Source organism: Kocuria rosea, from assembly GCF_023715525.1.
GTDB classification, from domain to species: Bacteria; Actinomycetota; Actinomycetes; order Actinomycetales; family Micrococcaceae; genus Kocuria; species Kocuria rosea_A.
Genome location: NZ_JAMBOG010000017.1, coordinates 1 through 55,961, shown reverse-complemented (window position 1 = coordinate 55,961; position 55,961 = coordinate 1). Strand labels below are relative to the sequence as shown.

Genomic DNA, 55,961 nt, shown 5'->3' with positions numbered 1-55,961 from the left:
CAGCAGCAGGTAGCCGAGGATCCCGCCCGCCGGCTCGGCCAGCCCCGACAGGAACGACCAGGTGAAGGCCTTCCGGCGGTTGCCGGTGGCGTGGTAGATCGGCACCGACACCGAGATGCCCTCGGGGATGTTGTGCAGGGCGATCGCCACGGCCACCGGGATCGCGACGGAGGGCTCCTGCAGGGCCGAGACGAACGTCGCGAAGCCCTCGGGGAAGTTGTGCAGGGCGATCGCCACCGCCGTGAGCATCCCCATGCGCATGAGCCGGCGGCTGCGCCCGTCGTCGTCGTGCGGGAACTCGTGGGGGTTGGCGCGCGCGGGCACGAGCCGGTCGATCACGGCGATCAGGGCGATGCCCGCGAAGAACCCGCCCACCGTGGCCCACGCCCCGCCGCGGTCGCCCAGCTCCGCCACGAGGGCCCGCTGGGCCTTGACGAAGATCTCGATCATCGACACGTAGATCATCACGCCCGCGGAGAAGCCCAGGCTCACGGACAGGAACTTGGCGTCGGTGCGCTTCGTCATCAGCGCCAGGAAGCTGCCCACCCCCGTGGCCAGTCCCGCGAACAGCGTCAGGGCGGAGGCGAACAGGATGTCGTTCACGGGCGGGTCGTCCTCGTTCCTGCGCGGGGCTGGGCGCTCGCAGTCTAGCGAAGGCCCGCCGGGAGGACGGGGCGCCGTGCGCCAGAATGGTGGGGTGACGCGCCGCCACGGGACCCCACGATGACGGCCGGGGCCTGGCCGGAGCGGGCGCCCGGTCTCGCCCGGGCGTACCTCTCCGCGTGGGACCTCGCCCCGGACGGCGAGGCGGTCCTCGACGGCGACGCCCTGGCGCGCCCGGTGACCACCGCCGCGGGGGAGCCCGCCGTGCTGCGGATCTCCCGGCCGCGGCCCGGGACGGAGCACGAGCACCTGGCCCTGCGGCTGTGGGGCGGGCGCGGGGCCGTGCGGCTGCTCCGGGCCGAGCCGGCGGACCTGGCGCTGCTGCTCGAGCGGACCCGGTCCGAGGACCTGCACGCCCTGGCGCCCCTCGAGGCGTGCCGCGTGCTGGGCGAGCTCGTGCGCACCCTGTCCCGTCCGCCCCGCCCGCCCTTCCCGCCGCTGTCGGCGCTGGCCCGGGTCTGGCTGGCCGAGCTCGAGGGCGCCGCCGGGCTCGACGCCCACTTCCCCCGACGGTTCCGGCTGCAGGCGGTGAGCACCCTCAAGCGGCTGCTGCGCGAGGAGCTGGACGTCGCCCTCGTCCACCGGGACCTCCACCACGGCGTGGTGCACGCCGCGGACCGGGCGCCCTGGCTCGCCGTCGGCGCGGACCCGGTGCTCGGCACCGCCGAGTACGCCCTCGTGCCCGGGCTGTGGCACCGCGCCGAGGACACCGGGCACGGCGGGGCCCTCGCGGCCGCGCTGGAGGACCGTGCCGAGGCGCTGGCCCTCGCCGCGGACGCCGACCCCGACCGCGTGCGCGCCTGGGCCGTCGTGCGGCTCGCGCTCGCCGCCGCGCAGGAGGCCGGGCGGCCGGGCGGCGCCCCGCACCGCCGGCTGAGCCGGCTCGTGCAGCTGGCGAAGGCGGTGCAGAAGGGGGCCTGAGCGCCGGGGCCGGGCCCTGCTCCCCGGCCGGCTCAGCGCTCGGGCGGCGGCAGCCCGAGCGCCTCGATCGTCTCCGAGGCCAGGGCGATGCCCGCACCGCTGTAGAGGTTGAACACCGTGCGCACGCCGTGCCCGCGCAGCTCCTGGACCTCGTCGTCGTACTGCGCCACGGCCGCGACCGTCCCCGTGAACCCGGAGGCGGTGAGCTGCTGCAGCGCCACGAGGTTGGACCCGTGGAACGGCATGGCCAGCACGGCGACCTGGACGTGGCCGGTCGCGATCACCCGCTCCCAGAACTCCTTGTCCGTCGCGTCGGCGTTCTGGACGTCGAGCCCGGCCGCCCGCAGCCGCTCGCTGCGGGCGGTGGAGTTCTCGATGCCCACCACGGAGAAGCCGTACTCCTCGGCGAACTCGTGGTACGCCGCCTGGCCGACCCGGCCCATCCCCAGCACGAGCACCTCGGCGTGGCCGATGTCGATCGGCCGGTCCTCCGGGTGCAGCTTCTGCTCCGGGTGCTCGGGCAGCCACGCGGCCAGGGCGGCCGGCAGCGGGGACCCGCGCCGGTTGACCAGGGTGGAGGCCACGAAGCTCGCCGCGACCGCCACGGAGAGCATGACGAGCCAGTCCTCGGTGAGCATCCCCGCGGAGACGCCGATGGCGCCCACGATCAGGGCGAACTCCGAGTAGTTGCTCAGGGCCAGGCCCGCCCGCACGGACGTCCGGCGGCGCAGCCCGAACACCCACAGCAGCAGCACGAACACGACGGCCTGGGCGGGCAGCAGCACGAGCAGCAGCAGGCCCGTGGTGACCATCTCGGGGGTCGGCAGACCGTGGAAGCCGATGGAGACGAAGAACGCCACGAGCAGCAGGTCCTTGACGGTGAACAGGGCGCGGGAGAGCTCCCCGGCGTTGGCGTGGGAGGCCAGCAGCATGCCCATCAGCAGCGCCCCCAGGTCCCCCTTCAGGCCCGTGGCGGAGAAGGCGATGTAGCCGGGCACGAGCGCCATGGCGATCCCGAACAGCGCCTGCATCTCGCCGTGGCCGATCCGGTCCCAGATCCGGCGGAACAGCCAGGCCCCCGGCACCAGCAGCACCAGCGCGAACGCCCACGGGCTGGGCGGGTGGCCGCTCGTGGCGGTCATGAACGCGACCGCCGCGATGTCCTGGACCACCAGGATCCCGATCGCCACCCGGCCGTAGAGGGACGTCGTCTCGCTGCGGTCCTCGAGCACCTTGAACACCAGCACGGTGCTCGAGAAGCTCAGCGCGAACCCGGCCAGCCACAGGGAGCGGGGGCTCTCCTCGGGCAGGTGGAGTCCCAGCACCATGAGCACGCCCAGGAAGCCCGCGCCCAGGGCCGTGCTGAGCACCATGTGGGCGCCGGCGGTGCCCCACACCTCCTTGCGCAGCAGCGAACGGGCGTCCAGCTTGAGCCCGATGCCGAAGAGCATCAGCGTCACCCCGAGGTCGGCGAGCTGGCCAACGATCTCCAGCCGCTCCACGCCCATGCCGTTGAGCACGAAGCCGGCGGCGAGGAAGCCGACGAGCGGCGGCAGCCGCAGGAGCACGGCCAGCGCGCCCGCGCCGAAGACGACGACGAGGTAGACGGCGACTGTCGACACGGGCAGCTCCCTCGTCGGCGGGCGGGGACGTCACCAGTCTAGGGCGGGCTCCTCGGCACCCGTCCGCACCGCCCCGGGGGCTCCCGAGCGCCTAGAGTTGGGCCGAGACCTCAGCCACCGGAAGGACCGGAGCATGCACGAGACCCCGCGGCCCGCGGGCCGCACCGCCGCCCCGACGCGGGCCCAGCGACTGGACCGGCTGCCGTTCAACACCCGGCACCGCCGGCTGCTCGTCGGCTCGGGCGTCGGCTGGGCCCTGGACGCCATGGACGTGGGCCTGGTCTCCTTCGTGATGGCCGCCCTCGCCCAGCAGTGGGGCCTCGGCCCCGGGCAGCTGTCCCTGCTCGCCTCCATCGGCTTCGTGGGCATGGCCGTGGGCGCGAGCGTCGGCGGCCTGCTGGCCGACCGGATCGGACGCCGCCAGGTCTTCGCCCTGACCCTGCTCGTCTACGGCCTCGCCACGGGCGCCTCCGCGCTCGTGGGCTCCCTGGCCGCCCTCGTGGTGCTGCGCTTCGTGGTGGGCCTCGGCCTGGGCGCCGAGCTGCCCGTCGCCTCGACCCTCGTCGCCGAGTACGCCCCCCGCCGGATCCGCGGCCGGCTGGTGGTGCTGCTCGAGGCATTCTGGGCCGTGGGCTGGATCCTGGCCGCCCTCATCGGCTACTTCGTGGTCCCCTCCTCGCCGGACGGCTGGCGCTGGGCGCTGGTGATCGGCGTCGTGCCGGCCGTCTACGCCGTGGTGGTGCGCCGCGCGCTGCCCGAGTCGGTGCGCTTCCTCGAGACCGCGGGCCGCCCGGACGAGGCGGAGGCCGCGGTGCGGGACTTCGAGCTCGCCCGGCCGCTGGGCCGCGCCCCCGCCGGTCCTCCCGCGGACGTCCCGGCGGAGGGCAGCACCGCGGAGGCCGGCCCCGCGCCCGCGGCACCCGGGATCTGGTCGCCCGGACTCCGGGGGCGCACGACGGCCCTGTGGACCGTCTGGTTCTGCATCAACTTCGCCTACTACGGGGCGTTCACGTGGCTGCCCACCCTGCTGGTGCAGCAGGGCTTCACGCTGACCCGCTCCTTCGGCTACGTCCTGGTCATCACGCTCGCGCAGCTGCCGGGCTACGCCGTCGCGGCGTGGCTGATCGAGGTGTGGGGCCGCCGGGCGACCCTCGCGGCCTTCCTGGGCGGGTCCGCGGTGAGCGCGCTGCTGTTCGGCATCGCGTCGATGGGCACCGTCGTGCTCCCGTGGCAGGTGATGGCCTCCGGCATGGCCCTGTCCTTCTTCAACCTGGGGGCGTGGGGCGCCCTGTACGCGATCGGCCCCGAGCTGTACCCCACCGCGGTGCGGGGCACGGGCACCGGGGCGGCGGCCGCGTTCGGCCGGATCGCCTCCATCCTCGCCCCGCTGTCCGTGCCCCTGCTGCTGGGCGTCGGCGGGGAGGACCACGACCTGATCGTGGTGTTCGCCGCCTTCGGGGCCGCCTTCCTGGTGGCGGCCGCCGCGGCGTTCGCCCTGCCCGAGCAGCGGGGCCGGGCCCTGCGATGAGCGTCCCCGCGCCGGGCGGGGCCCCCGTCCTCACCGACCGCGAGATCGGCCTGGCCCGGCTGGGCGCCCAGGGGCTCCTCCGGCCCGGGGACCTCGCCCCGGAGGACGTGGTGCGCCGGCTCGGCGCCGTCCAGGCCCAGGACCTGCCCGGGGCGCTGGTCTCCGTCGCCCTGCGCCGCACGGCGGGGTCCGCCGGGCTCCGGGCGGCCTTCGACGAGGGGCGGATCGTGCGCAGCTGGCCCATGCGGGGCACCCTGCACCTGCTCCCGGCCGAGGAGCTGCGGGAGTGGCTCGCGGTGCTCGGGCCGCGCACGGCGACCGGTACGGGTGCCCGCCGCCGGGCCCTCGGCATCGACGAGCGGCTCGACGCCGCCCGGGAGACCGCGCTCGCGGCCCTGCGCCACGGCCCCCAGCCCCGAGGGCGCCTGCACGAGGTCTGGGAGCAGGCGGGGCTGCTGGGGGAGCCGGGGCGTGCGTACCACCTCATGCTCGCCCTGCACCTCGAGGCGACCCTGTGCCTGGGCCCCCTCGCCCCCGGCGCGCGCGACCAGCTCGTGGTGGCCGTGGAGCAGTGGATCCCCGCCCCGGCCGCCCAGGACACCGCGCCGGCGGGGACCGGCGCGGCCGGGGCGGGCGAGCCGCCGCCCGTCGTCGTGCGCTGGGTCCGCCGCTACCTGCGCGGCCACGGGCCCGCCTCCCTGGACGACGCCGCCCGCTGGGCGGCCCTGCCCAGGACGGCGGTCCGGGCCGCGGCGGCCCGGGTCGACGACGTCGTGGCCGTGCGCGACCGCCGCGGCCGCGAGCTGTGGTGCGCCCGGGAGGTCCTCGAGGAGCTGCCCGGCACGGCGCGCCGGTCCGCGGGCGTGCTGCTGCTCCCGCCCTTCGACGAGTTCGTCCTCGGCTACGGGGACCGCTCCCACGTGCTGGCCCGGCCGCACGCCGCGCGCATCGTCCCCGGCGGCAACGGGGTCTTCCGCCCCACCGTGGTCGCGGGCGGGCGGGTCGTGGGGGTCTGGAGCCGCCGGCGCGCCGCCGCCGGGGACAGCCTCGTCCTGGAGCCGTTCGAGGAGCTCTCGCCCGCCCGCCGACGGGCCGCCGAGCGCGCGTTCGCGCGCCTGCCCGTGGTGGGCTGAGCGCGCCCGGCCAGGGCCCTCAGGACCCCTCCGTGGCACTGGAAGTATCAGATACTTATCGTTTCGGTAAATGATCTGTTTCCCGGCATGTTCCCCGATGTGCCGCGTTCTACCTAGGGGTAATGTGTGACATCTGTGACCTGCGCCACGTTGACGGGCTCCCGGTGACCGGGACGCGCGGCGCGGGCCACGACCCGTCATCACGACCGAGGAGAACGACATGCGATTCGATCGCGCAACCAAGGCCCTGGGACTCGCCGCCGTGTCGGCCGTGGCGCTGAGCGCCTGCGCCAGCGTCGGGGGGGACTCCGGTGCCGCCGGAGGGGAGACCGGCGGCGCGGAGGGCGAGGGCTCCGGCGGGGTCATCACCGTCGCGGAGACCAACAACGTCACGTCCCTCAACACGGGCACCGCGGCGCACAACAAGGACATCAACTCCAAGATCGCCTACATGACCCGCGACACGTTCAACTACATCGACCCCGAGCTGAACGTGGTCAGGAACGAGGGCTTCGGCACCTACGAGGTCGTCTCCGAGAACCCGCTCACCGTCGAGTACACGGTCAACGAGGACCAGCAGTGGTCGGACGGCAACCCGATCGACAAGGGCGACCTGCTGCTGTGGTGGGCGACGCAGTCGGGGCACTACAACGACGCCAGGACGGACGACGCGGGCGAGACCGTCTCCGGCACCGACTACTTCTCCATCGCCGGCTCCACCGACATCCTCGGGCGCACCGACCTGCCCGAGTTCGGCGAGGACGGCCGGACCATGACGATCACCTACGACGAGCCCGTCGCCGACTGGGAGATCGCCTTCGACAGCGGCTACTTCCACCCCGCCCACGTGGTCGCCCAGCAGGCCGGGCTGGCCGACGAGGCCGCGCTGGTGTCCGCGCTCGAGGAGGCCCCCGAGGGCGACCCGGAGAAGCCGCAGGAGCGCCCCGAGCTGGACAGGATCGCCGAGGCCTGGAACACGGGCTTCGACGTCACCGAGACCCCCGAGGACAAGTCCCTGCTCGTGTCCAACGGCCCGTACATCATCGAGGAGATGGTCAAGGACCAGTCCGTCACCCTGGTGCGGAACGAGAACTACAAGGGCGACCACGTCGGGAAGGCCGACGAGATCACCGTGCGCACCATCGGCGACTCCACCGCCCAGATCCAGGCCCTGCGCAACGGCGAGGTGGACATCATGGCGCCCGTCACCGTCACGAAGGACACCGTGGACCAGGTCGGCGGGATCGAGGGTGTGCAGGTGCTCGAGGGCGTGGACCTGTCCTACGACCACGTGGACCTCAACTTCGGCTCCGACGTGTTCGCGGACCCCGCCGTGCGCGAGGCGTTCCTCAAGACCATCCCGCGCCAGCAGATCCTCGACCAGATCGTCAGGCCGGTCGTCGAGGACGCCGAGGTTGTGAACTCCCAGCTCTTCCTGCCCTCGGAGCAGGCCTACGAGGACGCGGTCGCCCGGAACGGCGCCGTGGAGAAGTTCCCCGCGGAGCCGGACGTCGAGGGCGCCAGGGAGCTGCTCGCCGGCCGCACCCCGACCGTGCGGATCCTCTACAACAACGAGAACCCCGTGCGCGTGGACACCTTCGCGCTGATCAAGGAGTCCGCGGAGCAGGCCGGCTTCACGGTCGAGGACCTGGGCGACCCGAACTGGGGGGAGAAGCTGCCCGAGGGCAACTACGAGGCGTCCCTGTTCGGCTGGGTCAGCCCCGGCGTCGGCACCGAGGCCCTGACCCAGATCTTCAAGACCGGCGGCGGCGGCAACTACAACGACTACTCCAACCCGGAGGTCGACACCCTCGCCACGGACGCCCGCGTGACCGTGGACGAGGAGGAGCGCCTGCAGAAGATGTACGAGATGGACAAGCTCGTCATGGAGGACGCCTACGGGCTGCCGCTGTTCCAGAACCCCGGCTTCTTCGCCGTGGCGCAGGACGTGGAGAGCGTGGAGTACATGCCGAACCAGACCGGCGTCTTCTGGAACTTCTGGGAGTGGAACCGCACCGCCTGAGCCGAGAGCACCGGACCGGCGTAGCTGGGACGACGGGTGCCGCGCCGACCGACCCGGCACCCGTCGCCGCACCCCGACCGCTTCCCCCGAGGACCCCACATGATCTCCTACATCCTGCGCCGGCTCGTCACGGCCGTGCTCATCCTCTTCGGGGCGTCGTTCATCGTCTACATGATGACGGCGTTCTCCGGCGACCCCTTGGGCGACCTCTACGGGGTGCCCAACTCGGAGCGGCTCATCGCGGCCCGGGTCGAGGCGCTCAACCTCGACACCCCGCCCGTGCTGCGGTACTTCGACTGGCTCGGCGGCGCCCTGGGCTGCCTGACCCCCTTCGCGGGGACGTGCGACCTCGGCGTCACCGTCGAGGGCCAGCAGGTGACCACGCTGCTCGCGGGGGCGATGGCCCAGACCATCCTGCTCGTCACCGCCGGCACCGTCCTGGCCATCGTCATCGGCATCACCCTGGGCATCGTCTCGGCCCTGCGCCAGTACTCCGGCCTGGACTACGGCGTCACGTTCTTCACGTTCCTGTGCTTCTCGCTGCCCAGCTTCTGGCTCGCGGTGCTGCTCAAGGAGTTCGTGGCCATCAGCTTCAACAACTTCCTCCTGGACCCGGTCGCGTCCTGGGCCACGATCCTCGCCCTCGCGGCCCTCGTGGGCCTCGGCTGGTACGTCGCGTCCTTCGGCGCCCGGCGCACCCGGCTCCTGCTGGGCCTCGCCGGGTTCGTGCTCACCGCGGCGGTGCTGTGGTTCCTGCTGGCCACCAACTGGTTCCAGCAGCCGGCCCTCGGCATCCCGCTCATCGGCCTCACCGGGGTGCTCGTGGCCGTGGTGGCCACGTTCCTGCTGGCGGGGCTGCGCAACCGGCGGGCCCTCCGGGCCGGGCTCGCGACCGTGGCGGCCGGACTGGTGCTCTACTTCCCGCTGCAGGCCGTGCTCGCCGGCGGCGGCCTGCCGCGGGTGCTCCTGCTGCTCGTGGCCATGGGGGCGCTGGGCGCCGGCATCGGCTGGGCCTTCGGCGGCCACGACCGGGGCCAGGGCGTCCGGGTGGCCGCGATCACCGGGGTCCTGGTCATGGGCCTGGTCGTGCTGGACCGGTTCATGCAGGCGTGGCCCGAGTACCTGGACCACGGCCGGATCCGCGGCCGGCCCATCGCGACCGCCGGATCGACCACGCCGGGGATGTCCGGGGACTTCTGGATGACCGGCCTGGACCTGTTCACCCATCTCCTGCTGCCGACCATCGCCCTGACGCTGCTGGCCCTCGCGAGCTACAGCCGCTATTCGCGCGCCTCCATGCTCGAGATCATGAACCAGGACTACGTCCGCACCGCCCGCGCCAAGGGCGTCTCCGAGCGCTCCGTGGTGACGCGCCACGCGTTCCGCAACGCCCTCATCCCGCTGGCCACCCTGGTGGCCTACGACATCGGTGCCCTCATCGGGGGGGCCATCATCACGGAGCAGGTCTTCGCGTTCACCGGCATGGGGCAGCTGTTCGTCTCCTCCGTGCACAACGTCGACCCCAACCCCGTGATGGGCGTCTTCCTGGTCACCGGCATCGTGGCGATGGTCTTCAACCTCGTCGCCGACCTCGTCTACTCCGTCCTCGACCCCCGAGTGAGGGTGAAAGCATGAGCCAGCACTTCCCCGGCCAGGTCCCCGGCGGGCCCGGGTCCACGATCGACGGGGCCGCCGACGGCCGGGCCTCCCTCGCTCCGGGCGAGACGCCCGAGCAGGTGCGGGGCCGGAGCCAGGGGCAGCTGGTGCGCCGGCGCTTCCTGCACAACACCGCCGCCGTGATCTCCCTCGTCGTGCTCACGGGCATCGTCCTGCTCGCCGTGACCTCCATCGGAGTGGGCCCGGTCCCCGGCTGGTGGCGGTGGGGCCCCACGACCACCGGGCCCGTCGTCGAGGCCGGCGGGGCCCCCACGATGGGCCTGAGCCCGCTGCGGATCGGCGAGCACCCGTTCGGCCAGGACAACCTCGGCCGCGACCTGTTCGCCATGACCATGCAGGGCGCGCAGTACTCGCTGCTCGTGATGTTCATCGTGGGCATCGTGGCCGGCCTGGTCGGCACGGTCGTGGGCGGCGTCGCCGGCTACTTCCGCGGCACGACCGAGGCCGTGCTCATGCGCCTGACCGACGTCATCATCATCATCCCGCTCGTGATCATCGCCGCCCTGCTGGGCAAGATGGCCGGCGAGTACGTCCGTCAGCAGGGCTGGCCGACCTCGGCGACCGTGGTGGTCCTGGGGTTGCTGATCGGCGCCGCGTCCTGGCCCGCGCTCGCCCGCCTGGTGCGCGGCGAGTTCCTGTCCCTGCGGGAGCGGGAGTTCGTGGACGCGGCCCGCCTGGCCGGCGCCTCGAGCGGGCGGATCATCTTCCGGCACATCCTGCCCAACACGGTGGGCGTGATCACGGTGAACGTCACCCTGCTGATGTCCTCGGCGATCCTGCTCGAGACCGCCCTGTCCTACCTGGGCTTCGGCGTGCAGGCCCCGGACTGGTCCCTGGGCCGGCTGATCAGCGCCAACCAGACGGCGTTCGTGACCCGCCCGTGGCTGTTCTGGTGGCCCGGCGTGTTCATCGTGGCCATCGCCCTGAGCATCAACTTCATCGGCGACGGGCTGCGGGACGCGTTCGACCCCCGGCAGAAGAAGTTCAGCGCCAAGCGGGCCCAGGACGCGCCGGTCCGGGCCGCGCGCCCCGAGCGGCCGGCCGGGCCGAGCGGGCCGGGCGGGAGCACGGGCAGTGTGAGCACCCCGTGACGGGCACCCGGTCAGCCGGCCAGCACGGCCGCCGCCGCCAGGGCTCCCAACACCAGCAGCACCAGGGTGGGGGCGGGGCGCAGCTCGGTGCGCACGGCGTCGTCCTCGGGGTCCCGGTCCGCGAAGACGTCCAGCGTCCCGTCCTCGACCATGGCCTGCCAGCGGCGGCGGATGGCGTCCGCCGCCGCCCCGCCGCGGGTGCTGAGCAGGTCCCCGGAGCGCACCGTCCCGTCGGGGCGCGCCGAGGGGTGCGTCCCGGTGAGGTCCCCGGGAGCACCCCGCAGGGCGGCCCGGACGCCGCCCGCCGGCAGGGCGAAGCAGGTGACGGAGCGCTCCCGCGTCACGAGGGTCAGCGCGAAGCGGTTGCGCACGTCCACGAGCGCGCCCCACGGCACCACCACGGTGCGCAGCGGGTTCACGACCCGCACCCCCTCGGGCCCGACCCGCACGTGCGGGCGCCAGTACAGGTACCAGCCGAGGTGCGCCACGGCGGCCCCGACCAGCACGGACGCGACGGCGGAGGCCGCGCTGCCGCCGAGGCCCAGCCCCGCGATCACCGCCCCGAGCACCACCAGGAACCCCGTGAGCCAGGGGGCGGCGCCGGAGCGGAAGACGAGCGAGGACGCGGACGAGGGCACGGGAGCCATGCTAGGCGGGTCCGCCCCGACCCCGGTCCCGCGCGCGTCCCGGCGCGAGCACCACGACCCGACGAGGGAGAGCGACCATGAGCACCAGCAGCACGTCCGCCCCGGCCCCGCGGCCCGGCACCCCCGAGGAGGTGCCGGTGCTGCAGGTCGAGCACCTCAGCGTGGACTTCGGGGTGGAGAAGCAGTGGGTGCCCGCCGCGATCGACCTGAGCTACTCCGTGCACGCGGGGGAGGTGCTCGCGATCGTGGGCGAGTCCGGCTCCGGCAAGTCCGCGAGCTCGATGTCGATCCTCGGCCTGCTGCCCGCCAACGCGCGCGTGCGCGGCTCGGCGAAGCTCTCCGGCCAGGAGCTGATCGGCCTCGGCGGCGCCGCCCTGCGCAGGGTCCGCGGCGAGGAGGTCGCCATGATCTTCCAGGAGCCCATGACCGCCCTGAACCCGGTGTTCACCGTGGGCCAGCAGATCGTGGAGACCATCCGGATCCACCGGGACGTCTCCCCGGCCCAGGCCGAGGAGCGCGCCCTGGAGATGCTGCGCCTCGTGGAGCTGCCCGACCCGGGCAAGGCGTTCCGCTCCTACCCGCACCAGCTCTCGGGCGGGCAGCGCCAGCGCGCCATGATCGCGCAGTCGCTGTCCTGCGACCCCAGGCTGCTCATCGCGGACGAGCCCACCACGGCCCTGGACGTCACCGTCCAGGCCGAGATCCTCGACCTGATGCGCAACCTCAAGGACAGGCTGCGCTCCGCCGTCGTGATCATCACCCACGACATGGGCGTGGTCGCCGACCTCGCGGACCGGATCGTGGTGATGCGCCGCGGGCGGATCGTGGAGACCGGCACGGCCGCGCAGATCTTCGCCGCCCCCGCCCACCCCTACACGCAGGCCCTGCTCGGCGCGGTGCCGCACCTGGGCCGCGGCGGGGAGGGCGAGCAGACCGTGGACATGGTCGCCTCCCTCGAGCGGGTCGTCGAGGGCCGGACCCGGGCCCTGGACCGGGAGCCCGCCGCGGACACCGCGGCCGTGCGCGTGCGCGAGCCCGTGCTCGCGCTGCGCGACGTCGCCGTCGAGTACCCGAAGCAGGGCCGCAACCCCGCTTTCCGGGCGGTCGAGGGCGTGAGCCTGACGATCGCCGCGGGGGAGGTGCTCGGCCTCGTGGGGGAGTCCGGCTCCGGCAAGACCACGATCGGGCGCGCCGCCGTGGGCCTGCTGCCCGTGGTCGAGGGCTCCCTCGTGGTCGACGCGCAGGAGCTGCACGGGGTCTCCGCCAAGCAGCTGGGGCGGATCCGCAAGCACGTGGGCATGGTCTTCCAGGACCCGGCCTCGTCCCTGAACCCCAGGCTGCCCATCGGGGAGTCCATCGGGGAGCCGATGCACCTCGCCGGCCGGGCCCGGGGCGTGGAGCTGCAGCAGCGCATCGAGCACCTCCTGGACCGGGTCGAGCTGCCGCGCTCCTACCGCAACCGCTACCCGCACGAGCTCTCGGGCGGGCAGAAGCAGCGGGTCGGCATCGCCCGGGCCCTCTCGCTCGCGCCGAAGCTGCTCGTGGCCGACGAGCCCACCTCCGCCCTCGACGTGTCCGTGCAGGCCAAGGTGCTCGAGCTCTTCGAGCAGCTGCAGGAGGAGATGGGCTTCGCGTGCCTATTCGTCACCCACGACCTCGCGGTGATCGACCAGCTGGCCGACCGCATCGCCGTGATGCGCTCCGGGCGGATCGTGGAGCAGGGCTCCCGGGAGCAGGTGCTGCGCTCCCCGCAGGAGGACTACACCCGCCGGCTGCTGGCCGCCGTGCCCCTGCCGGACCCGCAGGCCCAGCGCGAGCGGCGGGAGCTGCGGGCCCGGCTGAGGGCGGCGGCCTCCTGACCGCCGCGGCGGGGGACCCGGCCGCGGCGGGCGCGCCGTGGCCGGCCGCCCGGACCGCCGGATAGGGTGGGCGCATGATCGATCCCGCCCGCCTGCACTCGGACCTGTCCCGCCTCGGCCGCGAGACCGACCGGCTCCTGGCCACCGTGGAGGCCCTGTCCGACGAGGAGCTGACCGCGCCCTCGCGCTGCGAGGGGTGGACCCGCGCCGACGTCCTCGGGCACCTCGCCTCCAACGGCCGGGCCATCCCCCGGCTGATCGACTGGGCGACCACCGGGCAGGAGCAGACGCTCTACGCGTCGCCGGAGGCCCGGGCGCAGGAGATCGCCGGGCTCGCCGCCCTGCCGCGCGAGGAGCTCGTGCGGCAGCTGCGCAGCTCCGCCGCCTTCTTCGCCGAGCAGGGCGAGCGGCTGGGCGGGGAGCTCGCGGTCGAGGAGGTGCACCTGCACGGCAAGCGGATCCCCGCGGCGTCCGTCGTCGCGCTGCGGATCGCCGAGGTCGTCGTCCACCACCACGACCTCGGCACGGCCTGGACCCTCGAGCAGGCCGAGCCGGAGTCGCTGCTCGACGCCCTGGAGGCGGCCGTGCGGACCCTGCGGGCCAAGGGCGCCCCGGGCCTGACCCTGGCCACCGAGGAGCGCGACGAGTGGGTGCTCGGCGACGGCGCCGTGCGCGTGGCGGCCGGCCGCGCGCACCTGCTGGCGTGGCTGGCCCGCGGCGACGCCGAGCACGTCGAGGCCGACGGCCCCCTCCCGGCGCTGCCGTCCTGGTGACCCGCCGGACCGGCGTCCCCGTCCTCGCCCGGCCCCCACGCCCGGCGCACGTCCCCACGGGACGGCCCGGGGAACGGCGGTCGCCGTGGGGGCTCGGCGCTGAAGAGCGGGGGCCCGGCGTGTCCCGGGCCCCGGGCCCCGGCGTCGCTAGGTTGGGGGCATGGACGACACCTTTGCGCAGCCCGCCGCGTTCGTGGCGGCCCCGCGGATCACGGGCCTGAGCGCCCACCGGAACGGCCCCGTCGTGGCCACCGTGCAGAGCCTGACCGCGGACGGGAGCGAGTACCGCACGCACGCCGTGGCCCTCGAGGCCGGGCCGGTGCCCCTGACCCGCGGCGAGCACTCCGTGGGCAGTCCCGTCCCGGGCCCGGCCGGCGAGCTGTACTTCACCGCCGACCGGCCCACCGGGGACCCCGACGACGACGCCCGCGCCCGCCTGTGGGTGCTCCCGCCGCGCGGCGAGGCCCGCCTGCTGCTCGCCCGCTCCGGGGGGATCGGGGAGCTCGCCGTGGCCGGGGACCGGCTGTTCTTCACCGGGGGAGTCCTGCCCTCGGCCGCCGACGAGGCCGAGCACGAGCGGCTCGCCGCGGCGCGCCGGAAGGGCCGGGCCTCGGGGATCCTGCACGAGTCCTTCCCCGTCCGCCACTGGGACGAAGACCTCGGGCCCGAGGAGCCCGCGGTGTTCGTCGCCGAGCTCGCCGGCGCCACCGCCGACGGCTCCCGGCTCGCGCCCCGGCGGCTCCCCCTCCCGCCGGGCCGGCTCACCGAGTACACGGCGGCCCCCGACGGCTCGCTGGTGCTCGTGGCGCTGGAGACCCTCCGCCACGGCACCGAGCAGAGCTCGGACGTGTGGGCCGTGCCCGTCGACGGCGGCGAGGCGCGCCGCGTGGGCGCCTCCACCGCGCGGTACGAGTACCTCACCGGCCCGGTCAGCCCCTCCGGGACGAGGGCCCTGCTCGCCCGCTGGCAGCACTGGCTCGAGGGGCAGAGCTTCGATGCGGCGCTCGACGTCGTGGACCTCACCACCGGGCAGGTCACCCCGCTGGTCCCCGGGTGGGACGGCTGGCCGCTGGACCCGGTGTGGCTCGACGACGACACCGTCGCCTTCTGCGCCGACCACCGCGGCCGCGGCGCCGTGCACCTCGGCGCGGTCGGCGCCGCCGGGCCCCGCCTGCTCGCGGGCGGGGACGAGGACCCCGAGCCCTGGAGCTACGCCGGGCTGGCGGTCGCGGACGGCGGGCTCGTGGCCCTGCGCTCGCGGGTGGACCGCGCCCCCGAGCCGGTGCGGATCGACCCCGCGGGCGGCGGCGTGCGGCCGCTGGCCCGCCCGGTCCCCGCCCCGGAGCCCGCCGGCCGCCTCGAGGAGGTGCACGCGGTGGCCCAGGACGGGACCCCGGTGCGCGCCTGGCTCGCCCTGCCCCCCGAGCCGGCGCCGGGGGGCCACCCCCTGCTCGTGTTCGTGCACGGCGGGCCGTGGGCCTCCACCAACGCCTGGAGCTGGCGCTGGAACCCGTGGCTGTTCACGGCCCGCGGCTACGCCGTGCTCCTGCCGGACCCGGCGATCTCCACCGGCTACGGCCAGGCCATGATCGACCGCGGCCAGCAGGAGCTGGGCGGCACCCCCTTCACCGACGTCCTCGCGCTGACCGGCGCCGCCGAGGCCCGGGAGGACGTCGACGCCGGGCGCACCGCTCTGCTCGGGGGCAGCTACGGCGGCTACCTGGCCAACTGGACGGCCGGGCACACGGGCACCCGCTTCCGGTGCATCGTCACCCACGCCTCGCTGTGGAACCTCGGGACCATGGGCACCACCACGGACAACGGCGAGTGGCACCGGGCGGTGGCCCCGCGTCAGGCCGCCGAGTACTCCCCGCACCGGTTCGCGGGGCGGATCGAGGTGCCGGTGCTCGTGATCCACGGGGACAAGGACTACCGGGTGCCGATCGGGCAGGCGCAGGAGCTGTGGCACGCGCTGCGCCGCTACGCGCCCTCGGGGGGCCACCGCTTCCTGTACTTCCCCGATGAGGGGCACTGGATCCTCAAGCCCCAGAACGTGCGCACGTGGTACGAGACGGTGCTCGCGTTCTGCGACGAGCACGTGCTCGGGCGCCCCTGGACCCGCCCGGAGGCGCTGGGGTAGGCGGGATCACAGCGGAGGAGGGGCCGGCCGGGGTAGACTGGACGGCGGCCCGCTCTACGGGCGCCCCCGCCCGGACGCCTCCGGGCGCGCGGCGGCGCCGAGGGCCGCACCCACCGGGAGGGCCGAACCTCCCCCGCATCTCCACCCGAAGAGAGACCCAACGCGTATGTCTGTAACCTCCACCACCGCCCAGCGCGCCGACCTGCGCAACGTGGCCATCGTGGCCCACGTCGACCACGGCAAGACCACCATCGTGGACGCGATGCTGCAGCAGACGCACGCGTTCTCCGCCCACGGGGAGGTCGAGGAGCGCGTGATGGACTCCGGTGACCTGGAGCGCGAGAAGGGCATCACCATCCTCGCCAAGAACACCACGGTGTTCTACGACGGTCCCTCCGCGAACGGGGAGACCATCACCATCAACGTCATCGACACCCCGGGCCACGCGGACTTCGGCGGCGAGGTCGAGCGCGGCCTGTCCATGGTCGACGGCGTCGTCCTGCTCGTCGACGCGTCCGAGGGCCCGCTGCCCCAGACCCGCTTCGTGCTGCGCAAGGCCCTCGAGGCCAAGCTGCCCGTGATCCTCGTGGTCAACAAGGTCGACCGCCCCGACGCCCGCATCGAGGAGGTCGTGGGCGAGTCCATGGACCTGCTCCTGGGCCTCGCCTCGGACGTCTCCGAGGACGTCCCCGACCTCGACCTCGACGCCGTCCTCGACGTGCCCGTGGTCTACGCCGCCGGCAAGGCCGGGCGCGCCTCCGTCGAGCAGCCCGAGAACGGCACCCTGCCGGACAACGAGGACCTCGAGCCGCTGTTCAAGACCATCATCGAGCGCATCCCCGCCCCGTCCTACGACCCCGAGGGCGTGCTCCAGGCCCACGTCACCAACCTGGACGCCTCCCCGTTCCTGGGCCGCCTCGCGCTGCTGCGCATCTTCAACGGGACCCTGAAGAAGGGCCAGACCGTGGCCTGGGCCCGCGCGAACGGCGAGCTGAAGAACGTGCGGATCTCCGAGCTGCTGGCCACCAAGGGCCTCGAGCGCGTGCCGGCCGAGTCCGCCGGTCCCGGCGAGATCGTGGCCGTCGCCGGCATCGAGGACATCACCATCGGGGAGACCCTCACCGACCCCGAGAACCCGCAGCCGCTGCCGCTGATCACCGTGGACGACCCCGCGATCTCCATGACCATCGGCATCAACACCTCCCCGCTGGCCGGGCGCGTCAAGGGCGCCAAGGTCACCGCCCGCCAGGTCAAGGACCGCCTGGACAAGGAGCTGGTCGGCAACGTCTCGCTCAAGATCCTGCCGACCCAGCGCCCCGACGCCTGGGAGGTCCAGGGCCGCGGCGAGCTCGCCCTCGCCATCCTCGTGGAGCAGATGCGCCGCGAGGGCTTCGAGCTCACCGCCGGCAAGCCGCAGGTCGTGACCCGGACCGTCGACGGCAAGGTGCACGAGCCCTACGAGCACATGACCATCGACGTCCCCGAGGAGTACCTCGGCGCCGTGACCCAGCTGATGGCGGCCCGCAAGGGCCGCATGGAGGGCATGTCCAACCACGGCACCGGCTGGGTGCGCATGGAGTTCAAGGTCCCCTCCCGCGGGCTCATCGGCTTCCGCACCAAGTTCCTCACCGACACCCGCGGCGCGGGCATCGCCTCCTCCTACGCGGACGGCTACGAGCCGTGGGCCGGGGAGATCGAGTACCGCACCAACGGCTCGCTGGTGGCCGACCGCGCCGGCGTGGTCACCCCGTTCGCGATGATCAACCTGCAGGAGCGCGGGTCCTTCTTCGTGGAGCCGACCTCCGAGGTCTACGAGGGCATGATCGTGGGCGAGAACTCGCGCGCCGACGACATGGACGTGAACATCACCAAGGAGAAGAAGCTCACCAACATGCGTGCGGCCTCCTCGGACACCTTCGAGAACCTCACGCCCCCGCGCAAGCTCACCCTCGAGGAGTCCCTCGAGTTCGCCCGCGAGGACGAGTGCGTGGAGGTCACCCCGGACGCCATCCGCATCCGCAAGGTCATCCTCGACGCCAACGAGCGGCTGAAGGCCAACCGCGCCCGCGCCCGCGCCTGATCCCGGACCGCGACAGACGAGCGCACCAAGACCGGCCGTGACGCAGTCCGTCCCGTACTACCCCGAGCAGGGCGCCCTCGTGCACGAGGGCGCCCTGGCGGGCGTTCTGCCCCCGGGTCTGCGGCCCGAGGACGCCCGGCTGCTGTTCGTGCACGCCCACCCCGACGACGAGTCCATCGCGACGGGGGCCACGATGGGCCGCTACGCCGAGCTGGGGGCGCACGTGGTGCTGCTGACCATGACCCGGGGGGAGCGGGGCGAGGTCATCCCCGCGCCGCTGCGCCACCTGGAGGTCGGCCGGCCCGGCTGCCGGGACGACGGCACGGCGCTGGGGCTCTACCGCGTCGGTGAGCTGGAGGACGCCGCGGCGCGCCTGGGCGTGGCCGAGCGGTTCTTCGCGGGGGAGCCCCCGGCGCTCGACCCCGCCGTGGGCTTCGCCGGCGGGACGGGCCACTACCACGACTCCGGCATGTCCTGGGGCGCCGACGGGCGGGCCGCCCCGGCCGCCGACGCCTCAGCGCACAGCCTCACCGCCGCGACGGTCGACGAGGCCGCCGCCCACGTCGCCGCCGCGGTCCGGGCCGTGCGCCCGCACGTGCTCGTCACCTACGACGCCGACGGCGGCTACGGCCACCCCGACCACGTCCGCACCCACGAGGCGGCCGTGCGGGCCGTCGAGCTCGCCGCGCGCCCGGGCACGGGCCCGGACGGGACCCTCGCCGAGGCCTGGGAGGTCCCGCTCGTGTGGGCCGTCGAGGGCGAGGCCCGCCCGGACGACCCGCGCCCGCAAGCGGCGGTGCGCGGCTCCGCCGAGCGCAAGCGCGCGGCCATGGCCGCCCACGCCACGCAGCTGGTGCTGGCCGGGGACGGCTCCCGGTTCGCCCTGTCCAACGGCGTGTGGCAGACCTTAAGCGCCCTGGAGACCTTCCGGCTGCTCGCCGGGGACCTGCACGCCGCGGCCCCCGACGACGCTCCCGGAGCCGCCGCGGGGACCACGGCCGGACCGCTGTCGGTGCCCGCGAGCCTGCTGACGTCCGTGGCGGCCGGGGTCGTCGGCGGCAGCGTGGCGACCGTCCTGCACGGGGCCATCTGGTACTCCCCGGCCGGGTGGTGGCTGCCCTGGGGGCTGGTCTTCGGCGCGGCCCTGCTGCTGAGCGTGTCCGTGTGGGCGGGCACGGCGACCCGCCGCGTGTGGGCCGCGGCCGTGCCCGGGCTGGTCACCTACCTCGTGGCGTGGCTCTTCGCCTACGGCCGGGACGGCTCCGTCCTCGTGGTCACCGACCCGCAGGCGCCCATCGGCGTCGTGGGCCTGGCGTGGTTCGTGGTGGTCTTCGCCGCCACCGTGGTCTCCGCGCTCGTCACGGCCCGCTGGGTGCGCGCCCGGCGCCGGGGGGCCTGCCCCGCCTGAGCGGCTCAGCCCCGCCGCGGCCGCCGCGGGGGGGCGGGCGGGACCGCCCGGGCGGCGCGGACGTCGGCCGCCGCGATCACGACGTCGCCCCGGCGGGTGCGCACCGTGACCGTCCGCGCGTCCACGCCGGCCAGCTCGCCCAGGGCGTCGGTCAGCGGCAGCCCGGAGGCGTCGTCGGCGGGCAGGGCGTAGCGTACGCTCACGCGCGCGCCCTCGGGGAGCCCGGCGAGCAGCCGGAGCGCGGATGACGCCGATGTTGCGGATGTTGCGGGATCCATGCGCGTCATCGTAGCGAGGCGGAGGTCGTTAGACTGGCACGAGCACCCCAGCAGAAAGGTACGAACCACCGTGACGTACGTCATCGCCCAGCCCTGTGTCGACGTGAAGGACAAGGCCTGCGTCGAGGAGTGCCCCGTGGACTGCATCTACGAGGGCGAGCGCTCCCTCTACATCCACCCCGACGAGTGCGTGGACTGCGGGGCCTGCGAGCCGGTCTGCCCCGTCGAGGCCATCTACTACGAGGACGACACCCCGGAGGAGTGGGCCGACTACTACAAGGCCAACGTCGAGTTCTTCGACGACCTCGGCTCCCCGGGCGGCGCCGCGAAGCTCGGCAACACCCACAAGGACCACCCCATGATCGGGGCGCTGCCCCCGCAGAACCAGGGCGCGCAGTGACGGTGACGGCCCGGCCCTTCGGCCTGGACCTCCCGGACTACCCCTGGGACACGATGGCCCCCTACCGGGCCGTCGCCGCGCAGCACCCGGACGGCGTCGTGGACCTGTCGATCGGCACGCCCGTCGACCCCACCCCGGCCGTGGTCCGGGAGGCCCTGGCGGGTGCCGCCGACGCCCCCGGCTACCCGACCACCCACGGCACCCCCGCCCTGCGGGAGGCCGTCGTGGCGTGGTACGGGCGCCGCCGCGGCGTGCCGGGGCTGGACCCGGACGCCGTGATGCCCACCGTCGGCTCCAAGGAGCTCGTGGCGTGGCTGCCCCTGCTGCTCGGGCTGCGCCCGGGTGACGTGCTCGTGCGGCCCACGGTGGCCTACCCGACCTACGACATCGGGGCGCGGCTCGCCGGCGCCGAGGCCGTGGCGGCGGACGACCTCGACGAGCTCACCCCGGAGGTGCGCTCCCGCGTGCGCCTGGTGTGGATCAACTCGCCCGCCAACCCGACCGGGCGCGTGCGGGACGTGGCCTCGGTGCGGCGGATCGTGGACCAGGCCCGCGGCCTCGGGGCCGTCGTGGCCTCCGACGAGTGCTACGCGGAGCTCGGCTGGGGCGCGTGGGACGTCCAGCAGGGCGGCACGCCCGTCCCGTCCGTGCTGGACCCCCGGGTCACCGGCGGGGACCACGCCCTGCTGCTGTCCGCGTACTCCATGTCCAAGCAGTCCAACGTGGCCGGTTACCGTGCCGCGTTCCTGGCCGGGGACGGGGCGCTCATGCGCAGCCTCGTGAACTCCCGCAAGCACGCCGGCATGATCGTCCCGGCGCCGGTCCAGGAGGCCATGCGGGCGGGACTGGGCGACGACGAGCACGTCCAGGCGCAGAAGGCGCGCTACCGGTCCCGCCGGGAGCGGCTCGTGCCGGCGGTCGAGGCGTTCGGGCTGCGGATCGAGGACTCCGAGGCGGGGCTCTACCTGTGGGCCACCGCGGGCGAGGACACGTGGGAGACCGTGCGCCGCTTCGCCGAGCAGGGCGTCGTCGTCGGCCCCGGCGTCTTCTACGGGACGGCGGGTGAGGGCCACGTGCGCCTGGCCCTCACCGCCGCCGACGAGCGGATCGACGCGGCCGTGGAGCGCCTCCGCGGCGCCTGAGGAACCCGGGCGGCGCGCCCGCCGGCCCCGGCGCGGGAATTGGTCGCGGCGCAGACCGAGGAGTAGGTTGGACCTGATTGATGCCGTGTCCCGCGACACGCTCCTGCCGCGCCCGAGGTGGTGCCCGGCGGGTCCGGTCCGGAAGCGGCCACTGAACCCATCCGCGGAGGACGAACATGACTGAGTCTGCACAGGGGCCTGCGACGGCCCAGCTCGCGTACGGCGAGGGCCGGAGCCTGGAGCTCCCGATCCTGGATGCGACCGAGGGCAACAAGGGGTACGCGATCTCCAGCCTGCTCAAGGAGACCGGCAACGTCTCCTTCGACCCGGGCTTCGTGAACACCGCCAACGCGCGCTCGGCGATCACCTACATCGACGGCGCCAACGGCATCCTGCGCTACCGCGGCTACCCGATCGAGGAGCTCGCGGAGCACTCCAGCTTCATCGAGACCGCGTACCTGCTGATCTACGGCGAGCTGCCCACCCCGGAGCAGCTGGCCGACTTCGACACGCGCATCCGCCGCCACACGATGGTCCACGAGGACCTCAAGAGCTTCTTCAACGGCTTCCCGCGCAACGCGCACCCGATGCCGGTGCTGTCCTCGGCCGTGTCGGCGCTGTCGACGTTCTACGCCGACTCCCTGAACCCGTTCGACGAGGAGCAGGTGGAGATCTCCACGATCCGCCTGCTCGCCAAGGTCCCCACGCTGGCGGCGTACGCGTTCAAGAAGTCCAAGGGCGAGCCGATGCTCTACCCGCACAACGAGCTCAACTACTCGGAGAACTTCCTGCGGATGTGCTTCGGCGTCCCCGCCGAGGACTACGAGATCGACCCCACCATGGCCAAGGCCCTCGACGTGCTGCTGATGCTGCACGCCGACCACGAGCAGAACTGCTCGACCTCCACCGTGCGGCTCGTGGGCTCCTCCCACGCGAACATGTTCGCGTCGGTCTCCGCCGGCATCAACGCCCTCTACGGCCCCCTGCACGGCGGCGCCAACGAGGCCGTGCTGGCCATGCTCAACCGGATCCAGCAGGACGGCATCAAGCCCGAGGACTTCATGGAGAAGGTGAAGAACAAGGAGGCCGGGGTCCGGCTCATGGGCTTCGGCCACCGGGTCTACAAGAACTACGACCCGCGCGCCCGCATCGTCAAGGACTACGCCCACGACCTGCTGGAGAAGCTCGGCGGCAACGACGAGCAGCTCGAGATCGCGATGCGCCTGGAGGACAAGGCCCTCGCCGACGACTACTTCGTGGAGCGCAAGCTGTACCCGAACGTCGACTTCTACACCGGCCTGATCTACAAGGCCATGGGCTTCCCGGAGAAGATGTTCACCGTGCTCTTCGCGATCGGGCGCCTGCCCGGCTGGATCGCCCAGTGGCGCGAGATGATCGAGGACCCCGAGAGCAAGATCGGCCGTCCGCGCCAGCTCTACGTGGGCGAGGGGGAGCGGCACTACCCGCAGGCCTGAGCCGAGCCCGCACGACGGCCGGGGCCGCGCGTCCTCCCGGGGGACGCGCGGCCCCGGCCGTTGGCCGTGCCCCGGTAGGGTGGGGCGCATGAGCGAGCAGCGGCACACCCCCGACCGGATCACGGAGCTCGGCCCGGACGAGGTCTTCGTCTTCGGCTCCAACGCGCGCGGCGCCCACCTGGCCGGCGCGGCGCGCACCGCCGTCGAGCGCTTCGGGGCCGAGCCCGGTGTGGGCCACGGACTGCGGGGGCGCTCCTACGCCATCGACACCATGAGCGGCTTCGCGGTCCTGGAGCGGGAGGCCGCCGCGTTCGTGGACTTCGCCCGGGCCCACCCCGAGCTCACGTTCTGGCTCACCCGGGTGGGCACCGGCATCGCGGGCCACGACGAGCGCAAGGTCGCGGACCTCTTCGCCGGCGCCCCCGCCAACGTGGTCCGGCCCCGGGGCTGGTGAGCCCCGGGGCCGCCGCTCAGGCGCCGGTGGCGTAGCCCTGCGGGTTGCTGCGCTGCCAGTTCCAGTGGTCGCGGCACATCGTGTCGATGTCGCGCCGCGCCGACCAGCCGAGCTCGGCCAGCGCCGCCGAGGGGTCGGCGTAGGAGACCGCGGCGTCGCCCGGGCGCCGGGCGACGACCTCGTAGGGGACGGTGCGCCCGGAGGCCCTCTCGAAGGCCGCGTGGACCTCGAGCACCGAGTAGCCCTTGCCCGTGCCGAGGTTCCAGGTGTGCACCCCGCCGTGGGCGGCGACGTGGTCGAGCGCCTTGAGATGGCCCTCGGCGAGGTCGACCACGTGGATGTAGTCGCGCACCCCCGTGCCGTCGGCGGTGGGGTAGTCGGCGCCGAAGACCCGCAGCTTCTCCCGCCGGCCCACGGCCACCTGGGCGATGAACGGCAGCAGGTTGTTGGGCACGCCCGTGGGGTCCTCGCCGATCCGGCCGGACTCGTGGGCGCCGACGGGGTTGAAGTAGCGCAGCAGGGCGACGCTCCAGGACGGGTCGGAGGCGGCGAGGTCGACGAGCATGTCCTCGATGTGCTCCTTGGTGCGCCCGTACGGGTTCTGGGCGTCCATGGGCTGCTTCTCGGTCAGCGGCATCTGCTCCGGGGCGCCGTAGACGGTCGCGGAGGAGGAGAAGACGATGGAGCGGCAGCCGTTGGCCTCCATCGCCTGCAGCAGGTTCAGGGTGCCGGTGACGTTGGTGCGGTAGTACCACAGGGGCTTCTCGGCGGACTCGCCCACGGCCTTGAGCCCGGCGAAGTGGATCACGGCCTGGGGGCGGTGCTCGGCGAAGAGGGCGTCCAGGCCGGCGGGGTCCAGCAGGTCGGTCCGGGAGAACGCGGTGACCGGCCGGCCCGCCAGCTCCTCGACCCGCTCCAGGGAGGCGCGGGAGGAGTTGGCGAGGTTGTCCATCACGACGACGTCGTGGCCAGCGTCCAGCAGGGCGAGGACGGTGTGCGAGCCGATGTAGCCGGTTCCCCCGGTGACGAGAATCTTCATGCCCTCAGCGTATCGGCCCCGGCGGCAGGCCCGCTCAGCGGCTCGCGAGGACGACGACGAGGTCGGCGGCCGCCGGGGCGCCGTCGGGGTGGGCCTCGGCGCCGGCCCGCCAGCCGGGGGCGGGCGCGAAGCGGGTGGTGCGCTGGTCGTCGCGGACCCAGGTGCGCCCGTCGAAGGAGACCTCGGTGATCCCCAGCTCGGCCGCGTGGGCGAGCGCCCAGTGCGCCGCGGCCCAGCCCGCCGCCTCCTCCGGGCCGGGCACGACCACCCGGTCGCCGTCGGCCCGGGGCGCGGGCAGGGCGGTCCCCAGCGCGTCGGCGAGGGCGCCGGCGGCCCGCGTCGCGTCCCCGGGCTCCGCGGGCGGGGGCAGCACGCAGTTGAGGGAGGCCTCGCTGCGCCCGGTGAGGCTGTCCGCCCAGGCGCGGGCCAGGCCCTCGTGCTTGGCGTACGCGTCCGGGTGGGCGGAGCGCTGGACGGCCTGCGCCGCCTCGGTCACGGGCAGCGAGCGGTAGTCGGTCGTGGCGAGGCGGTCGTAGAAGGCGCGGGTGGCGTACTCGGGGTCGAGGATCTGCTCCACCGTGCCCCAGCCCTGGGACGGGCGCTGCTGGAACAGGCCCACGGAGTCCCGGTCGCCGTAGTCGACGTTCACCAGCGCAGACTCCTGCATCGCCGTGGCCAGCGCCACGACGGCCGCGTACGGGTCGGCGCCGCGCTCCACGGACTCCGCCGTCACGAGCGCGGCGTTGGCCGCCTGCACCGCGGAGAGCACGTGCCGCTGGGGCTCCCCGTCGGCGCCCGTGGTCGTCACCACGCACCGCGGCTCGCCGGCGGAGGGCCGGCCCGCGCGCAGCTCCACGGCGACGAGGGCGGCGGCGGCCACCAGCCCGCAGCACAGGAGGAGGACGAACAGGCTCAGCCAGGCCGTCCTGGTGCGGCGGCCGGAGGCGGGGGAGGACACGGGAACTCCTGGACGGGCGGAACGGGGAGGGGACGGGGCCGAGGAGCGGGCGGCCGGTGCGGCGGCCGGGAGCACCGGCCGGGAGCACCGGCCCCCCGCCGGGAAGGGGAGGAGCCGGGGCTCAGTTGGCGTGCAGCGCCGCGTTGAGCTCCACGGTCCCGCCGGCGCGCGGCAGGACCTCGACCGCGCCGGTGAGGGAGTTGCGGCGGAACAGCAGGTTGGGCAGCCCGGACAGCTCCGAGGCCTTGGCCGTGGACTCCTGCCCGTCGGCGTGCACGCTCACCCGGGTGCCCGCGGTGACGTAGAGCCCGGCCTCGACCACGCAGTCGTCGCCCAGGGAGATGCCCACGCCCGAGTTCGCGCCGAGCAGCACCCGCTCGCCCACGGTGATCCGCTCCTTGCCGCCCCCGGAGAGGGTGCCCATGATGGAGGCGCCGCCGCCGACGTCCGTCGCGTCGCCCACGACGACGCCGGCGCTGATCCGGCCCTCGACCATCGACTGGCCGAGCGTGCCGGCGTTGAAGTTCACGAAGCCCTCGTGCATCACGGTGGTCCCCTCGGCCAGGTGGGCGCCCAGCCGGATCCGGCTGGCGTCGCCGATCCGCACGCCGGAGGGCACCACGTAGTCGACCATGCGCGGGAACTTGTCGACGCTGTGCACGGTGACGTGCCCGCCGGAGGCCCTGAGCCGCGCCCGCAGGGCGTCGAGCTCCTCGGCCAGCACGGGCCCGCGGTCCGTCCAGGCCACGTTGGCCAGCAGCCCGAAGACGCCGTCCAGGTTCAGGGTGTTCGGGCGCACGAGGCGGTGGGAGAGCAGGTGCAGGCGCAGGTACGCGTCGGCGGCGTCGGCGGGGGCGTCGTCGAGGTCGACCACCGTCTCGACGACCTCGGCGCGCACGTTGCGCTCCGGGTCGGCGGTGGCCGCGAGCCGCAGCTCGGCGCCGAGCGCGGTGTCGACCGCGCCGGACAGGGACGGTGCGGGGTACCAGACGTCGAGGACGGTGCCCTCCTTGGGGCCGGAGGCCACGACGGTGGCCAGGCCGAGTCCGGAGGCGGGACGGGAGGTGGAAGCAGTCATGGCCTCCATCCTAGGGGGACCGTCGCGGCCGGTCCGCCCGGGGGCCGCCGCTATGCTGGCGCCATGACTGCCCCCGAGACCGCCCCCGGGACCGTCCCCGGCGCCGCCCGTACCCTCGACCTCGCCGCGGACCCCGCCGACCTCACGGCGGCCCTGGTCGACCTGCACTCCGTCTCCGACCACGAGGGCCCTCTCGCCGACGCCGTGGAGGCCGCGCTGCGCCGGCTGCCGCACCTGAGCGTGCACCGCGACGGGGACGCGGTGGTCGCCCGCACCGAGCTGGGCCGGGCGGAACGGGTCGTGCTGGCGGGCCACCTGGACACCGTGCCGCTGCCGACCGCGCCCGGCGCCCGCGGGACCGTCCCCTCCTCGTGGGCCGACGGCGGCCGGGTGCTCTACGGCCGCGGCACCGTGGACATGAAGGGCGGCGTGGCCGTCCAGCTGGCGCTCGCCGCCGCCCTCACGGCCCCGAACCGGGACGTCAGCTACGTCTTCTACGACCACGAGGAGGTCGACGCGGCCTCGAGCGGGCTCGCCCGGCTGCAGCGCAACACCCCCGCCCTGCTCGCGGCGGACTTCGCGGTGCTCCTCGAGCCCACCGACGGGACCGTGGAGGGCGGGTGCAACGGCACGATGCGGTTCCGGATCACGACCACGGGCCGCGCCGCCCACTCGGGCCGGTCCTGGATCGGCGACAACGCCATCCACAAGCAGGCCGACGTCCTGGCCCGCCTCGCCGCCTACGAGGCGCGCACCGTCGCGGTGGAGGGCCTCGAGTACCGCGAGGGGCTCAACGCCATCCGGATCACCGGAGGCGTGGCCGGGAACGTGATCCCCGACGCGGCGAGCGTGGAGGTCAACTACCGCTTCGCCCCGGACCGGACCCCCGAGGAGGCCCTCGCCCACGTGCGGGAGGTCTTCGCCGGCTACGAGCTCCAGGTCACGGACCTGTCCCCGGCGGCCCGCCCCGGCCTGGACCGCCCGGCCGCGGCGGCGTTCGTGGCCGCGGTGGGCCACGAGCCGAAGCCGAAGTACGGCTGGACCGACGTGGCGCGCTTCTCGCAGATGGGCGTGCCGGCCGTGAACTTCGGCCCCGGCGACGCCCTGCTCGCCCACACCGACGACGAGCACGTGCCCGCCGAGGCCGTGCGGCAGTGCTACCGCGCCCTCGCGGCCTGGCTCACGGACTGAGCGGCTGGCGCGGCCGGCGGGCCGTCAGGCGGTCTCCTCGGCGGCCAGCGGGCCCTCCGCCGGCCTGGTCGGGCCTGCCGTCCGGTAGCTGAGGAACCGGGACAGCCAGGCCGCCAGGACCGTGAGCAGGTAGTTGATGACCACGAAGACCAGCGCGGCCACGAACAGGGCCTGGAGGATGTTGCCGTCCCCGGAGCCGAGCCGGCGGGCGCTGGCCAGCAGCTCGGGATAGGTGATGATGTAGCCCAGCGCGGTGTCCTTGAGGATGACCACGAACTGGCTGACCATCGACGGGAGCATCGCCGTCAGCGCCTGCGGCAGCTCCACGAGGCGCAGCGTCCGGGACGGCGTGAGGCCGATGGCGAGGCCCGCCTCCCGCTGGCCCTTGGGCAGCTGGTGGACGCCGGAGCGGATCAGCTCCGCGATCACGGAGCCGTTGTAGAACATCAGCCCCAGCACCACGGCCCAGAACGGCACGGCGGCGGGCTCCACCAGGTCGGCGCGGCCGATGCCCAGGTAGAAGAAGATCATCATCACCAGCACGGGCACCGCACGGAAGAACTCCACGACGGCGGTCGAGACCCAGCGCACCGGGGCGAGCTGGGAGAGCCGGCCCAGCCCGAAGGCCAGGCCGAACGCCACGGAGAGCACCACGGCCAGCAGCGCCGCCTTCAGGGTCTGCACCAGGCCCGGCAGGAGGAAGTTCTCCCACGTGCGCCCGGTGAACAGGGACGCCCACTTCGTGGCGTCCAGCTGCCCCTGGTCGGCGAGCTTGCCGAGGACGGCCCAGGCGAGGGCGGCGACGAGCAGCACCCCCACCACGTTGAGGACCGCGGTGGTCCGGCGGGCCCGGGGCCCCTGGACGTCGAAGAGGACGTTCTGGGCCGTCGAGGAGGCCATCAGCGCTTCACCGCCAGTTTCCGGGAGGCCCAGGTGGTGAGCAGGCCCACCGGGACGACGAGCAGGACGAAGCCGAGCGCCACGGTGAGGAAGACCGCGATGATGACGTCCGGGCGGAACTCGATCATGGTCTTCATCAGGGCCGAGATCTCGGTGACGGACGCGGCCGCGGCGACGGTGGTGTTCTTGGTCAGGGCGATGAGGGTGTTGCCCAGCGGGGTGATCGCCCCGCGCAGCGCCTGCGGGAAGATGACCAGCCGGGCCGCGGGCAGGAAGCTCAGCCCGATCGCCCGGGCGGCCTCGGCCTGGCCCACGGGCACGGTGTTCACGCCGGAGCGGATGGCCTCGCACACGAACGCGGCGTGGTAGACCGTCAGGCCGAGCACGGCGTAGACGAAGAAGTTCCGGTTGAAGTCCGAGGACAGGGCGATGCCCAGCTGGCTCCACACGCCCAGGATCAGGAACACCAGGATGATGGTCAGGGGCGTGTTGCGGAACAGGTTGACGTAGCCGGTCCCGAGCAGCCGCAGCGACGCGACGGGGGAGATGCGCATGAGCGCGACCAGGGAGCCCAGCAGCATCGACCCGATCGCGGCGAAGAAGGTCAGCTTGATGTTGACCCAGAAGGCGCCGAGCACGTCGTACTGGACGAACAGGCTCGCGAAGTCGTTCAGGTAGTCGGTCACGGGAGCTCCCGGAGCTCGCGCAGGTCCTGGGTCACGGCAGTGCCCTTCGTCGGTCGGTCGGCGGGTCGGCGGTCCCGCGGGGTGGCGGCGCGGGGAGCGGGACGGGTCCCGGGCGCCGTGGCCGGGCACGGGGCCCGGCCACGGCGCCGCTCACGCGCGGGCGGCGCGCGGGTCCCCGCTCAGGCGCAGGGCTCCGGCGTCGGCGGGTTGAGCTGGGCGTTGAACTCGTAGTCCGCGCCCTCGGTGTTCGCGGTCACGGCCTCCTGCCAGGCGCCCTCGTCGATCATCTTGGTGATGGCCTCGTTGATCGCCTCGCACCGGTCGGAGCCCTTGGGCAGGCCCACGCCGTAGTTCTCCTCGGAGAACGTGTTGCCGACGACCTTGAACTTGCCCGCGTTGGCCTCCGTGGAGGCCAGGCCGGCCAGGATGATGTCGTCGGTGGTCACCGCGTCCACCTGGCCGGACTCCAGGAAGGTCACGCACTCGGCGTAGCCGCCCTGCTCGACGAGGTTCACCCCGGGCACCTCCTCCTTGACCTTGACCGCGGAGGTCGAGCCGGTGACCGAGCACAGGTTCTTGCCCTCGAGGTCCTCGGGGCCGGTGATGCCGGTCTCGTCGGCGCGCACCAGCAGGTCCTGGCCGGCGACGAAGTACGGGCCCGCGAAGTCCACGGTCTGCCGGCGCTCGTCGGTGATGGAGTAGGTCGCGAAGATCATGTCGACCTGGTCGTTGGCGAGCATGTTCTCGCGGTTCGCCGAGGGGGACTCGACCCACTCGATCTGGTCCTCCGCGTAGCCGAGCTCCCCGGCCACGTACTTGGCGACGTCGACGTCGAAGCCCGTGTACTGGTCGCCGTCCTGGAAGCCGAGGCCCGGCTGGTCGAACTTGATGCCGATCCGGACGGTCTCGCCGCCCCCGTCGCCGCCGGCGGTCTCCGAACCGCCGCCGTCGCCCCCTCCGCACGCGGTGAGGGTCAGGGCGGCCACGGCGGCCATCGCGGCCAGTCCGAGGGGCTTGGTGTGGCGCATGGTGTGCTCCTTGCTTCAGGTGGGAACGATGGGTCGGAGGGGACGGCGGGTCAGTGCCCGAGGATCTTGCCCAGGAAGTCCTTGGCGCGCTCGGAGCGCGGAGCGGTGAAGAACTCCTCCGGGGTGCTCTCCTCGACGATCTGCCCGTCCGCCATGAACACGACGCGGTCGGCGGCCTTGCGGGCGAAGCCCATCTCGTGGGTGACCACGATCATCGTCATGCCCTGCTTCGCGAGGGCCACCATGGTGTCGAGGACCTCGTTGATCATCTCGGGGTCCAGGGCGGAGGTCGGCTCGTCGAAGAGCATGACCTTCGGGTCCATGGCCAGGGCGCGGGCGATCGCCACGCGCTGCTGCTGGCCGCCGGAGAGCTGGGCGGGCAGCTTCTCCGCCTGGTTGGCCACCCCGACCCGTGTGAGCAGCTCCATGGCGCGCTGCTTGGCCTCGGCGGCCGACTTCCCCCGGACCTTCATGGGCCCGAGGGTCACGTTCTGCAGCACGGACTTGTGCGCGAAGAGGTTGAAGGACTGGAAGACCATCCCGACGTCGGCCCGCAGCCGCGCGAGCGCCGCGCCCTCCTCGGGCAGGCGCTTGCCGTCGATGAGGATCTCGCCGTCGTCGATGCCCTCGAGCCGGTTGATGGCGCGGCACAGCGTGGACTTGCCGGAGCCGGAGGGGCCGATCACGACCACCACCTCCCCGCGGCGCACCGCGAGGTTGATGTCCTTGAGCACGTGCAGGTCCCCGAAGTGCTTGTTGACGTGCGAGACGCGGACCAGGGCGTCGCCCCCGCCTGGAGCGGGGGGCGACGCGGCGGGCGGTGTGGCGTGTGACATACCGTCGAACATAGTCGAAATCGAGGGGGTGCGAGGCTCCGGGCGTTGCGATTGCGTAAAATATTTACTCGTCCGTAGCCCCGTGTTCCGGGGCCCGCGCCGCGACGCGGGGCGGCGCCGGCGGCCCCGGCGCATAGCCTGGGAGCATGAGCGAACTCCTCCTCGCGCTGACCGGCGTCGTGCTGCTGCTGACCGTCGTGGCGGTGGTGGTCCTGGGCCGGGACCGCCCGCCGGCGTGGGCCTCCCGCGGCGGCGTGGGCCCCGAGCCCGCCCCGGACGCGCCGCTGGTGCTGCCCGAGCACCCCGGCCCCGACGACGTCGGCCGGATCGCGTTCCACGTCCGCCGCCGCGGCTACGACCCCGAGGAGGTCCACGCGGTGCTCGACCACCTCGCCCGGCGGCTGCCGGAGGAGGGCCCGGCCACCGGCCCGGCACCGCGCGCGTGAGCTCGCCGGCGGTCGTCCGGACCGGCCTCGCGCGGGCGCTCTGCCGCCTGACCGCTCTGCCCCCGTGGGCGCAGGCCCTGCTCGTCTGGGCGGCGTCCCGGGCGTGGGGGTGGGCGGTGTTCACCACGGTCGCCCGCCGGCAGGGCCCGGGGCCGTGGGGCGACGGCGCCCTCGGCTACCTGGCCTTCGCCGGGACCTGGGACTCCGACTGGTACGAGCGCATCGCCCGCGAGGGCTACCCCGGGACCGTGCCCCGCGACGCGGCGGGCCGGGCGCAGGAGAACGCGTGGGCGTTCTATCCCGTCTTCCCGCTGCTCGTGCGGGGGCTCATGGCCCCCACGGGCTGGAGCTGGGACGCCACGGCCTCGACGGTCTCCCTGCTGGCGGGCTTCGGGGCGGCCGTGCTGGTGCTGCGGCTCTTCCGGCGCCTCGCGTCCCCGGCCACCGCCCTGTGGGGACTGGCGTTCGTGGCGTTCGCCCCGGTCGCGCCCGTGCTCCAGGTGCCCTACGCCGAGTCGCTGCACCTGCTGCTGCTCGCCGCGGCCCTGCTGCTGGTCTGCTCGGGGCGCCACCTCCAGGCGGCTCCGGTGGTGCTGCTCATGTGCCTGACCCGCCCCGCGGGCGTGCCGTTCGCGGCGGCCCTCGGCATCGCGTGGTTCGTGCGCACCCTCCGGCGCCGGCGCTCCGGGCGGCTGCGGCGCGCCCGCGACGCCGTCGACGGGCTGCTCGGGCTCGCGCTGTTCTCGTGCGCCGCCGCGCTCGCGTGGCCGGCGCTCGCGTGGTGGGCCACGGGGGAGCCGGCGGCGTACACGGACACCGAGACGGCCTGGCGGGGCGAGGACCTGCGGCTCGTGGCGCCGTGGTTCGCCACGGGCGCGGACCTGTTCGGCCCGGTGGCCGGCGCCGTGGCGCCCGTGCTGCTCGTCGCCGGCGCGGCGGCGCTGCTGCGGGCGCGGGGAGTGCGGGAGCAGCTGGACCCGTTCGTGCGCGGGTGGCTGGCCTGCTACGGGGTCTACCTCCTGCTGTTCCTGCACCCGCAGACCAGCACCTTCCGGCTGCTGCTGCCGTTGTTCCCCCTGGCGCTGCCGCTGGCCGCGGTCTCGGACTCCCGCGCCTACCGGGTGGCCTGCGTGCTCGCCGGCGCCGTCCTGCAGCTCGTGTGGGTGGGCTGGCTGTGGCACTGGAAGCAGCTGCCGGGGGGCGGGGACTACCCGCCCTGACCGCGCTCCGGCCGCGCCCCGGCGTGCGCTGTGCCCGCCGGGGTGGTCCCGGGCAGGTGCGGCGGCTCGGATAGGATGGGAGTCACAGCTACTGAGGAAGAGGAGTTCCCACATGGCGGCCATGAAGCCGAGAACCGGTGACGGACCGATGGAGGTCACCAAGGAGGGGCGCAGCCTGATCATGCGCGTTCCGCTCGAGGGCGGCGGACGGCTCGTGGTCGAGCTGAAGCCGGACGAGGCCGCGGAGCTCAGGGAGTGCCTGGCCGGCGTGACCGAGTAGCGTCACCCGGACGGCGGCGAGGGGCCCGGCACCGCACGGTGCCGGGCCCCTCGCCGTTGCCGTGCCCGCTCAGCGGCGCACCGCCAGCAGCAGCCCCGACCCGGTCGGCAGCAGGGCGGTGCTGAAGCGCTCGTCCTCGCGGAACAGCCGGTGCACGGCCCGCATCGTGCGCGTGTTGTCCTCGCGGTTCGCGGGCTGGGCCACCTTGTCCTGGTGGAGGGCGTCGTTGACGGCCAGCAGCCCGCCCGGGCGCAGCAGGCGCACCGCCTCCTCGGCGTAGTGGAGCGTCCCCTCCGTGTCGGCGTCGAGGAACACGAGGTCGTAGGCGCCGGCGGTCAGCCGGGGCATCACGAGCGAGGCCCGGCCCGGGATCGTGCGGGTGCGGCTGGTCGGCGCGCCCGCCTCCCGGAAGGTGTCGCGCGCCGCGCGCAGCGCCCGGATGTCGGTGTCGATGGTCGTCAGCACGGAGCCCGCGGGCAGCCCGCGCAGCAGGGCGAGCCCGGAGACCCCCGCCCCCGTGCCCACCTCCACGACCGTGGACGGGCGCGCGGCGGCGGCGAGGACGGTCAGCGCGGCCGCGGTGCCGGGGGTGACCGGCGGGATGCGCAGGGCGAGGGAACGCTCCCGGGCGCGGTAGGCGAGCTCGTCCTCCACGGCGAACGCCTCGGCGTACGACCAGCTCGTCGTCTTGTCCGCGCCCATGTTCCGCCCTTCGTCGCTCCAGTGGATGCGCGTCATCTTACCGGCTGGCCCCCGCGCGGCCCGGCCGCCCGCCCCGGCCGGTCGATGTCCAGTCCGCGCCCAGCTTCCCCGCCGATCATGGAACGACGGAGCCGCCGCCCGCCCCACGACCCGCCCCGGAGGAGGTCCCATGGCCCGCCCGCACCGCACCGGCCCCGCGCCGGCCCGGCGCAGCAACGCGGTGCCCGTGGCCGCCGCCCTCGCGAGCGCGGCGCTCACCCTGCTCCTCGGGTCCGGCTACGCCGTCGGGCGCACGGTCGTGGCCGCGGAGCCCGAGGGCCACGAGGAGCAGGTCCCGGTCGCGGCGTGGACGGGCACCGGCGGGGTCCTGCACGCGGACGACGCCACCGCCGCCCAGCTGCGCGCCGAGGGCTGGACGCTGCCCACGCTCGCCGCCGACGGGTACCGGGTGGCGTCGATGACCCGGGGGACCCTCGCGGGCCGGCCGGTCGTCACCATCGCGCTCCACCACGGCGAGGACAGCGTCGTCGTCGTGGAGCAGCGCGGGCGGGTGGACCCGGACAACCCCATGGACGGGCTCACCGGGCTGCCCGTGAGCGCGGAGGGCCTCGAGCCCTCCGCCGTCGCCGGGGTGCCCCTGTGGGTCGACGCCGGCCCGCCGTGGCGGGCCGTGCTGGCGGGGGAGGGCGTCGTCTACACCGTCGCCGCGGACACGAGCCCCGCCACGATGGCCCACACCGTCAACCTCGTCGTGGCGGACGAGCGGGGACGGGTCGTCGCGCCCGCGGCCGGCGATCCGGGCGTCGTCCCGACCGTGCTCGCGGGCCTGCGCGAGATCTTCGACTGAGCGGCCGCTCCGCCTGCGGCTGGTAACCTTCCACTGTGCTCGGCATCAACGGCGGCGAAGCGATCATCCTCGTGCTCCTGGTCCTGTTCATCATCGGGCCGGAGCGGCTGCCGGAGTACGCGGAGAAGCTCAAGGAGTTCGTCAAGGCCGCGAAGCGCTACGCCACCGGCGCCACCGAGGACCTCAAGCAGACCCTCGGCCCCGAGCTGGCCGACGTCGACTGGCGCAAGCTGGACCCGCGCCAGTACGACCCCCGCACCATCGTGCGCCAGGCCCTGCTCGAGGACGACGAGCCGGAGAAGCCGGTCGCCGCGCGCCCCGCGCCCGTCCTCAGCCGGCTGGCCCCGGGGGAGCCCGCCCCCTTCGACAGCGAGGCGACCTGAGCCGGACCCGTCAGCGGGGTCCCAGGCCCAGCGGCCGCCCCGCCAGCCCGCGCGGGCGCGTGCCCAGCGCGTCCGCGACACCGCGCAGCGCGCGTGCCGCGGGCGAGTCCGGCGCCGACCACACCACCGGGCGTCCTTCGTCCCCGCCCTCGCGCAGGGCGACGTCGAGGGGCACGGCGCCGAGCAGCGGCACGTCGTAGCCCAGCCGCCGGGTGAGCGACTGCGCGATCCGGGCCCCGCCCCCGGAGCCGAAGAGCTCCAGCACGGTCCCGTCCGGCATCGGCATCCCCGCCATGTTCTCGATCACCCCGGCCACCGTCTGCCCCGTCTGCAGGGCGAGGGCGCCCGAGCGCTCGGCGACCTCGACGGCGGCCTGCTGGGGCGTGGAGACCACGAGGACCTCCGCCGACGGCAGCAGCTGCGCCACGGAGATCGCGACGTCGCCCGTGCCCGGCGGCAGGTCGAGGAACAGGTGGTCGAGGTCCCCGAAGTGCACGTCGGTGAGGAACTGCTCGACGGCGCGGTGCAGCATCGGCCCGCGCCACGCGACCGGCTGCTCCGGGTCCACGAACATCCCGATGGAGATGACCTTGAGCACCCCCTCCCGGGGGCCCGTGCGGGCCGCGACCGGGACCTCCACCACCGGGGGGAGGATCATGTCCTCGACCTGGGTGGGCCCCCGGTCCACGCCCAGCAGGCCCGGGACCGAGAAGCCGTGCACGTCCGCGTCCACGATGCCCACCGACCGGCCCTGCGCGGCGAGGGCCGCGGCGAGGTTCACGGTGACCGTCGACTTGCCGACCCCGCCCTTGCCGCTGGTCACGGCGTGCACCCGGGTCAGGGACGAGGGGTCGTTGAACGGCACGGTGCGGGTGTGCCCGACGCGCTGCTTGAGCGCCGCGCGCTGCTCGGGGCTCATGTACCCGATCTCCACGGCCACGGAGCGCACGCCGGCCACGTCGGAGACGGCCTCCCGGACGTCGGCCTCGATGGTCGAGCGCAGGGGGCAGCCGCGGATGGTCAGCAGCACGTGCACGCGCGCGTGCCCGGCGTCGTCGAGCACGGCCGAGCGGATCATCCCCAGCTCGGTGACGGGCCGGCGCAGCTCGGGGTCGAGCACCCGGTCGAGGGCGCGGCGCAGCTGCGGGTGCAGGTCCTCGGCGGCCAGGGGGTCGGCGGCCAGGGGGGCGGCGGGGCCGGGGACGGGGGTGCGGAGCTCAGACACGGGGGATCTCCCTGGTCTCGGGGGCGGAGGGGCGCCGGCGGGCGGGCCGGCGCGGCGGGCGGGGCTGGGACCGGCCCGGGCCGCCGGCCTCGGCCCGCTCCTCGGGGGCGGGGCCGTCGTCCTGGGACTCGAGGATCTCCTCGAGCACCGAGCGCAGCTCGGAGCGCACGAAGTCGCGGGTGGCGACCTCGCGCAGGGCGATCCGCAGGGAGGCGATCTCCCGGGTCAGGTACTCGGTGTCGGCGAGGTTCTGCTGCGCGCGCCGGCGGTCCTCCTCCTGCGTCACGCGGTCCCGGTCGTCCTGGCGGTTCTGCGCGAGCAGCAGCAGCGGCGCGGCGTAGGACGCCTGCAGGGACAGCATCAGGGTGAGCAGGGTGAAGTTCAGGGCGCGCGGGTCGAACTGGGCCGACTCGGGGGCGAGCGTGTTCCAGCCCAGCCACACGGCCACGAACACCGTCATCCACAGCAGGAACTGGGGGGTGCCCATGAAGCGGGCGAAGCCCTCGGTCATCCGGCCGAACGCGTCCGGGTTGGGCCGGAACCGGTCCAGCAGCCCGGGCCGGTGCTCGCGCGGCTGGTCCAGCGCGTTGCCGTGGGCCGCGCCGGGGGAGCGCCGGGACTCACTCATAGCGCTTGCCCACCTTCCGGATCGGGGTGCCGTCGTCGGCGGTGCGCCAGTCCTCGGGCAGCAGGGCGTCGAGGACGTCGTCGATGGTGATCGCCCCCACCACCCGGTCGTGGTCGTTGACCACGGGGATGATGGTCAGGTCGTAGGTCGCCAGCTCCCGGGCCACGTCCCGCAGGGAGGCGAGGTCGGAGACGGGCTCGAGGGACCGGTCGATGAGGTTGCCGATCGCCTCGGGCGGCGGGTAGCGCAGCAGCTTCTGGGTGTGCACCATCCCCAGGTACTTGCCCGTGGGGGTCTCCAGCGGTGCGCGGGAGACGATCACGGCCGCCGCCACGGCGGGGCTGAGCTCCTCCTGGCGGATGTGGGCGAGGGCCTCCGCCACCGTGGCTTCCGGCGGCAGGATGATCGGCACCGGGGTCATCAGCGAGCCCGCGGTGCCCTCCTCGTACTCGAGCAGCCGCCGGACGTCCTCGGCGTCCTCGGGCTGCATGCGCTCGAGCAGCTCCTCCGCCTCGGCGTCGGGCAGCTCGTTGAGCAGGTCGGCGGCGTCGTCGGGCTCCATCTCCTCGAGCACCGTCGCCGCGCGCTCGGGCTCCATGCTGGTGAGGATGAAGACCTGGTCCTCCTCGGGCAGCTCCTGGAGCACGTCGGCGAGCCGGTCGTCCTGCAGCTCGTGCGCGATCTCGAGTTTGCGCTTGTCGGACATGTCGTGGATCTCGTCGGCGAGGTCGGCGGCCTGCTCCTCCTCGTGGGACGCGACCCACTGGGTGGCCGGCTGGTGGCCCGCGGCGGACGGGTCCCCGGTGTCCTCCCAGTCCACGATCAGGGTCTCGTTGCGGCGGCGCATCAGCCCCCCGGTCGTCGCGGTGCGGCGCACGAACAGCTGGGTGACGACCCAGTCCCCGGTGTTGCGCTTGCGCTCCATGGCCATGTCCTCGACCGTCGCGGTCCCGGAGCCGTCCCGGAGCACGACGGTGCGGTCGAACAGCTCGGCCACGGCGAGGGTCTCCGCCCCGCGCTGCTCGAAGCGGCGCAGGTTCACGAGGCCCGTGCAGATGATCTGGTCGGCGTCGATGCTGGTCACCCGCGTCATGGGGACGAACACGCGCTTCTTGCCGAGGACCTCGACCACGAGGCCCACCACGAGGGGGCGGCGCGACGGGCGCCCGTGGCGGGAGCCGCCCCGCATGAGCACGACGACGTCGCGCAGCCGGCCGAGACGGTCCCCCAGGGGGTCGAACACGTCGAGGCCGATCAGGCGCGCGAGGAAGATCCTGTTGACGTTGCTGCTCACCGTACAAGACTACCCACCGGGCCGGTGCGGGGCCTCCGCGGGCCGGCGCCGGCATGCGGCGCGGTCCCAGCCGGATGGGGAACAATGGGGCCATGAGCTCTCCACGGTCCGCGTCCGCCGCCAGCCCCGCCCTCCGAGGCCTGCCCCGCGGGGAGGTGATCGGCCGCTACGGCTCCTACGCCGACGCCCAGAAGGCCGTGGACCACCTCGCGGACGAGCAGTTCGAGGTCGCCAAGGTCGCGATCGTCGGCAACGACCTGAAGTCCGTGGAGCAGGTCACGGGCCGGCTCAGCTACCCCCGGGTCGCCGGGCAGGGGGCCCTCAACGGGATGGTGTTCGGGGCCTTCCTCGGGATGATCATGTCGCTGCTCGGCGGCGAGCAGTGGGTCTCCTCGCTGCTCGTGTCCGTGCTCATGGGCGGGGCCTTCTGGATGCTGCTGGCGACCGTGACGTACGCGATGCAGCGGGGGAAGCGGGACTTCACCTCGACCAACCAGATCGTGGCGACCTCCTACGACGTCGTGGCCGCCCCCGAGGTGGCCCAGCGCGCCCGGCAGGTGCTGCAGGGCCTGCGCGGGCTGCCGGGCCTGCCGGCGGCGCCCCAGCAGCAGTGGCCCCAGCCGCAGGGCCCCCAGCAGCCGGGCCACCAGCCGCCGGGGCCGCCGCAGGGCGCCCCGCAGCCCGGGCCGGGCGCCCCCTGGCAGCGGCCGTCCTACGGCGGCCCGGCCCCCACCGGCGCGCCGGCGGCGGGCGCCGCCCCGGCGGGTGCAGCGCCGGGGTCCGCGGCGCCCGAGCGCTCGGCCCGGTTCGAGGACCTGCCCGACGGCCGGCCCCAGTTCGGCATCCGGCTGCCGGAGGGACAGGGCCGCGGCGCGGGTCCGGCCGAGGAGCGCACGGAGCCCCCCGCCGGCGGCAGCACGTCGGCCGACGCGCCCCGCTGACGGGCGGCGCCCGGCTCAGCTGGGCTCGGAGCCCTCCCGGGCGTGCCACAGCCCGGTCATCCACGCCTCGACCTCGTCGGGGGTGCGGGGCAGGCCCGAGGACAGGTTCACGTTGCCGTCCTCGGTGATCAGCACGTCGTCCTCGATGCGCACCCCGATCCCGCGGTACTCCTCGGGCACCGCGAGGTCCTCCGCCTTGAAGTACAGCCCCGGCTCGATGGTGAAGACCATCCCGGGCTCGATCACCCCGTCCACGTACAGCTCCCGCCTGGCCTGCGCGCAGTCGTGCACGTCCAGGCCCAGGTGGTGGCTCGTCCCGTGCGGCATCCACCGCCGGTGGTGCTGGCCCTCGGCGGAGAGCGAGACCTCCGCCGGCACCGGCAGCAGCCCCCAGCTCTCGAGCCGCCGGGCCAGGACCTCCATCGCGGCGGCGTGCACGTCGCGGAACCGGTTGCCCGGCACGGCCGCGTCGAACGCGGCGTCGGCGGCGTCGAGGACCGCCTGGTAGATCCGGCGCTGCACGTCCGTGAACCGCCCGTTGACGGGCAGCGTGCGGGTGATGTCCGCGGTGTAGAGGGAGTCCGCCTCCACGCCCGCGTCCACGAGGATGAGCTCCCCGGGGATCACGCGCCCGGTGTTGCGGATCCAGTGCAGCACCGTGGCGTTGTTGCCGCACGCCGCGATCGTGTCGTAGCCGAGGTCGTTGCCGTCCATCCGGGCGCGGGCGAAGAAGGCGCCCTCGACCATGCGCTCGCCGCGGTGCCGGTGGCCGGCCGCGGCGGGCAGCACGTGCACGATGTCGGTGAACCCGGCGACCGTCGCGTCCACGGCCTGCTGCAGCTGCGCCACCTCGTGGGCGTCCTTGACGAGGCGCAGCTCGGAGAGGGCCTCGGCCAGCTCGCCGTCGAGCGCGTCAGAGGCCTCGAGGTCCACCCCGGTGTTGATCCGGGAGGTGTCCACCAGGGCGTCCGCGTTGAGGTCGACGTCGCGCACCAGCCGGATCCGCACGCCGCCCAGGGCGGCCGGGCCGGCGTTCTTGGTGATCGCGACCTCCAGCCCGGACAGGTCCCGGGTGCGCAGCCCGTAGGCGGCCGAGAGCTCCTCGAGCGTGGGGCGGGCGCCGACCCAGAACTCGCCGTTCTTCGCGTCGGCGTAGAACTCCTTCGAGTCCCGCCCCGCCATGGGGTGGAAGTACAGGGTGGCCTCGTGGTGGCCGCCGTCGTCGCCGGCGCCCTCCTCGACCGGCTCGAGCACCAGGACGGCGTCGGGCTCGTGGTCCACGCCGAGGCCCGTCAGGTGCGCGAAGGCCGAGTGGGGCCGGAAGCGGTAGTCGGTGTCGTTGGAGCGGACCTTGAGCGGGCCCGCCGGGAGCACGAGGCGCTCCCCGGGGAAGCGCGCGGAGATCCGCCGCCGGCGCTCGGCGGCGTGGTCGGCCACCGGCAGCCGCTCGACCGCGGCCGGTTCCTCGGCGGCCCACTGGGAGGCCATGAACTGCTGGAAGGCGGGGGAGTCGGGGCGCTGGGACCGGTTCTCGACCCGGTCGGCCAGCGGCTGGGGGCGGTCGGCGGGGGACGTGCTGTGCTCTGTCATGGTTCCTTCCCTCGGGTCGTCCTCCTCATCGTGCCACGTGCGCGGGGCGGGCGTCCGGGGCGCCGGGACGGCCGGCCGCTATCGTGGAGGGGTGAAGATCGACCTGCACACCCACTCGGCGGACTCCGACGGCACGGAGCGCCCCGGGGACGTCGCCCGCGCCGCCCGCGCCGCGGGCCTGGACGTGTTCGCGCTCACCGACCACGACACGACGTCCGGCTGGCAGGAGGCCGGGGACGCCGCCGCGGCGGCCGGGATCAGCTTCGTGCCGGGCATGGAGATCTCCTGCACCACCGGCGACGGCATCTCGGTGCACCTGCTGAGCTACCTGCACGACCCGGAGGAGCCGGCCCTGTTGGCCGAGATCGAGTCCTCCCGCTCGTCGCGGCTCACGCGCGCCGCGCGGATGGTCGAGCTGCTGTCCGAGGACTACCCCATCGACTGGGACATCGTGCGGGAGCACGTGCACGACGGCGCCACGGTGGGCCGCCCGCACATCGCGGACGCCCTCGTGACGGTCGGGGTCGTGGAGTCCCGCTCCGCCGCGTTCGCCTCGGTGCTCAGCAGCCGCTCCCGCTACTACGTCGCCCACCACGCCCCGGACCCGGTGCACGCCGTGCGGCTCGTGCGCGCCGCCGGGGGCGTGCCGGTCTTCGCGCACCCGCTGGCCACGGCCCGCGGGCGCGTGGTCGGCCCCGAGGTCTTCGAGGCGATGATCGACGCGGGCCTGGCCGGGCTCGAGGTGGCGCACCGGGACAACCCCGAGGACGCGCGCGCCCGGCTCGTGCGGATGGCCTCCGAGCACGACCTGCTGGTCACCGGCTCCAGCGACTACCACGGCAGCGGCAAGCCCAACCGGCTGGGCGAGAACCTCACCTCGGTGCAGTCGCTCGTGCGGATCGAGGAGCAGGCGAGCTCCGGCGTGGGCGTCCGCCACCCCTGAGCGCCCCTCCCCGGCTCAGTCCCGGACCGCGGCGTGGGGCAGCCGGGCGCGCATCACCTCGACGGCCTCGGGGTTGCGGTCCACGCACACGAAGCGGCGGCCCAGCTGGTGGGCGGCCGCGCCCAGGGTGCCGGAGCCGGCGAAGAAGTCCAGCACCCAGTCCCCGCGCGCGGAGCTGGCCGCGACCATCCGCCGGACGAGGCCCACGGGCTTCTGGGTCGGGTAGCCGGTCTTCTCCCGCCCGGTGGGGGAGACGATCGTGTGCCACCACACGTCCGTGGGCAGCTTGCCCCGCTGCGCCTTCTCGGGGGTGACCAGGCCGGGGGCCATGTACGGCTCCCGGTCCACCTCGGCGCTGTCGAACAGGTAGCGCTCCGGGTCCTTGACGTAGACCAGGACGTTGTCGTGCTTGGCGGGCCACCGCCGGCGGGAGCGCCCGCCGTAGTCGTAGGCCCAGATGATCTCGTTGAGGAAGCACTCCCGGCCGAAGATGGTGTCCAGCATGACCTTGGCGTAGTGCACCTCGCGGTAGTCCAGGTGCACGTACAGCGTCCCGTCGTCGGCGAGCACCCGCCACGCCTCCCGCAGCCGGGGCTCCAGGAACCCCCAGTAGTCCGCGAACGCGTCGTCGTAGCTGCGCAGGGCCCCCAGGACGGTTGCGTAGGAGCGGCCCGCGAAGCCCGTGCGGTCCCCCTGGCCCGGGGGCGCCGGGGTCATGGTCGACTGCCGGCGCCGCTGCGTGCGCCCCGTGTTGAACGGCGGGTCCACGTAGATCATGCGGAAGGCCCCGTCGGGCAGCCGCCGCAGGAGATCCAGGTTCTCCGCGGCGACCACCGCGTCGGGGCCCTCGGCGTCGAAGGCGAAGCGCGTCACTCGGCGGCGGGGCCGCTCTGCGCCGGACGGGGGGCCTCGCCGGTGCCCCGGCCGCCGCGGCGGCGGCGCCGGCGCCGGGTGGTGCCGTCCTCGGACTTCTCCACGGACGTCTCGCGCGGGGCGCGCTCCCGCTGCGCGCGCGGCTGCTCCCGGGTCTCCTCGCGCGGGGTGTCCTCGCGGGCGGCCTCCTCGCGCGGGGTGTCCTTGCGCGGGGCGTCCTCGCGCCGGGCGTCCTCGCGCCGGGCGCCGTCCCGGGGGGCGCGCTCGCCGCGGCCGCCGCGGCGGCCGTCGCCGGAGCGGGGCTCCGAGCGGTCCCGGGACCGGCCGCGGGACTCGCCGCGCGGACCGCCCTTGCGCCCGCCGGGCTCGCCGAGGTCCTCGAGGACCTCCGCGTCCAGCCCGGCGTGGGTGCGCTGGGCGCGCGGCAGCCGGCCCTTGGTGCCCTGGGGGATGTCCAGGTCCGCGTAGAGGTGCTCGGAGGAGGAATAGGTCTCCACGGGCTCGGGCACGCCAAGCTCGAGGGCCTTGTCGATCAGCCGCCAACGGGGCACGTCGTCCCAGTCCACGAAGGTCACGGCCGTGCCCTTGTTGCCCGCGCGGCCCGTGCGGCCGGTGCGGTGCAGGTAGGTCTTCTCGTCCTCGGGGCACTGGAAGTTGATGACGTGGGTGACGTCCTCGACGTCGATGCCGCGGGCGGCGACGTCGGTGGCCACGAGCACGTCGACCTTGTTGTTGCGGAACGCCCGCAGCGCCTGCTCGCGCGCGCCCTGGCCGAGGTCGCCGTGCAGGGGGGCGGCGGCGAAGCCGCGGGAGATCAGCTCGTCGGCGAGCTTCGCCGCCGCGCGCTTGGTCTTCGTGAAGATGATGGTCCGCCCGCGGCCCCGCGCCTGCAGGATGCGGGAGACGACCTCGTCCTTGTCGAGGTGGTGGGCGCGGTAGACGACCTGGCGGATGTCCTTCTTGGTGGCGCCCTCGTCGGGGGAGGAGGCCCGGATGTGCATCGGCTTGGTCATGTACCGGCGGGCCATCGCGACCACGGGGCCGGGCATCGTGGCCGAGAAGAGCATGGTCTGGCGGACCTCGGGCACCGCGGAGAGCAGCTTCTCGACGTCCGGGAGGAAGCCGAGGTCCAGCATCTCGTCGGCCTCGTCGAGGACGACCACGCGCACCGCGGAGAGGTCCAGGTGGCGCTGGCGGTTGAGGTCGATGAGCCGGCCGGGGGTGCCGACGACGACCTCGACGCCCTGCTGCAGCTCCTCGATCTGGGGCTCGTAGGCGCGGCCGCCGTAGATGGTGGCCACGCGCGCGTTGCGGATCCGCGCCGCGGCGGCGAGGTCCTGGCCGACCTGCACGGCCAGCTCGCGGGTGGGCACCACGATGAGCGCCTGGGGGGCGCCCGGCTTCTTGAGCCCGGCCCACCCGGCGTCGTCGCGGCCGGTGACGCGCTGGACGACGGGGATGCCGAAGCCCAGGGTCTTGCCGGTGCCGGTCTTGGCCTGGCCGATGATGTCCTGGCCGGAGAGCGCCACGGGCAGGGTCATGGCCTGGATGGGGAAGGGGTGGACGATGCCCTCGGCGGCCAGGGCGTCGACGATGTCCTGGCGGACGCCGAAGTCGGCGAAGCCCTCGGGCAGCGGCTCCGGCTCCGCGGCGGTCTCCACGACCGTCGTGGGCACGTCGAGCTCGGCGGCGGCGTCGAGCCCGGCGGCGTCGCCGGGTGCGGTGTCGGTGATGTAGTCGGTCACGGGTGCGGTTTCCTTCGGTAGGGCACGCCCGCTCCTGCGGAGGGGACCGTGCGGTCCGGGCTCCGGGCCACCGGAGTGGTGGCGGGGGCGTGCGGTGGTGGAAGCCGATCGTGAGCGGGCGCCGCCTCGGTCGGTGCGCCACCGGGGGTGGCGCCCGGGCCCGGTCCTGCGCGGCCGCCGTGCGGGGCCTGGTCGCTGAGGAGCGGGGGCGGGAAAAGGTCTGTCGTTCGTCGGTACGACCGGTCATCCAGTGCGCTTAACAGTGTAGCCCGACGACCGCGCGCACTCCGTGCGGTCGCCGGGCAGGTGCTCCGCCGGGGCGGGCGGGCCGGGGCTCAGTCCTCCTTGGCGAACGGCATGAAGCCGACGGTGCGCTTCTGCTCGGCGCCCACGGAGGCGTAGCCGATGACGCCGGCGGGGACCACCGTCACGGTGCCCTTGGCGTCGGTGAGGGTCAGCGGCGAGCCCGAGGAGATGGCCTGGTTGATGAGCTCCACGGCCTCCTGCGCGCCGAGGGCGGCGTCCACGACGATCTCGCGGGCGACGTTCTGAACACCGATCTTGATTTCCATGGTTCCTCCTGTGGGCAGGGCTGCGCGGTACGTCCCGGCCAGTCTAGGGAGGGCCCTACTCCCAGTCCTCGTCGATGATCGAGATTCCGCCCCAAGCTAAACGGAAGATCTGGCGCTGCGCCTCGGCGCGCCCGCCCATGCCGGGGTTGCGGATCCAGTGCACCGCGGCCGTCTGCGCCATGCCGGTCAGCGACCGGGAGACGAGCACGGCGTGGGGCGGGCTCAGCCCGGCGTTGGGCCCCAGCACCCCGGCGATCGCGTCGGCCATCGCGAGGTGGAAGCTCTCGAACCGCTCGGCGACCTCCGGGTCCGCCAGCAGGTCCGACTCGAAGATCAGCCGGTGGGCCTCCGGGTTGGCCTCCACGAAGCCGAAGTAGACGTCCAGCATGGACTCCACGCGCTCCCGGTTGACCTCGCTGCCCTCCAGGGCGGCCACGAGCGCGTCGGAGAGCTCCCCGAGGTAGTGGTCGACGAGCGCGAGGTAGAGCTCGCGCTTGCCCGGGAAGTGCTGGTAGAGCACCGGCTTGCTCACCTGCGCGGCGTCGGCGATGTCGTCCATCGACGAGCCGTGGTAGCCGTTCGAGGAGAACACGGTCAGCGCGGTCTCCAGCAGCTGCCGGCGCCGGGCCTCCCGCGGCAGGCGCGCCGGGCGGCCTCTCCTGGTCTCGTTCATGCGTTCCTCCTCAACCGGCCGGTGGCGCCGGCCTCGCGAATGGGGCCCTACCCGGCGGCCTGGGGCCGGCGGTCGATCTGCGGCGGGGAGGCGGGGGACGCCGCCGGCTCGGTCTCCTCCACGGGGGCGGCGGGGACCTCGATGCCGTACAGCGCCTCCAGACCGGAGACGTACTCGTCCTGGCGGCCCTGGGCGGCGAGCTCGCGGGCGCGGACGGTCGGGGTGTGCAGCAGGGAGCGGACCATGCGGCGCATCGCCAGCTCGATCTGCTCCTTGGCGGCGGTGCACCCGTGGTGGGCGGTGACCTTCTCCAGCTCGGCATCGAGGACCGCCATCGTGTGCCGGCGCAGGGCGACGATCGCGGCGTCCATGTCCCGGCCGTGCTGGCTCGCGGCGAACTCCTGGGCGGCGCGCTCGACGATGCCGGTGGCGGCCTCCACGGACTCCCGCGTCTCGTCGGGGGCGGCCACGCGCACCGACTCCAGGGAGATCAGCTCGACGCCGGGCAGGTCCGCGACCGCGGGGTCGAAGTCGCGGGTGAGGGCGAGGTCCACGACGGTGCGCGGGCCGGCCGGGAACGCGGAGGCGCTCATCGGCGAGGAGCCGCCGCTGCAGCCGACGACGACGTCGGCCCGCTCGAGGGCCGCGGGCAGCTCCTCGGCGGAGACGGGGGAGCCGCCGCGGTTCTCGGTGAACTGCCCGGCCCGCCCGGAGGCCGAGAACACCTCGATGTCGGCGCACCCGCGGTCGCGCAGGGCGGCCATGGTCGCCCCGGCGTAGGCGCCGGTGCCGAAGACCAGGGCCCGGCGCGTCGCCCAGGAGCCGGCCGTGACGTCGTCGGCGAGGTCGAGGGCCACGGAGACGATCGAGCGCCCGCGCTCGCCCAGGGCGGTCTGGGTGCCGACCTTGCGCGCGGTCCGCGCCGCCGCCTCGAACAGGCGCACGAGGCTGCCGGAGACGACGTCGGCGTCCCGGGCCTCGTTGAGGGCCCGCCGGACCTGGCCGGTGATCTCGCGCTCGCCCACCACGGCCGACTCCAGCCCGGAGACCACCGTGAACAGGTGGCGGGCGGCGCCCGCGTCGGCGAAGGGGACCAGCAGGTCGGCCACGTACTCGGGATCGAGCCCGGAGCGCGCGCCGATCTGCTCCGCGAGCTGCGCGCGCACCTCGTCCACGGCGGCCTCCGGGGACTGGCCCGGGACCGGGGCGAGCTCGCCGTAGAGCTCCAGCCGGTTGCACGTGGAGAGCGTCACGGCGCCCTGGAGCCGGCCGCCGCGGACCAGCTCCTCGGACAGCCCCAGCGCACCGGTGCTGAGACGCGCAACGGTGTTCAGATCGACGTTCTGGTGGGAGGCGACGAGTGCGAAGAGGACCACAGTCCATTCATACTAGACGGTCACCGGGAATCCGCGGGTCGGTGACGCGGTGAGCCTGCTCGCACGGCGCTGACGCAGCGTCAGCAAACGATGTCGGGGTTCCTTGGCACAATGGAGCCACTATGGCTACCACCCCTGGCACGGCGAGCACGCCGGACACGTCGACCGCAGCCGCTCCCCGGACCCCCGAGGACGTCCCCGACGCGCCGACGGCGCTCCGGCGGCTCACCGCCTCGCTGGGGGCACTGCCCGCGAGCCACCCCCTGCGGGCGGCGGGCACCGCCGACGCCCCCCTGCTCCAGGCCCTCACCGGGCGCACCCCGAGCCGCCGCCCGGTGTGGTTCATGCGCCAGGCCGGCCGCTCCCTGCCGGAGTACCGCTCCCTGCGCGAGGGCACCGCGATGCTCGACGCGTGCCTGGACCCCGCGATGGCCGCGGAGATCACCCTCCAGCCCGTGCGCCGCCACGACGTCGACGCCGCGATCTTCTTCTCCGACATCGTCGTGCCCATGCGGGTGGCCGGCGTGGACGTCGACATCGTCCCCGGCCGCGGCCCCGTGCTCGAGCGGCCCGTGCGCACCGGCGCCGACGTCGCCGCGCTGCCCGAGCTCGACGACGCCGCCCTCGACCCGATCCGCGAGGCCGTCGCGGCCACCGTCGCCCAGCTCGGCGCCACCCCGCTCATCGGCTTCGCCGGGGCTCCCTTCACCGTGGCCGCGTACATGGTCGAGGGCGGGCCGTCGCGGGACCACCTCCTGCCGCGCACCATGATGCACGCCGACCCCGCCGCGTGGGCCGGGCTCGCCGAGTGGGCCGCCCGCACCTCCGGCGCGTTCCTGCGCGCCCAGGTGGAGGCCGGCGCCTCGGCCGTCCAGCTGTTCGACTCCTGGGCGGGCTCCCTCTCGCTGGCCGACTACCGGGCGCACGTCCTCGAGCACTCGGCCACCGCGCTGGGCGCCGTCGCGGACCTGCCGGTGCCCCGCATCCACTTCGGCACGGGCACCGGCGAGCTGCTGGCCGCCATGCGCGACGCCGGCGCCGACGCCGTGGGCGTGGACTACCGGATCCCGCTGGCCGAGGCGAACCGCCGGCTCGGCGGGCGCACCGTGCTGCAGGGCAACATCGACCCCGCGCTGCTCACCGCCCCGTGGGAGGTCCTGGCGCAGCACGTCCGCGAGGTCCTGCGCGGCGGCGCCCAGGCGCCCGGGCACGTCGTCAACCTCGGCCACGGCGTCCCGCCGGGCACCGACCCGCAGGTGCTCACCGACCTCGTGGCCCTCGTCCACGAGCAGCCGCCGGCCCGGCCGCTCGCCGGGACCCGGGCGTGAGCACGGGCCCCGGCGCGGGCGGGGGGCGTCCCGCCCGCCGCCGCCCGCCCCGCTCCGCCCTCGTGGTGGGCGGCGGGATCTCCGGGCTCGTGGCCGCCCGGGACCTCGCGGCCCGCGGGCTGCGCGTGACCCTGGTCGAGGCCGAGGACCACCTGGGCGGGGCCGTCGGGGCCCACCAGGTCGCGGGCCTCGTGCTCGACTCCGGCGCGGAGTCCTTCGCCACCCGCTCCCGCGCCGTGCCCGACCTGCTCGAGGAGCTCGGGCTGGGCGAGCGCGTGGTGCACCCCAACCGGGCCGGGTCCTGGCTGTTCCTGCCGGAGGGCGCCGTGCCCGCCCCCGACTCCGGGGTCCTCGGCATCCCCGCCGACCCCACGGCGCCCCGGCTGCGCGTCGCCCTGGGCCGGGCCGGGATGCTGCGGGCGTCCCTCGACCGCCGGCTGCCCGCGTTCGTCGGCGTCACCGAGCGCTCCCTGGGCGGGCTCGTGCGCGTGCGGATGGGGGAGCGGGTGCTCGAGCGCCTCGTCACGCCCTTCACCTCCGGGGTGCACTCCGCCCACCCCGACGACCTCGACGTCGACGCCGTGGCCCCCGGCCTGCGCCGCGCCCTGCGCGAGCACGGCTCGCTCGGCGCCGCGGCGGGGGCCCTGCGCCGCGCCGCGCCCGCCGGGGCCAACGTCGCCGGCCTGCGCGGCGGGATGAACGCGCTGTCCGAGACGCTCGTGCGCGAGCTCGAGCGGACGGGCGTGAAGCTCGTGACCGGCTACGACGTCATCGCCGTGGACCGCGACCCCCGCCGGGACGGCTGGATGGTCATCCAGCGCCAGCCCCGCAACGGGGACAAGACCGCCGTGGCCCGCGGGGAGCTGCTCGTTATGGCCACCGACGGGGCGACCACCGTGCGCCTGCTGGCCAGCCACCGGGACGAGCTGCAGCGCTTCGTCCCCGGACCCGGCCCGCAGGTCGCCCTGGCGACCCTCGTCGTCGACGACCCGCGCCTGGACGGGGCGCCCCGCGGCACCGGGCTGCTCGTGAGCGAGGACGCCCGCGCCGTGCGCGCCAAGGCCCTGACCCACGCGAGCGCCAAGTGGGACTGGGTGCGCGAGGCCGCCGGCGCCGGGCGGCACGTCCTGCGCCTGTCCTACGGCCGGGCGCAGGCCGCCGGGACGGTCCCGCCCGAGGTGGCGCTGCCCGACGAGCAGCTCATCCGGCTCGCGCTCTCCGACGCCTCGACCCTCATGGGCGTCACGCTGCGCCCCCAGCAGCTCGTGGGCGCGGACATCGTCCGCTGGCGCTCCGCGCTGCCGCGGGCCGGGGTCGGCCACGCCCGGCGGGTCGCCGAGTTCCGCCGGGCGCTCGCCGAGCTGCCCGACACCGTGGCCGTCGGCGCGTGGCTGGCCGGCACGGGCCTGGCCTCCGTCGTCGAGGACACCCGCGCCCAGGTCCGCGCCCTGCTGGCCGAGGCCGGCGTGCCGGAGGCCCCGCCGCCCGGCCCGCCCGCGCCCCCGGCGCCACCGACCACCCCCACCCCACGAAAGGACTGAGCAGTGTCCCACGACACCAGCCCGCACGCACACCACGGCCGCCCCGCACCGCAGCCCGAGGCGGCGGAGCAGCGCGGCGAGGAGCGCCTGCACTGGGCGCTCTGGACGGTGTTCGCCCGCCCGGACGGATCCCCCGCGGCCCCGGGCACCGAGGACGGCGCCGCGGCGGCCGAGTTCGACGGCGTCGTCGAGCAGCTGGCCGGCGAGGGCACGACCCTGCGCGGGGTCTACGACGTCTCCGGGATGCGGGAGGACGCGGACGTCCTCACCTGGCTGCACGGGCCGGACCCGCAGGCGCTGCAGTCCGCCGTCCGCCGGCTGCGCCGCACGGGGCTGCTGGCCGGCACGCGCCAGGTGTGGAACGCCATGGGCGTCCACCGCGAGGCGGAGTTCACCGCCAACCACTCGCCGTCCTTCGCGCGCGGCGTCGCGCCCGAGCAGTGGGTGTGCGTCTACCCGTTCGTGCGCTCCTACGAGTGGTACTACATGAACGCCGAGCGGCGCTCCGAGATGCTGCGCAACCACGGGATGAAGGCCCGCGACTACCCCCAGGTCCTCGCCAACACGATCGCGTGCTTCGGCCTCAACGACTTCGAGTGGCTGCTGGCCCTGGAGGCCCCCGAGCTCGTCGACCTCGTGGACGTCATGCGCCACTTCCGCAACACGGAGGCCCGCCTGCACGTGCGCGAGGAGACGCCGTTCTACACCGGCCGCCGGATCCGCACCGACGAGCTCGCGGAGGTGCTCCGATGAGCACGAACCCCCTCTCCGCGGCCCGCGCGCACGCCCCCGAGGCCTACGACGCCGTGGTCCTGTCCTCCTTCGGCGGTCCCGAGGGGCAGGACGACGTCATCCCGTTCCTGCGCAACGTCACCAAGGGCCGCGGCATCCCGGATGAGCGCCTCGAGGAGGTCGCCACCCACTACCGCGCCAACGGCGGCGTCAGCCCGATCAACGCCCAGAACCGCGCCCTGCGCTCGGCCCTCGAGGCCGACCTGCTGGGCCGCGGGCTGAGCGTGCCGGTGCTGTGGGCCAACCGCAACTGGGCGCCCTACGTCCGGGACGTCGTGCGGGAGTGCCACGCCCGGGGGCTGCGCAAGCTGCTGGTCGTGGCCACGAGCGCCTACTCGAGCTACTCGGGCTGCCGGCAGTACCGCGAGGACTACGGCGTGGCCCTCGACGAGCTGGGCCTCGCCGGCGAGATGCAGATCGACAAGGTCCACCAGTACTACGACTCCGAGGGCTTCGTGCGGCCCTTCGTCGAGGGCCTGCGGGAGGGCCTGGCCCAGGTGCGCGCGCAGCTGGGGGCCGCGGGCGGCCGGGTCGCCGTGCTGTTCTCCACCCACTCCATCCCCACGAGCGACGCCGAGGCGTCCGGGCCGGCCCGGATGGAGTTCGAGGAGAGCTCCGCGTACGTGGCCCAGCACCTCGCGGTGGCCCGCACCGTGCTGGAGCGCGTGGGCCCCGAGGAGCTCGGCGACCACACGTGGGACCTGGTCTACCAGTCCCGCTCCGGGCCCCCGCAGGTGCCGTGGCTGGAGCCGGACATCAACGACGCGATCGAGGAGCTCGCCGGGCGCGGCGTCGCCGGCGTCGTGATCGTCCCGCTCGGCTTCGTCTCCGACCACATGGAGGTGAAGTGGGACCTCGACACCGAGGCGCTGCAGACCTGCGAGCGGCTCGGCCTGCCCGCCGCGCGCACGCCCACCGCCGGGACGCACCCCGCCTTCGTGGCCGGCCTCGCCGACCTCGTCGAGCAGCGCATCGCCGGGCGCGACGCCCCGCCGCGGGTCTCGGCCTGCGCCGAGGGCACCTGGTTCGACGACTGCGCGCCCGACTGCTGCGTCAAGGTCCTGCGCGGCGCCTCGGGCCCCCGCCCGACGATCGCCCAGCGGCCCGCGGGGGAGCCGATCCCCGTGGGCCTCGACGACGCCGGGGAGGTGCGGTGGGCATGAGCGCCGACGTCCGGGAGGGGCTGCCGGTCGTGCGCGTCGGCACCCGCGGCTCGCAGCTCGCGCTCACCCAGACGACCGCGGCGGCCCGCGCCGTGGCGGCCGCGGGCGGGCTGGAGCCCGAGCTCGTCACCATCCGCACCGAGGGCGACGTCCTCACGGGGCCGCTGTCCCAGATGGGCGGCACGGGCGTGTTCGCCACGGCCCTGCGCGCCGCGCTGCTCGCGGGCTCCGTGGACCTGGCCGTGCACTCCCTCAAGGACCTGCCCACGGCCCCCGTGCCGGGGCTGGAGGTCGCGGCCGTGCCCGAGCGGGAGGACCCCCGCGACGCGCTGTGCGCCCGGGACGGGCTGACCCTGGCCGGGCTGCCCGCCGGGGCGAAGGTCGGCACGGGCTCCCCGCGCCGCGCCGCGCAGGTGCGCGCCGCCCGTCCCGACCTCGAGATCGTGGACATCCGCGGCAACGTGGGCACCCGGCTCGCCCGCGTGGCCCCGGGCGACCTCGACGCCGTGGTCCTCGCCGCCTCGGGGCTGCGCCGGCTGGGGATGGAGGCCGCGATCACCGAGCTCATCGACCCGTCCGTGATGCTGCCGGCGCCCGGCCAGGGCGCCCTGGCCCTCGAGTGCCGCGCCGCGGACGCGGCCGGCGACGCCCCCCTCGCCGCGGGCCTCGCCGCGGTCGACCACCTGGAGACCCGGCTGGCCGTGACCGCCGAGCGGGCCCTGCTCACCCGGCTCGAGGCCGGCTGCGCCGCCCCCGTGGGGACGCTGGGCCGGCTCGAGGGCGGGCAGCTCGTGCTCGACGCCGTCGTGGCCGACCCGGACGGCAGCGAGCTCATGCGCCGGCGCGGGAGCACCGCGCAGCGCACCGTCGGCGCGGCGCGGGAGCTCGGCACCCGCCTCGCCGAGGAGCTGCTCGCCGACGGCGCCGGCCGGCTGGCCCGGCTGACGCTCTGAGCCCCGTGGCACGGTCCGGCGCCCCCGACCGGCCCGACGCCCCGGCCTCCGCCCTGCGCGGGGCCCGGGTCGTCCTGACCCGCGCCGCAGACCGTGCCGCCCCCCTCGTGGCGCTCCTGCGCGCCGAGGGTGCGTGCGTCCGGCTCGCCCCGCTGCTGGAGGCGACCCTTCCCGTCGACACCGCGCCCCTGGCCGCGCTCCTGGCGCGCGCCGCCGATCCAGCCGCGGCGCCCGGCGCCTGGCTGGCCGTGACCTCCGTCAACACCGTCCGGGCCCTCGAGGCCCTGGCCGGCAGGACCGGGGGCCTCGCCGGGCGCCTCGGCCCCGCCCGCCGCGCCGGGCTGCGGGTCGCCGCCGTGGGGGACGCCACCGCCGCGGCCCTCACCGCGGCGGGGCTGGCCCCGGACCTCGTGCCCGGCGCCGTGCACTCCGCCGAGGGCCTGCTCGCCGACTGGCCCGGCGAGGCCTGCCCGGGCACCGTGCTGCTGCCGCTGTCGGACCGGGCCCGTACTGTGCTCGCGGACGGGCTCGCCGCGAAGGGGTACCGTGTCCGCACGGCGGTGGCGTACGAGACCGTCCCGTGGCCCGCCCCCGTGCCCCTGCGGCGCCCGCACCCCGGGCAGGGCGCGGCGGCCGGGGGCCCCGAGGTGCTGGACCGGGCGGGCCTGCTGGCGCAGCTGGCCGGCGGCGGCACCGACGCCGTGGTGCTCAGCGCCCCGTCGCACCTGGCCGAGCTCGTGGGCGAGGACCCCGCGGTCCTGGCGGGGACGGCGCTCGTGGCCATCGGCGAGCCGACGCGCCGGGCGGCCGCCGCGCTCGGCCTGCACGCGCTGGCCGCCGACCGGCCGACCCCCGAAAGCATCCGGGACGCCCTCGTCCGGGCGCTCGCCGCTCCGTCCGGGAGGACGCCGGCGGCACCGGGACCCGGCACGAGCAGCACCGCACCGACGACACCGACGACACCGACCGCACCGACCGAGGAGACGACCCCCGTGACCCACCGCACCCCGCGCTACGACCTCGTGGCCCGGCCCCGCCGGCTGCGCACCACCCCCGCCATGCGCCGGCTCGCCGCGCAGACCCGGGTCCACCCCGCCGACCTCATCCTCCCGGTGTTCGTCAAGGAGGGCCTCACCGAGCCCGCCCCGCTGGGCTCCATGCCCGGGGTCGTCCAGCACAGCCTCGACTCCCTCAAGCGCGCCGCCGCCGAGGCCGCGCGGAAGGGCCTCGGCGGCTTCATGCTCTTCGGGGTGCCCGCCGAGCGCGACGCCTGCGGCAGCGCCGGCACGGACCCCGACGGGATCCTCAACCGCGCCCTGCGCGAGGTCCGCGCGGAGGTCGGCGACGAGCTCGTCGTCATGGCGGACCTGTGCCTCGACGAGTTCACCGACCACGGCCACTGCGGCGTGCTCGCGGCCGACGGGACCGTGGACAACGACGCGACCCTGGAGATCTACGCCCGGATGGCCGTGGCCCAGGCCGAGGCGGGCGCGCACGTGCTCGGCCCGTCGGGGATGATGGACGGCCAGATCGGCGTGATCCGCTCGGCCCTCGACGAGGCCGGGCACACCGACGTCGCCGTCCTGGCCTACTCCGCGAAGTACTCCTCCGCGTTCTACGGCCCGTTCCGCGAGGCCGTGGACTCCCAGCTCCAGGGCGACCGGCGCAGCTACCAGATGGACCCCGCCAACCGCCGGGAGGCGCTGCACGAGCTGCGGCTGGACCTCGACGAGGGCGCCGACATGGTCATGGTCAAGCCGGCCATGAGCTACCTCGACATCCTGCGCGACGTCGCCGAGGTCTCCCCGGTGCCCGTCTCCGCCTACCAGATCTCCGGCGAGTACGCCATGATCGAGGCCGCCGCCGCCAACGGGTGGATCGACCGCAGGGCCGCGATCCAGGAGTCCGTGCTCTCGATCCGCCGCGCCGGCGCCGACTCGGTGCTCACCTACTTCGCCGTCGAGCTCGCGGACTGGTACCGCGAGGAGAACGGCACCGCCTGACCACCCCTGCCCACCCCCGAGCCGGATGCCCGGCGAAAGGAAGCACACAGCACTCATGAGCGTCTCCCAGGAACTCTTCGACCGCGCCCGCAAGGTCATGCCCGGTGGCGTGAACTCGCCGGTGCGCGCGTTCAACTCGGTGGGCGGCACCCCGCCGTTCATCAGCGCGGCCAAGGGCCCGTACCTCACCGACGCCGACGGCCGCGAGTACGTCGACCTCGTCAGCTCGTGGGGCCCGGCCCTGATCGGGCACTCCCACCCCGTGGTCGTCGACGCCGTGCACGAGGCCGTGGAGCGCGGCCTGTCCTTCGGCGCCACGACGCGCGGGGAGACCGAGCTCGCCGAGCTGGTCGTCGACCGCGTCGCCGCCATCGACGAGCTGCGCATGGTCTCGACCGGCACCGAGGCCGCCATGACCGCCATCCGCCTCGCCCGCGGCGTCACCGGGCGGGACCTGATCGTGAAGTTCGCCGGCTGCTACCACGGCCACGTGGACGCGCTGCTGTCCGAGGCCGGCTCCGGCGTGGCCACGCTGGCGCTGCCCGGCTCCGCGGGCGTCACGGCGGCCACCGCGGCCGAGACCCTCGTCCTGCCGTACAACGACCTCGCGGCCGTGGAGGAGGCGTTCGCGGCCCACCCGGGCCGGATCGCCGCCGTCATCACCGAGGGCGCGCCGGCCAACATGGGCGTCGTCACCCCCGGCGAGGGCTTCAACGCGGGGCTGCGCCGGATCACCCGCGAGCACGGCGCCCTGATGATCTTCGACGAGGTGCTCACCGGCTTCCGCGTGCACGAGGCCGGCTACTGGGGTCTCACCGCCGGTGCCGAGGGCGGGTGGGAGCCCGACCTGTTCATGTTCGGCAAGGTCATCGGCGGCGGGCTGCCCGTGGCCGGCGTGGGCGGCAGGTCGGAGGTCATGAACCATCTCGCGCCGCTGGGGCCCGTGTACCAGGCGGGCACGCTGTCCGGGAACCCGGTGGCGATGGCCGCGGGCGCGGCGACCCTGCGCACGGCGGACCGGATCGCGTACCAGACCATCGACCGCCGCTCCGTGCAGCTGCAGGAGGCCGTGCGGGCCGCGCTGGACGAGGCCGGGGTCGACCACTCGATCCAGACGGCCGGGAATCTGTTCTCCGTGGCCTTCGGCACCTCCGCGACGGGCGTGCACGACTACGCGCAGGCCAGGGCGCAGGAGACGTTCCGCTACCCGGCGTTCTTCCACGCGATGCTCGACCAGGGCGTGTACATGCCCCCGTCGGTGTTCGAGGCCTGGTTCCTCTCCGCCGCCCACGACGACGCCGCGATGGACCGGATCATCTCCGCCCTGCCGGCCGCCGCGCGGGCGGCCGCCGAGGCCCGCCCAGCGGCCTGACGGCGTCGGCTCCTCCCAGGACGCACAGGCGTCCTCGGAGG

Annotated in this window: 51 protein-coding genes and 1 pseudogene (1 of these 52 running past the window's edge); 31 read left to right on the top strand and 21 right to left on the bottom strand. The window is 74.8% G+C overall.

The window, feature by feature from the left end; translation table 11 throughout:
* On the bottom strand, positions 1–603 hold the 5' portion of the coding sequence (gene zupT / locus M3185_RS12485) for a zinc transporter ZupT (protein ID WP_251334006.1). 183 nt of this gene lie to the left of the window's left edge; 603 of the gene's 786 nt are visible here — the first part of the coding sequence; its start codon is at positions 601–603; the stop codon falls past the left edge of the window.
* 120 nt (positions 604–723) lie between these two features.
* Here zupT and M3185_RS12480 point away from each other — a divergent pair, with 120 nt between their 5' ends.
* Positions 724–1,584 carry an aminoglycoside phosphotransferase family protein gene (locus M3185_RS12480; RefSeq protein WP_251334005.1) on the top strand — a complete coding sequence of 287 codons (861 nt, stop codon included), beginning with the start codon at positions 724–726 and terminating at the stop codon, positions 1,582–1,584.
* Between the two features lie 32 nt (positions 1,585–1,616).
* Here the strand turns inward: M3185_RS12480 and M3185_RS12475 are convergent, their stop codons facing one another.
* The gene (locus tag M3185_RS12475; RefSeq protein WP_251334004.1) at positions 1,617–3,206 is read right to left on the bottom strand and encodes a cation:proton antiporter domain-containing protein; all 1,590 of its coding nucleotides are present in this window, start codon (positions 3,204–3,206) and stop codon (positions 1,617–1,619) included.
* Positions 3,207–3,339: 133 nt separating this feature from the next.
* Here M3185_RS12475 and M3185_RS12470 point away from each other — a divergent pair, with 133 nt between their 5' ends.
* From M3185_RS12470 to M3185_RS12450, 5 genes are all read left to right on the top strand, one after another.
* The gene (locus M3185_RS12470; protein ID WP_251334003.1) at positions 3,340–4,734 is read left to right on the top strand and encodes an MFS transporter; all 1,395 of its coding nucleotides are present in this window, start codon (positions 3,340–3,342) and stop codon (positions 4,732–4,734) included.
* Positions 4,731–5,867 (top strand): winged helix DNA-binding domain-containing protein, encoded by a 1,137-nt coding sequence (locus M3185_RS12465; RefSeq protein ID WP_251334002.1) that lies wholly within the window; start codon positions 4,731–4,733, stop codon positions 5,865–5,867. The genes M3185_RS12470 and M3185_RS12465 overlap by 4 nt, the downstream gene beginning before the upstream one ends.
* 220 nt (positions 5,868–6,087) lie before the next feature.
* Positions 6,088–7,890, top strand: coding sequence for an ABC transporter family substrate-binding protein (locus M3185_RS12460; protein ID WP_251334001.1), 1,803 nt, complete (start codon positions 6,088–6,090; stop codon positions 7,888–7,890).
* A gap of 99 nt (positions 7,891–7,989) precedes the next feature.
* Complete coding sequence (locus M3185_RS12455; protein ID WP_251334000.1) at positions 7,990–9,525, top strand: ABC transporter permease; 1,536 nt, start codon at positions 7,990–7,992, stop codon at positions 9,523–9,525.
* Complete coding sequence (locus tag M3185_RS12450) at positions 9,522–10,658, top strand: ABC transporter permease (RefSeq protein ID WP_251333999.1); 1,137 nt, start codon at positions 9,522–9,524, stop codon at positions 10,656–10,658. The genes M3185_RS12455 and M3185_RS12450 overlap by 4 nt, the downstream gene beginning before the upstream one ends.
* Positions 10,659–10,669: 11 nt before the next feature.
* Here the strand turns inward: M3185_RS12450 and M3185_RS12445 are convergent, their stop codons facing one another.
* Positions 10,670–11,296 (bottom strand): PH domain-containing protein, encoded by a 627-nt coding sequence (locus M3185_RS12445; RefSeq protein WP_251333998.1) that lies wholly within the window; start codon positions 11,294–11,296, stop codon positions 10,670–10,672.
* Positions 11,297–11,382: 86 nt separating this feature from the next.
* Here M3185_RS12445 and M3185_RS12440 point away from each other — a divergent pair, with 86 nt between their 5' ends.
* From M3185_RS12440 to M3185_RS12420, 5 genes are all read left to right on the top strand, one after another.
* Positions 11,383–13,164: an ABC transporter ATP-binding protein gene (locus M3185_RS12440; protein WP_251333997.1), complete on the top strand. Its 1,782-nt coding sequence runs from the start codon at positions 11,383–11,385 to the stop codon at positions 13,162–13,164.
* Between the two features lie 74 nt (positions 13,165–13,238).
* Positions 13,239–13,937: a maleylpyruvate isomerase family mycothiol-dependent enzyme gene (locus tag M3185_RS12435; protein ID WP_251333996.1), complete on the top strand. Its 699-nt coding sequence runs from the start codon at positions 13,239–13,241 to the stop codon at positions 13,935–13,937.
* 160 nt (positions 13,938–14,097) lie between these two features.
* Positions 14,098–16,077 carry a S9 family peptidase gene (locus M3185_RS12430; protein ID WP_251333995.1) on the top strand — a complete coding sequence of 660 codons (1,980 nt, stop codon included), beginning with the start codon at positions 14,098–14,100 and terminating at the stop codon, positions 16,075–16,077.
* Positions 16,078–16,243: 166 nt separating this feature from the next.
* Complete coding sequence (gene typA / locus M3185_RS12425) at positions 16,244–18,157, top strand: translational GTPase TypA (RefSeq protein WP_251333994.1); 1,914 nt, start codon at positions 16,244–16,246, stop codon at positions 18,155–18,157.
* Between the two features lie 37 nt (positions 18,158–18,194).
* A complete protein-coding gene (locus M3185_RS12420; RefSeq protein ID WP_251333993.1) occupies positions 18,195–19,565 on the top strand; it encodes a PIG-L family deacetylase in 1,371 nt (456 codons plus the stop codon).
* Positions 19,566–19,570: 5 nt separating this feature from the next.
* Here M3185_RS12420 and M3185_RS12415 read toward each other — a convergent pair whose 3' ends face one another.
* Entirely contained in the window at positions 19,571–19,843 is a 273-nt protein-coding gene (locus M3185_RS12415) for a putative acetyltransferase (protein ID WP_445298422.1), read from the bottom strand.
* Positions 19,844–19,913: 70 nt separating this feature from the next.
* Here M3185_RS12415 and fdxA point away from each other — a divergent pair, with 70 nt between their 5' ends.
* From fdxA to M3185_RS12395, 4 genes are all read left to right on the top strand, one after another.
* Positions 19,914–20,243: a ferredoxin gene (gene fdxA, locus M3185_RS12410; RefSeq protein ID WP_251333991.1), complete on the top strand. Its 330-nt coding sequence runs from the start codon at positions 19,914–19,916 to the stop codon at positions 20,241–20,243.
* Positions 20,240–21,385: a succinyldiaminopimelate transaminase gene (gene dapC, locus M3185_RS12405; protein WP_308222202.1), complete on the top strand. Its 1,146-nt coding sequence runs from the start codon at positions 20,240–20,242 to the stop codon at positions 21,383–21,385. The genes fdxA and dapC overlap by 4 nt, the downstream gene beginning before the upstream one ends.
* A gap of 176 nt (positions 21,386–21,561) precedes the next feature.
* Positions 21,562–22,860: a citrate synthase gene (locus tag M3185_RS12400; protein WP_251333990.1), complete on the top strand. Its 1,299-nt coding sequence runs from the start codon at positions 21,562–21,564 to the stop codon at positions 22,858–22,860.
* Between the two features lie 88 nt (positions 22,861–22,948).
* Positions 22,949–23,314, top strand: a complete 366-nt coding sequence (locus tag M3185_RS12395; RefSeq protein ID WP_251333989.1) for an A1S_2505 family phage non-structural protein — start codon at positions 22,949–22,951, stop codon at positions 23,312–23,314.
* A gap of 16 nt (positions 23,315–23,330) precedes the next feature.
* On the opposite strand, the gene galE is transcribed toward M3185_RS12395, so the two are convergent.
* The 3 genes from galE to dapD all read right to left on the bottom strand — a co-directional run bounded on the left by galE (position 23,331) and on the right by dapD (position 26,398).
* Complete coding sequence (galE, locus tag M3185_RS12390; RefSeq protein ID WP_251333988.1) at positions 23,331–24,353, bottom strand: UDP-glucose 4-epimerase GalE; 1,023 nt, start codon at positions 24,351–24,353, stop codon at positions 23,331–23,333.
* A gap of 34 nt (positions 24,354–24,387) precedes the next feature.
* On the bottom strand, positions 24,388–25,311 hold the full coding sequence (locus M3185_RS12385) for a hypothetical protein (protein ID WP_251333987.1): 924 nt from the start codon (positions 25,309–25,311) through the stop codon (positions 24,388–24,390).
* 121 nt (positions 25,312–25,432) lie between these two features.
* Positions 25,433–26,398, bottom strand: a complete 966-nt coding sequence (dapD, locus tag M3185_RS12380) for a 2,3,4,5-tetrahydropyridine-2,6-dicarboxylate N-succinyltransferase (RefSeq protein WP_251333986.1) — start codon at positions 26,396–26,398, stop codon at positions 25,433–25,435.
* Between the two features lie 54 nt (positions 26,399–26,452).
* Here dapD and dapE point away from each other — a divergent pair, with 54 nt between their 5' ends.
* Entirely contained in the window at positions 26,453–27,580 is a 1,128-nt protein-coding gene (gene dapE / locus M3185_RS12375) for a succinyl-diaminopimelate desuccinylase (RefSeq protein ID WP_251333985.1), read from the top strand.
* A gap of 24 nt (positions 27,581–27,604) precedes the next feature.
* Here the strand turns inward: dapE and M3185_RS12370 are convergent, their stop codons facing one another.
* The 4 genes from M3185_RS12370 to M3185_RS12355 all read right to left on the bottom strand — a co-directional run bounded on the left by M3185_RS12370 (position 27,605) and on the right by M3185_RS12355 (position 31,030).
* Entirely contained in the window at positions 27,605–28,480 is an 876-nt protein-coding gene (locus M3185_RS12370; protein ID WP_251333984.1) for an amino acid ABC transporter permease, read from the bottom strand.
* Positions 28,480–29,166 (bottom strand): amino acid ABC transporter permease, encoded by a 687-nt coding sequence (locus M3185_RS12365; RefSeq protein ID WP_251333983.1) that lies wholly within the window; start codon positions 29,164–29,166, stop codon positions 28,480–28,482. The genes M3185_RS12370 and M3185_RS12365 overlap by 1 nt, the downstream gene beginning before the upstream one ends.
* Positions 29,167–29,345: 179 nt before the next feature.
* A complete protein-coding gene (locus M3185_RS12360) occupies positions 29,346–30,194 on the bottom strand; it encodes a glutamate ABC transporter substrate-binding protein (RefSeq protein WP_251333982.1) in 849 nt (282 codons plus the stop codon).
* Between the two features lie 50 nt (positions 30,195–30,244).
* A complete protein-coding gene (locus M3185_RS12355; RefSeq protein WP_374238507.1) occupies positions 30,245–31,030 on the bottom strand; it encodes an amino acid ABC transporter ATP-binding protein in 786 nt (261 codons plus the stop codon).
* Positions 31,031–31,176: 146 nt separating this feature from the next.
* Here M3185_RS12355 and M3185_RS12350 point away from each other — a divergent pair, with 146 nt between their 5' ends.
* The 3 genes from M3185_RS12350 (at position 31,177) to M3185_RS12340 (ending at position 32,976) form a co-directional block, all read left to right on the top strand.
* The gene (locus tag M3185_RS12350; protein WP_251333981.1) at positions 31,177–31,476 is read left to right on the top strand and encodes a DivIVA domain-containing protein; all 300 of its coding nucleotides are present in this window, start codon (positions 31,177–31,179) and stop codon (positions 31,474–31,476) included.
* Positions 31,473–32,696, top strand: a complete 1,224-nt coding sequence (locus M3185_RS12345) for a hypothetical protein (protein ID WP_251333980.1) — start codon at positions 31,473–31,475, stop codon at positions 32,694–32,696. The genes M3185_RS12350 and M3185_RS12345 overlap by 4 nt, the downstream gene beginning before the upstream one ends.
* A 112-nt stretch (positions 32,697–32,808) precedes the next feature.
* The gene (locus M3185_RS12340) at positions 32,809–32,976 is read left to right on the top strand and encodes a DUF3117 domain-containing protein (protein WP_188535063.1); all 168 of its coding nucleotides are present in this window, start codon (positions 32,809–32,811) and stop codon (positions 32,974–32,976) included.
* A 69-nt stretch (positions 32,977–33,045) separates the two neighbouring features.
* Here the strand turns inward: M3185_RS12340 and M3185_RS12335 are convergent, their stop codons facing one another.
* On the bottom strand, positions 33,046–33,678 hold the full coding sequence (locus tag M3185_RS12335; RefSeq protein ID WP_251333979.1) for an O-methyltransferase: 633 nt from the start codon (positions 33,676–33,678) through the stop codon (positions 33,046–33,048).
* A 169-nt stretch (positions 33,679–33,847) separates the two neighbouring features.
* On the opposite strand from M3185_RS12335, the gene M3185_RS12330 reads away from it, so the two are divergent.
* On the top strand, positions 33,848–34,525 hold the full coding sequence (locus M3185_RS12330) for a hypothetical protein (RefSeq protein ID WP_251333978.1): 678 nt from the start codon (positions 33,848–33,850) through the stop codon (positions 34,523–34,525).
* A gap of 35 nt (positions 34,526–34,560) precedes the next feature.
* Entirely contained in the window at positions 34,561–34,908 is a 348-nt protein-coding gene (locus tag M3185_RS12325; protein WP_251333977.1) for a Sec-independent protein translocase TatB, read from the top strand.
* A 10-nt stretch (positions 34,909–34,918) separates the two neighbouring features.
* Here M3185_RS12325 and M3185_RS12320 read toward each other — a convergent pair whose 3' ends face one another.
* Genes M3185_RS12320 through M3185_RS12310 form a run of 3 tightly spaced genes read right to left on the bottom strand, consistent with a single transcriptional unit; the run spans position 34,919 to position 38,055 of the window.
* Positions 34,919–36,091: an Mrp/NBP35 family ATP-binding protein gene (locus M3185_RS12320; RefSeq protein ID WP_374238509.1), complete on the bottom strand. Its 1,173-nt coding sequence runs from the start codon at positions 36,089–36,091 to the stop codon at positions 34,919–34,921.
* Positions 36,092–36,125: 34 nt separating this feature from the next.
* Positions 36,126–36,761 carry a DUF1003 domain-containing protein gene (locus M3185_RS12315; RefSeq protein WP_251333976.1) on the bottom strand — a complete coding sequence of 212 codons (636 nt, stop codon included), beginning with the start codon at positions 36,759–36,761 and terminating at the stop codon, positions 36,126–36,128.
* Positions 36,754–38,055 carry a magnesium transporter MgtE N-terminal domain-containing protein gene (locus tag M3185_RS12310; RefSeq protein WP_251333975.1) on the bottom strand — a complete coding sequence of 434 codons (1,302 nt, stop codon included), beginning with the start codon at positions 38,053–38,055 and terminating at the stop codon, positions 36,754–36,756. Before M3185_RS12310 ends, M3185_RS12315 begins: the two co-directional genes overlap by 8 nt.
* Before the next feature lie 92 nt (positions 38,056–38,147).
* Here M3185_RS12310 and M3185_RS12305 point away from each other — a divergent pair, with 92 nt between their 5' ends.
* On the top strand, positions 38,148–38,996 hold the full coding sequence (locus tag M3185_RS12305; RefSeq protein ID WP_251333974.1) for a general stress protein: 849 nt from the start codon (positions 38,148–38,150) through the stop codon (positions 38,994–38,996).
* A 15-nt stretch (positions 38,997–39,011) separates the two neighbouring features.
* Here M3185_RS12305 and M3185_RS12300 read toward each other — a convergent pair whose 3' ends face one another.
* Positions 39,012–40,586, bottom strand: a complete 1,575-nt coding sequence (locus M3185_RS12300) for an aminopeptidase P family protein (protein ID WP_251333973.1) — start codon at positions 40,584–40,586, stop codon at positions 39,012–39,014.
* Between the two features lie 91 nt (positions 40,587–40,677).
* Between M3185_RS12300 and M3185_RS12295 the strand changes: the two genes are divergently transcribed.
* The gene (locus tag M3185_RS12295) at positions 40,678–41,529 is read left to right on the top strand and encodes a PHP domain-containing protein (protein ID WP_251333972.1); all 852 of its coding nucleotides are present in this window, start codon (positions 40,678–40,680) and stop codon (positions 41,527–41,529) included.
* Between the two features lie 15 nt (positions 41,530–41,544).
* On the opposite strand, the gene M3185_RS12290 is transcribed toward M3185_RS12295, so the two are convergent.
* The 5 genes from M3185_RS12290 to M3185_RS12270 form a co-directional block, all read right to left on the bottom strand.
* Entirely contained in the window at positions 41,545–42,402 is an 858-nt protein-coding gene (locus M3185_RS12290; RefSeq protein WP_251333971.1) for a DNA-methyltransferase, read from the bottom strand.
* Positions 42,399–44,147, bottom strand: a complete 1,749-nt coding sequence (locus M3185_RS12285) for a DEAD/DEAH box helicase (RefSeq protein ID WP_374238506.1) — start codon at positions 44,145–44,147, stop codon at positions 42,399–42,401. The genes M3185_RS12290 and M3185_RS12285 overlap by 4 nt, the downstream gene beginning before the upstream one ends.
* A 335-nt stretch (positions 44,148–44,482) precedes the next feature.
* Complete coding sequence (locus M3185_RS12280; protein ID WP_251333970.1) at positions 44,483–44,719, bottom strand: DUF3107 domain-containing protein; 237 nt, start codon at positions 44,717–44,719, stop codon at positions 44,483–44,485.
* A 55-nt stretch (positions 44,720–44,774) separates the two neighbouring features.
* Positions 44,775–45,392 (bottom strand): TetR/AcrR family transcriptional regulator, encoded by a 618-nt coding sequence (locus tag M3185_RS12275; protein WP_251333969.1) that lies wholly within the window; start codon positions 45,390–45,392, stop codon positions 44,775–44,777.
* Between the two features lie 47 nt (positions 45,393–45,439).
* Complete coding sequence (locus M3185_RS12270; protein WP_251333968.1) at positions 45,440–46,768, bottom strand: glutamyl-tRNA reductase; 1,329 nt, start codon at positions 46,766–46,768, stop codon at positions 45,440–45,442.
* 122 nt (positions 46,769–46,890) lie between these two features.
* On the opposite strand from M3185_RS12270, the gene hemE reads away from it, so the two are divergent.
* The 8 genes and pseudogenes from hemE (at position 46,891) to hemL (ending at position 55,920) form a co-directional block, all read left to right on the top strand.
* Positions 46,891–48,096, top strand: a complete 1,206-nt coding sequence (gene hemE, locus M3185_RS12265) for a uroporphyrinogen decarboxylase (protein WP_251333967.1) — start codon at positions 46,891–46,893, stop codon at positions 48,094–48,096.
* Complete coding sequence (gene hemG, locus M3185_RS12260) at positions 48,093–49,637, top strand: protoporphyrinogen oxidase (RefSeq protein ID WP_251333966.1); 1,545 nt, start codon at positions 48,093–48,095, stop codon at positions 49,635–49,637. The genes hemE and hemG overlap by 4 nt, the downstream gene beginning before the upstream one ends.
* 3 nt (positions 49,638–49,640) lie before the next feature.
* Positions 49,641–50,390 carry a hydrogen peroxide-dependent heme synthase gene (gene hemQ, locus M3185_RS12255; RefSeq protein ID WP_251333965.1) on the top strand — a complete coding sequence of 250 codons (750 nt, stop codon included), beginning with the start codon at positions 49,641–49,643 and terminating at the stop codon, positions 50,388–50,390.
* Positions 50,387–51,592 carry a ferrochelatase gene (locus M3185_RS12250; RefSeq protein ID WP_251333964.1) on the top strand — a complete coding sequence of 402 codons (1,206 nt, stop codon included), beginning with the start codon at positions 50,387–50,389 and terminating at the stop codon, positions 51,590–51,592. Before hemQ ends, M3185_RS12250 begins: the two co-directional genes overlap by 4 nt.
* Positions 51,589–52,545 carry a hydroxymethylbilane synthase gene (gene hemC / locus M3185_RS12245; protein WP_251333963.1) on the top strand — a complete coding sequence of 319 codons (957 nt, stop codon included), beginning with the start codon at positions 51,589–51,591 and terminating at the stop codon, positions 52,543–52,545. Before M3185_RS12250 ends, hemC begins: the two co-directional genes overlap by 4 nt.
* Positions 52,546–52,550: 5 nt before the next feature.
* Positions 52,551–53,396 (top strand): annotated as a pseudogene (locus M3185_RS12240) (uroporphyrinogen-III synthase); the annotation flags it as partial.
* A 171-nt stretch (positions 53,397–53,567) separates the two neighbouring features.
* Positions 53,568–54,548 carry a porphobilinogen synthase gene (gene hemB, locus M3185_RS12235; protein WP_374238508.1) on the top strand — a complete coding sequence of 327 codons (981 nt, stop codon included), beginning with the start codon at positions 53,568–53,570 and terminating at the stop codon, positions 54,546–54,548.
* A 55-nt stretch (positions 54,549–54,603) separates the two neighbouring features.
* Positions 54,604–55,920, top strand: a complete 1,317-nt coding sequence (gene hemL / locus M3185_RS12230) for a glutamate-1-semialdehyde 2,1-aminomutase (RefSeq protein WP_251333962.1) — start codon at positions 54,604–54,606, stop codon at positions 55,918–55,920.
* Positions 55,921–55,961: the final 41 nt, after the last annotated feature.

Excerpts from the sequence above, each read along its gene's own strand:
- M3185_RS12300 (WP_251333973.1), bottom strand. The coding sequence starts at position 40,586 with ATGACAGAGCACAGCACGTCCCCCGCCGACCGCCCCCAGCCGCTGGCC.
- M3185_RS12400 (WP_251333990.1), top strand. The coding sequence starts at position 21,562 with ATGACTGAGTCTGCACAGGGGCCTGCGACGGCCCAGCTCGCGTACGGC.
- M3185_RS12355 (WP_374238507.1), bottom strand. The coding sequence starts at position 31,030 with ATGTCACACGCCACACCGCCCGCCGCGTCGCCCCCCGCTCCAGGCGGG.
- dapD (WP_251333986.1), bottom strand. The coding sequence starts at position 26,398 with ATGGAGGCCATGACTGCTTCCACCTCCCGTCCCGCCTCCGGACTCGGC.
- M3185_RS12335 (WP_251333979.1), bottom strand. The coding sequence starts at position 33,678 with ATGGGCGCGGACAAGACGACGAGCTGGTCGTACGCCGAGGCGTTCGCC.
- M3185_RS12330 (WP_251333978.1), top strand. The coding sequence starts at position 33,848 with ATGGCCCGCCCGCACCGCACCGGCCCCGCGCCGGCCCGGCGCAGCAAC.
- hemE (WP_251333967.1), top strand. The coding sequence starts at position 46,891 with ATGGCTACCACCCCTGGCACGGCGAGCACGCCGGACACGTCGACCGCA.
- M3185_RS12250 (WP_251333964.1), top strand. The coding sequence starts at position 50,387 with ATGAGCACGAACCCCCTCTCCGCGGCCCGCGCGCACGCCCCCGAGGCC.
- galE (WP_251333988.1), bottom strand. The coding sequence starts at position 24,353 with ATGAAGATTCTCGTCACCGGGGGAACCGGCTACATCGGCTCGCACACC.
- M3185_RS12280 (WP_251333970.1), bottom strand. The coding sequence starts at position 44,719 with ATGGAAATCAAGATCGGTGTTCAGAACGTCGCCCGCGAGATCGTCGTG.
- M3185_RS12305 (WP_251333974.1), top strand. The coding sequence starts at position 38,148 with ATGAGCTCTCCACGGTCCGCGTCCGCCGCCAGCCCCGCCCTCCGAGGC.
- M3185_RS12455 (WP_251334000.1), top strand. The coding sequence starts at position 7,990 with ATGATCTCCTACATCCTGCGCCGGCTCGTCACGGCCGTGCTCATCCTC.
- M3185_RS12460 (WP_251334001.1), top strand. The coding sequence starts at position 6,088 with ATGCGATTCGATCGCGCAACCAAGGCCCTGGGACTCGCCGCCGTGTCG.
- M3185_RS12360 (WP_251333982.1), bottom strand. The coding sequence starts at position 30,194 with ATGCGCCACACCAAGCCCCTCGGACTGGCCGCGATGGCCGCCGTGGCC.
- M3185_RS12435 (WP_251333996.1), top strand. The coding sequence starts at position 13,239 with ATGATCGATCCCGCCCGCCTGCACTCGGACCTGTCCCGCCTCGGCCGC.
- hemL (WP_251333962.1), top strand. The coding sequence starts at position 54,604 with ATGAGCGTCTCCCAGGAACTCTTCGACCGCGCCCGCAAGGTCATGCCC.
- M3185_RS12465 (WP_251334002.1), top strand. The coding sequence starts at position 4,731 with ATGAGCGTCCCCGCGCCGGGCGGGGCCCCCGTCCTCACCGACCGCGAG.
- hemC (WP_251333963.1), top strand. The coding sequence starts at position 51,589 with ATGAGCGCCGACGTCCGGGAGGGGCTGCCGGTCGTGCGCGTCGGCACC.
- M3185_RS12395 (WP_251333989.1), top strand. The coding sequence starts at position 22,949 with ATGAGCGAGCAGCGGCACACCCCCGACCGGATCACGGAGCTCGGCCCG.
- M3185_RS12450 (WP_251333999.1), top strand. The coding sequence starts at position 9,522 with ATGAGCCAGCACTTCCCCGGCCAGGTCCCCGGCGGGCCCGGGTCCACG.
- M3185_RS12440 (WP_251333997.1), top strand. The coding sequence starts at position 11,383 with ATGAGCACCAGCAGCACGTCCGCCCCGGCCCCGCGGCCCGGCACCCCC.
- M3185_RS12370 (WP_251333984.1), bottom strand. The coding sequence starts at position 28,480 with ATGGCCTCCTCGACGGCCCAGAACGTCCTCTTCGACGTCCAGGGGCCC.
- M3185_RS12415 (WP_445298422.1), bottom strand. The coding sequence starts at position 19,843 with ATGGATCCCGCAACATCCGCAACATCGGCGTCATCCGCGCTCCGGCTG.
- M3185_RS12315 (WP_251333976.1), bottom strand. The coding sequence starts at position 36,761 with ATGAGTGAGTCCCGGCGCTCCCCCGGCGCGGCCCACGGCAACGCGCTG.
- typA (WP_251333994.1), top strand. The coding sequence starts at position 16,244 with ATGTCTGTAACCTCCACCACCGCCCAGCGCGCCGACCTGCGCAACGTG.
- M3185_RS12480 (WP_251334005.1), top strand. The coding sequence starts at position 724 with ATGACGGCCGGGGCCTGGCCGGAGCGGGCGCCCGGTCTCGCCCGGGCG.
- M3185_RS12470 (WP_251334003.1), top strand. The coding sequence starts at position 3,340 with ATGCACGAGACCCCGCGGCCCGCGGGCCGCACCGCCGCCCCGACGCGG.
- M3185_RS12350 (WP_251333981.1), top strand. The coding sequence starts at position 31,177 with ATGAGCGAACTCCTCCTCGCGCTGACCGGCGTCGTGCTGCTGCTGACC.
- M3185_RS12430 (WP_251333995.1), top strand. The coding sequence starts at position 14,098 with ATGGACGACACCTTTGCGCAGCCCGCCGCGTTCGTGGCGGCCCCGCGG.
- M3185_RS12340 (WP_188535063.1), top strand. The coding sequence starts at position 32,809 with ATGGCGGCCATGAAGCCGAGAACCGGTGACGGACCGATGGAGGTCACC.
- M3185_RS12275 (WP_251333969.1), bottom strand. The coding sequence starts at position 45,392 with ATGAACGAGACCAGGAGAGGCCGCCCGGCGCGCCTGCCGCGGGAGGCC.
- dapE (WP_251333985.1), top strand. The coding sequence starts at position 26,453 with ATGACTGCCCCCGAGACCGCCCCCGGGACCGTCCCCGGCGCCGCCCGT.